The sequence below is a fragment of the Parasedimentitalea psychrophila genome (genome assembly GCF_030285785.1).
GTDB classification, from domain to species: domain Bacteria; phylum Pseudomonadota; class Alphaproteobacteria; order Rhodobacterales; family Rhodobacteraceae; genus Parasedimentitalea; species Parasedimentitalea psychrophila.
Genome location: NZ_CP127247.1, coordinates 3,868,381 through 3,926,051, shown reverse-complemented (window position 1 = coordinate 3,926,051; position 57,671 = coordinate 3,868,381). Strand labels below are relative to the sequence as shown.

Genomic DNA, 57,671 nt, shown 5'->3' with positions numbered 1-57,671 from the left:
AGAAAGGCGCCGCCGCCGGTGGAGAGCACCCCGCATTGTTCGCTCAGCAGGCGTGAAATCACCTGACGCTCTTTTTGACGGAAATAGGCAACCCCATCGCGGGCGAAAATCTCCGGAATCGTCAGGTTGGCAGCGGCTTCGATCTCGTGGTCGCTGTCCAGAAACGGAACATTGAGGCGCGCCGCCAAAGCGCGACCTACAGCAGTCTTGCCTGCCCCCATCATCCCCACCATCACAATGGTCTTTTTCAACCGTGCGGGCAGTGAGACTGCGACTTCAACATCAGGTTTTTGCTCATTTTCGCTCATTCTTGTGTGAATGACGTGATCTTGTCGAAAAGGCTATATATAACTTGTGCAAAACACCAAGAAGAAGAGCAGAGGACACTCCATGGGGCGCATTTTCAAGTACTTGATTTTCGTTGTAATTCTGGGCGTTATAGGACTGACTGCATATGCCTATGTCGGTCCGTGGTTTGGAGCAGATTTCAGCGCCCCAACCACCGAAGTGAGAAAGCCGGTGGTATTGGATGCCAATTAAGCAGGTCTTCCTGTCCCTGGCCGCATGGGGATGTCTGTCTGGCATCGCCGATGCCGCCGATCCCTTGTCGGCCATCAGCTGGCTGCGGCAGGGGGCACCCAGCTCCTCTTTGCCGGGCACTGTTTTGCTGGAACCACCGGTGGCAGGATCGACGCTGCGGCCACAAATAGTGGTGACGCCGCTGGAAAAACTATTGCCCCCTGTTGGCTTAGTCCCGGCCTCGGCCACCGGATTGCCGGTTGACCTGTGGAAGGGGAGCAGCTCAGCAACACTGTCGCGGCTGATCAGCCAGGTTGTGGTGTTGGACAGCCCGGCAATGCAATCTTTGCTGTTTACCTTGCTATTGTCCGAAACCCGCCCCCCGAGCGGCTCCAATGATGCGTTTCTTCTGGCCCGGCTGGACCGGCTGATGCAGCTTGGCGCTACCGATCCGGCGCAGGCGCTGGTCGAGCAGGCAGGCCCCACCAAAAATCAACAGCGATTTCAGCGTTGGTTTGACGCCACTCTGCTGACCGGAGACGAGGGTCGCTCTTGTGCGGCGCTGACCGCAAAACCCTATCTGTCGCCAGAATATGCCGCCCGGATATTCTGCGCCGCCCGCCGCGGCGACTGGCAAACAGCAGCGCTGACACTTGAGGCCACCCATGCGCTGGAGCTGATGCCCAAGCCGCAGCTGGACCTGATGGATCGCTTTCTCAGCCCGGATGTCTTTGAATTCGCGCCGCCGCTGCCCCGGCCTCAGGATCCAGACCCGCTGACCTTTCGACTGTTTGAAACAATCGGCGAGCGCCTGTCCACGGCGCCGCTGCCACGGGCCTTTGCCTCGGCCGACCTGAGAGACATCGCAGGCTGGAAGGCGCAGCTGGAGGCGGCCGAACGTCTGACCCGCATTGGTGCCCTCAACCCCAATCAGCTTTTAGGCCTGTATACCGACCGGCTTCCCGCCGCCTCGGGCGGCATCTGGGACCGTGTCGCAGCCCTTCAGCGGTTTGAAACCGCGTTGAACAGCGCCAGCGCGGATGCTGTTGGCAAAACGCTGCCAACCGTCTGGCAGGCGATGAGCGAAGCCCGCATTGAGGTGGCCTTTGCCGACCTGTTTTCAGAGCAGATCGGCCATATTCCGTTGACCGGAGACATGGCCGAGCTGGCTTGGCACATTCGATTATTGTCGCCCACATATGCCTCGACGGCGCTTTCAATCCCCAAAGACAGCCGGAAAAACCGGTTTCTGGCGGCGCTGGCGCAGGGAACCCCACATCACGTTGCAGCCACCAGTGAACTGGAACAGGCAATCGGCGATGGGTTTGACAGTGAGGCGCAGCCGCCCAAAGACATGCAGATCCTGCTGGACAGTGGTCAGTTGGGCGAAGCCATCTTGCGCAGCATGCAAATGTTCGAACAGGGGGCCACCGGCAATCTCTCCGACCTGAGTGCCGCCCTGACAACATTTCGCGCTGTCGGACTAGAGGATACAGCGCGGCGCGCGGCGCTGCAGTTGATGTTGCTGGAGCGAACCTAAGATGGCCCCGCATGACGCCCTACAATGGATCTCGACCTTTCTCGACGCACAGGCTGCGGAACTGGGGGCCTCGCGCAATACGCTGCTGGCCTATGGCCGTGATCTCAAAGACTTTACCAGCTGGCTGCAACGCAACGGCATCGACATATTAACGGCCACACGCGAAGACATCGAAAACTACCTGATCTTCTGTGACGCGCAGGGATTGGCCAAATCCACCCGCGCACGCAGGCTGTCGGCGGTCAAGCAGATCTACCGGTTTGCATTCGAAGAAAGCTGGCGTGCCGACAATCCGGCCATTCAGATCCGCGGACCGGGGCGGGCCAAAACACTGCCCAAAACGCTAGAGGTGATCGAGGTTGACCGGTTGTTGGATGCCGCCCGTCAAACCGGCCGCAACCCATCCGACAAGCTGCGCAATACCTGCCTGATGGAATTGCTCTATGCTACCGGCATGCGGGTGAGCGAACTGGTCTCGCTCCCGGTTTCGGCAGGGCGCGGTGATCCCCGCATGTTGCTGATCCGTGGCAAGGGCGGCAAAGAGCGCATGGTGCCGCTGTCGCCGCCTGCCCGGCTGGCGCTGGCAACATGGCTCACCACACGCGATGAGATTGAGGAAGACCGAAGCTCCAAAGGCCAGCCTGGCTCGTTGTTTCTGTTCCCGTCACGGGGAAAAGCCGGGCATCTGACCCGTCACTGGTTCTATCAGTTGATCAAGGATCTTGCGGCCAGCGGCGGGCTGGACCCCGCCAAGGTAACGCCCCATACCCTGCGACATGCCTTTGCCACTCATCTGCTGGCCAATGGCGCCGACCTGCGCGCCATTCAGACCTTGCTGGGTCATTCAGATATTTCTACCACGGAAATCTATACCCATGTTCTGGATGCCCGGCTCAGCGAATTGGTTCTGCAGCATCATCCTTTGGCACAAGACGCAGACGACCCCGAACCGTAAGGCTTGAACCGGACCCCAACGCATCCCATAAGCTTACCTTGTATCGCAATTTTTGGACTTTTCATGGAAACCTATCCGACCGTTCTCGACAGTGCTTTTTGGATCACCGCTGGTGTCATTGTCCTGTTGTTGGTGCTCTCTGCCTTTTTCTCAGGATCAGAAACCGCGCTGACAGCCGCCTCCCGCGGCAAGTTGCGCACCCAGGCGGACAAAGGATCACGCGGGGCCATGCGGGCGCTGGCGGTCACCGAGGACAGCGAGCGGTTGATCGGCTCGGTCCTGCTGGGTAACAATCTGGTCAATATCATGGCCGCCTCCCTGGCAACCGCCATGTTCACCCGCGTGTTTGGCGAAAGCGGCGTGGCCTTGTCAACGCTGGTAATGACCCTGCTGGTGCTGGTCTTTGCCGAAGTTCTGCCCAAGACCTACGCCATTTCCAACCCCGAAAAAGCCGCGGCAACAGTGGCGCCAATCATCGGCGTTCTGGTCAGGATACTGGCTCCGTTTGTGGCCGCAGTAAGCCTGCTGGTGCGCGCGGTCCTGCGTGTTTTTGGAGTGCAGATCGACCCCAACAGCAATATTCTGGCCTTTCGGGAGGGCATTGCAGGCGCGATGCAACTTGGCCATTCCGAAGGGATCGTGGAAAAAGAAGACCGGGACCGCATTCTTGGAGCCCTGGACCTGTCAGAGCGGACCGTGGACGAAATCATGCTGCACCGCTCGAAAATCGAAATGATAAACCTCGCCGACGATCCTCAGGTGATTCTGGAACAATGCCTGAACTCCCCTTACACCCGCCTGCCGCTCTATCGAGATGAGCCAGAGAACATTATTGGCTTGATCCATGCCAAAGATTTGTTGCGTGAGATGTATTCCCAGATTGGTGGCCCCGAAGGCAATGCAACGGCGCTCCGTGATTTCCGCATCACCGAGGTTGCAAAACCACCCTACTTCATTCCTGAAACCACCCCTCTGGACGATCAGATGCGGCAGTTTCTGCGACAGAGGGCGCATTTTGCCCTGGTGGTCGATGAATATGGCTCATTGCAGGGCTTGATCACCCTCGAAGATATCCTGGAAGAAATTGTCGGCGAGATCACCGATGAGTTTGACCCGGCAGCCGAAACCCCGATCGAGATGGCCTCCGACGGGAATTATCTGGTTGATGGCGCCATGACCATCCGGGATTTAAACCGCGCAACCGAGTGGACGCTGCCGGACGACGAGGCCAATACGGTTGCCGGTCTGGTCATTCACGAGGCGCAGATAATCCCCACCAAGGGGCAGGTATTCTCGTTCCATGGCTTTCGCTTTGAAGTGACAGAACGGTCGGGTAATCGCCTCACTGCTTTGAAAATTCGCCCTTTGGAATGATGGCTTTAGCCGCCTGGATTGATCGCGTCATAGTCGATCTGCTGCGGCAAATGCGGCGATCGTTCCTGCCACCGCTGATGAAATATTTAGCGGTCGGCGCGCCGGATCTGTCCTGATCTGGCGGTGGAAATGCTGGCTCATTTGCTGGGTATCGGGCTGCTGGCACCGGGCTGCTGGCGGCACTGTCCTGGCCGCCGCCGATCAGTCACAACCGGGCTAGCTGCTGATCACTGACGCGGCAATTTTGCTGGTGCCGCTGCGGCCGACCATTGTCCTGCTGCAAGACAGCCGCCACCCCGTTCCAGTCCAGAGCCGACATCCATGGTCGCTTTTTGACTGGACTACTGTTCACATATGTCCAGAATGTCAGTCAAGGATGCTTTGGGAGATATGAAATGAAAACCACTACGCGCGTGGCCGTCATTGGCGGCGGAGTTGTCGGCTGCTCGGTTCTGTACCACCTGACCAAACTGGGGTGGTCGGATGTCATGCTGCTTGAACGCTCCGAGCTGACGTCCGGCTCGACCTGGCACGCGGCTGGCGGCTTTCACACCCTGAACGGTGACACCAATATGGCGGCGCTGCAGGGCTATACCATCAAACTGTACCGCGAATTGGAAGAGATCACCGGCATGTCCTGCGGGCTGCATCATGTGGGTGGCATTACTCTGGCAGACAACCAGGAGCGGTTTGACATGCTCAAGGCTGAGCGCGCCAAACATCGGTTCATGGGGCTGGAAACCGAGATCCTCTCCCCCGAAGAAATCAAGAAATTTGCACCGGTGACCAATATCGACGGTATTCTGGGCGGTCTCTATGATCCGCTCGACGGCCACCTGGATCCTTCGGGCACCACCCATGCCTATGCCAAGGCCGCCCGCATCGGCGGCGCCACAATTGAGACCCACTGCAAAGTGCTGGAAACCAACCAGCGCCCCGACGGCAGCTGGGACGTGGTCACCAACAAGGGCACCATTCACGCCGAGCACGTGGTCAACGCAGGCGGGCTCTGGGCCCGCGAAGTGGGGGCCATGGCCGGCGTCTACTTCCCGCTGCACCCGATGGAGCACCAGTATATCGTCACCGACGAGGTGCCGCTGATCGCCGAGATCATCGACAGCGGCGGCGAACATCCGCATGTGATGGACCCGGCCGGCGAAAGCTACCTGCGCCAGGAGGGGCGCGGCTTGTGCATTGGTTTCTACGAGCAGCCCTGCAAACCTTGGGCGGTGGACGGCACCCCTTGGGATTTTGGCCATGAACTTTTGCAAGACAACTTTGACAAGATCGAAGACTCGATAGCCTTCGCCTACAAACGGTTCCCGGCGCTGGAAATTGCCGGGGTGAAATCTGTCATCCACGGGCCCTTTACCTTTGCCCCAGACGGCAACCCGCTGGTTGGGCCGGTGCCGGGAATGCGCAACTACTGGTCAGCCTGTGCGGTGATGGCCGGGTTCAGTCAGGGTGGCGGCGTTGGTCTGATGCTGGCGCAATGGATGATCAACGGCGAAACCGAACGCGATACATTCGCCATGGATTGCGCCCGCTTTGGCACTTGGATCACTCCGGGCTATACCCGCCCCAAGGTGATCGAAAACTACCAGAAACGGTTTTCCGTCTCCTACCCAAACGAGGAGCTGCCAGCCGCGCGCCCCTTCCGCACCACGCCGATGTACGACATATTTGACGGCATGGGCGCCGTCTGGGGCGCGCAATACGGGCTGGAAGTGGCCAATTACTTTGCCGCCGAGGGCGAGCCGCGCTTTGAAACGCCCAGTTTCCGCCGCTCCAACGCCTTCGGTGCCGCCGCGCGTGAGGTCGCTGCCGTGCGCAGCGCAGTGGGCATCAACGAGCTGCATAATTTTGGCAAATACCGGGTGACCGGTGCTGGTGCGCGCGCCTGGCTGGACCGCATCATGGCAGGTCGGGTGCCAAATATGGGCCGCCTGTCCCTTACTCCGATGCTGTCGCCCAAGGGCCGCCTGATCGGTGACTTCACCATTTCCTGCCTCAGCGAGGAAGAATATCAGCTGACAGCCTCTTATGGGTCGCAAGCCTACCACTGGCGCTGGTTCCTGCAGAATCTGGATGAAGGTGTTGATATCGAGAATATCTCGGACAGCCGCAGCGGCTTCCAGATAGCGGGACCACTGGCCCGCAAGGTGCTGCAGGCCTGCACCCGCCGCGACATCTCGGACATGAGGTTCATGGATGTCCGCCGGATGAGCGTTGGCATGGCCGACTGCATCGTGCAGCGGGTCAGCTACACCGGAGACCTCGGCTACGAGATCTACTGTGACCTGCCCAGCCTGCGCGCCCTGTGGTCGGTATTGTGGCAGGCCGGCCAACCACTGGGTATGAAACCCTTTGGCATGCGGGCGATGATGAGCCTGCGCCTGGACAAATTCTTTGGCTCCTGGCTGAGCGAGTATTCCCCCGACTACACCGCCGCGGAGACCGGGCTTGATCGCTTCATTTCCTTCAAGAAGGACACTCAGTTTATTGGCCGCGCAGCCGCCGAGGCTGAGCGGGATGCTGGCCCTGCCCGCAAGCTCTGCGCCTTTGAGGTCGAGGCCGAAGATGCCGATGTGGTGGCCTACGAGCCAATCTGGCTGGATGGAAGTGTTGTTGGATTCTGCACATCAGGGGGCTATTCACACCATGCATCAAAATCCATAGCCTTGGGATTTCTACCAACGGAGCGGGCACAGGAGGGACTGTCCGTCGAGATTGAGATTCTGGGAAAAATGCACCAGGCCCGGCTGATCACCACCGTGTTGTTTGACGGCGACGGCGCCCGCATGCGCGGCTGACCTCACCAACAAAATAGGTCAAACGCCGCGGCTCTGGCAGCGGCGCTTGACCTATTCCAGCACCTAACCCCAATACTCTCTGGCCCCCGGGCATCTTTTTGCCCAAAATACTCCCGCCGGAGGCTCCCTGTCCCAGCGCCTGGCCCAAACCGGAGACAGTCCATGCCGCCCCTCGCCATTCTGCTCCTCGCCGCCGGATCCTCCCGTCGCATGGCCCCCAAGGACAAGCTGTTAGAGATGGTGGCAGGTCAGCCGCTGCTCTCCCTGATCAGTCGTCGCGCCGCGGTGACCGGGTTGCCCTGCTATGTCACCCTGCCCGACCTGAACCACCCGCGCGCGGATTGGATCGGCACGGCCACCCCGGTTCTGGTGCCCGGAGCCGCCGAAGGCATGGCGGCCTCCATTCGCGCTGGGATTTCGGCGCTCCCAGACCATATCGAGGCGGTGATGATATTGCCGACGGATATGCCCGAGATCGAAAGCCAGGATCTGACCCATATGGCCGCGCAGTATAAGGGCCGCGACGGGCCCATCCTGCGCGCCTGCGCGTCGGACGGAACGCCCGGTCATCCGGTGCTGTTCCCACGGCGCTATTTTGACAGCTTGCTTGCGTTAAAGGGGGACCATGGCGCCCGGGCCATATTGGCCGGCACGCCCGTTCAATATGTTGCCCTGCCCGGTCAGCGCGCCACAACAGATCTCGATACGGCCGAGGCCTGGGCAAAATGGCGCGCGCGCGCAAATTGAACCGCTGTTCACTCTGACACAAAAACGGCAGGGCCAAATAGCCCTGCCGTTTTTGTGTCTTAAATCTGATTTAAATCAATGCACTAACAGGCGTGCCTCATGCTTCTTCAGCGAACGCCGCGCCGAGGGATAGGCTGCCTGGCCTTTCTGCGTCTTCAGCTCGGGGAACAGTTCAAGCAGCTCACTGCGTTGCGCATGATCCAAACCGCGCAGGGTCTGATCACCCGGCTGGAAGCTTTCGGTCCAGGCGCCATCCGACAGCACCACTTCGTGCTGATCGAACATGAAGTGGATGTAGCTCACCGAAGAGATCTCGACCATATCGATACCCGTCAATCCGGTCAGGTGTTTGGCGGCCACTAGAACCTCACGGTCCTCAAAGTACAACGCCGTCTTGTCATTGGCGACCAGGATCCGGTGATTGGGGCTGACCATGATATCGCGCTCGGGCAGACCATTGCCCAATGCGCCCTGACGGATCAGAACCGGCTGCAGGTGCGGCGAGCCGCTCAGATCTTGGCTTGTCATATCGCGGCGGCCCAACCAGCGGATGACCTGAATGCCATTGTCACGGGTAATCACCCGGTCCCCAGCCTTCAAGTTCTCAACCTTACGCTCGCCCAAAGGGGTTGCGATCAGGGTGCCCGGCGTAAAGCAGGGCACAACGTGCTCGATCTCAGAGAACTCAGTGGTGCCGGTAACATTGCCGACGGCATCGTAGAAGGTCACAACACCGGCTTCCGGGTCGCCAGCATCATAGGTGACTTTCAGAGACCCACCGGCATTTGCAGCCTCGGCCGCCCCCAACAGATCGAGAACATCCTCGTCCTGCCCATCGTCGTCTTCACCGCCAACGATGACATCGCCTTGGCCGATATTGACAAAGCTGTCGTCGCCGTCCTGACCAAATAACAGATCGCCGCCATCCGCCGCGTCGTCGTTGCCGCCTGAAATGGTGTCGTCGCCGTCGCCACCAGCCAGAATATCGCGGCCCGCGCCACCATCCAGAACATCGTCGCCGGTGCCGCCGTCTATGGCGTCGTTGCCATCATTCCCATACAGCTCATCGTTGCCTGAGCCACCAAAGATCACATCCGTTCCATACTGACCCTCAACGGTGTCATTGCCGGCCCCAGCAACAATAACATCCTGCGAGCCCACCAATGGTAGAACGGCATCGTCATAGTCGACACGGTCCCCGTCTGGGTCGCCGGTATAATCCAAATTGATCAGATCGTCGCCGCTGGTCCCTTCGACGATGCCATCAACGCTCTGCGCACCCGGAACCGTTGAGGGATCTTCGAGAACCGCACTGGTGCTTGCGGTGCCGACAACATAGGTGTTTTCGATCTCCGAAAACTCAGCGGTGCCGGTCTCGTTCAGGTCATCATCATAATAGGTAATGGTCCCGGCTTCCGAGGAGGGATCATTCCCGTCATAGGTCACGGTTGCCAGGCCAGAAACAACAATTGTGTCATTGTCGTCACCACCTTCGCCGCCAACAATCGTGTCGCCGATGCCCGCACCAATGATATCGGCATCGTCGCCGCCCGATACATAGTCGGCCCCCTGACCGCCCAGCAAGATATCATTGCCGGTGCCGCCGGACAGGCTGTCCTCGTCGATGCCGCCAAACAGAGTATCGTCACCCGATCCGCCGCTTAGAGTATCATCGTCGTCCTGACCGTAGATCAGATCATTGCCGGCCCCGCCATCAATCACATCCTGACCATTGGTGGGATCCGGATCAACCGGATCGCCGCCAGAGCCATCGTCAATGATGTTCAGAACATCCGGGTACACGGGATCAAGACCACCATAAATGGTGTCATCACCGCCATCACCCTGAATACTGTCGGCACCTTCACCGCCAACAATGTAATCGTTGTTCGCCCCGCCCGAGATTGTGTCGTCGTCAACGCCGCCGTCAATGCTGTCGTCACCGCTGCCCCCAAGGATGACGTCGGCATCATCGCCAGTGGTAATGGTATCATTGCCGGCACCGCCATCGACAACATCCATATCATCGGTGGTGTCGCTATCTGCTGGGACCGGTGGGATCGTCACCGAGGAATTGGAGTAGCCCGGGAACCCACGATCAGGCAGCGCAATGCCGTCGCCCGAGGTGTCAATGAGATCATTACCAGCACCGCCTTCCACCGTATCTGAACCGGCTCCGCCAGTGACATCGTCGTTGCCACCACCAGCGAGAATAAGATCATCGCCGTCACCGCCATCAATGGTGTCATCTCCCGGAACGATATCCGCCGCCCCATCTGGAACGTCAAAATATACGTCAGAGACATAAATGCCGGTGTTGCCACTGCCATCCTGCTCATGTTCGATCACCAGCCGGGAAATCGGACCTTCGATGGTCACCAACAAAGAGACATTGGGATCATCTGCGTTTGCATAACTGCCATCCGCTGTTGCCGTGTCATCACCCGCAACCGCGTCTTCGTCGGACAGGGTAAGAGAGGAGCCGCCCACCAGATTGACAACAACCGGATTGCCGTCGGCATCATAGGCTGTCACCTGAACGATACCGTCTCCGTCAAGATCATTGATCCGGAAAGACACGTTTTCAACCGGGTCGGAGAACTCAAGCTGGTAACTGGCATCGTTGCCATCGCCATTGGTCAGTGACGCCATACCGCTGTTGTCTTCAACCGGGTTTCCGTCACTGTCGATACCACCAATATATTGAGTGGCCTCCGAGAACGTCGTGTCGACGCCTGAATCTTCGTGCAGCACAGTGTAATTGACGGTGACTGCGCCGGTGTCCTGGCTAAAGCCGCCGCTCAGATCATCGCCACTGTCAATGGAGCCGCTGCTGTCTGGATCCGGCGCCTTGTCCCATTCAAAGACCTGACGGTCAACGGTGCTGCCGCTGGCTGAATTTGTATCGCCCTCGATCACATCATTGCCGGCCCCGCCATTCAGAACATCGTCGCCGGCCCCGCCATGAATGGTGTCATCGCCCGCTCCGGCCTCGACGGTATCATTGCCGGCGCCCGCATGTACCAGATCATCATCTGGACCATCGGCCGGGTTGATCGCATCGCCATTGTCGATCATGTCGCCTTCGGGATCGCCGGTGTAAGCCAGGTCAATCAGGTCATCGCCACTGCTGCCCTCAACAATGCCGTCGCCAGCCGCCATCGGCGGGACGATAGACGACCCATCAACGCTTTGGCTGGTCTCCCAACCGGTCAGGCTATCTTCGGTAATTTCGACGATCTCGATGGCTGAAATCTGAAGATTGTCGAGGGTCCCGTTGTTATTAAGATCGGTGATAAATAGATCGCCGTTTTCGGTCTGAATAATCTCCGCTGTTACGGTGATCTGCGAGCCGTCCTGCAAGGTCACCAGAACTTTGCCTTCCAGCGTTGCATCCGTCTCTTGCGTTACCGCGCCGTTGCCCACGTCATAGGTGATGGTATCAGCACCGTCACCGGCATCATCATCATCGTCGTCATCATCGTTGTCATCGTCGTCGTCAAAATCATCATCCACCACGAAGCTGTCATAGGTTGTGGCCTGAACAATTTGCAGTGTTTCATAGTCTACCGTCAGCCCCTCAAGGAGAGCCGCGTCTTCGGCAATCGAATTGTTCTCAACTGGATCAACGATCAAGGGATTGGACGCCGAGGGACCGTAATTCCCAAGATAAATCAAATTCAGTGTATTAACGTCAGACGTCATATCATTCTCCTTTGCGGCACGGGCACGCAACTAACCCGCAAAAAACAGCGGATAAATAATTCTGGATCTTGCAGACCAAACCCTGACACGGTCGATGACCGGCACCTGCGTCATGAACAATAGAAAGAACGACCAGCCAAATATACGTAAAGGCACACAGGCAGAGCCTGCATACGTCTCGTTTTGGCATTTCGCGCAGCGGCAGCTACCCTGTAACCAAACAGGTCTTTGACATCGTCCTGATGCAAAAAGTGCAGTCGCCCCCACGACCAGCAGACTTCCCCCCCAAGATGGGCTGATTGATCAATACCCTATACAGGCCACCCAACAATAAAAAAATTTAGCCAATTCACCTTCGGGTCATTGAAAATATGTGGTTCTGAGGGGGCCAGGCCAGAAGGTAGCCGCCAGATTGTTTCCTGAAATACCAGAGAAAATCCACCAACATACTGATTTAGCGAATTTAAAATCCAAATTCAGTCCAACTTCTTCTGCCGGGCATTGATATTGTTTCTTGGCTTGCAACAGTCCCGCGCCCCCCGGATCAAGATATGGGTATAATGGCCAGATCCCAATTCCCCGGCAATTGTGGCCAAAACCGGAACCAATTGACGTCAATGCTGCCGATTGTAGCAGCCAAAGCTCCATCAGCTTGTCGTTTCCCGCTCGAATCAACTGTTCCGGAATTACAATATGACAAAACTATGCCGTATCGGTGGCGTCTTTCATGTTATTTGAACCGCCATTGCAGACTGACTGCGCCCCGTCATATGTCTGGTGCATCACCGTGGATGTCATCAGAGGAGAGGCCACAAACAGCCCGATCTCTCGCGGAAAAGAATATAGAACAGTTATTTGGCGGCTATTCCGGCTGATAACTTAAAAGTTTCAGTAACAATAATTGTGGTTTTCTACTTTCTTAACTCATCTCCGCCATTCTCCCGAACACATCCGAAAACTTGGAGACTTTGATGTATAGTGGCAAATCGGTACTCGCAGCAGCCCTACTGGGCCTGTTGCCCTCTCTTAGTGGCGCTGGGCAGGGCGTCACTGACGTGCAGGTCACGTTTGCCCAAGTTGCAGCACTTGACGGCCCGGCAGGCGCACTTGGCCAGGGCATGCGTCTGGGCATGCGGGCTGCCTTTGAAGAGGCCAACGCAAATGGTGGCGTGCATGGACGCTTGATTGTTCTCGACAGTTTGGATGACGGTTATGAGCCGAACCGATCCGTTGGCCACGTCCGGGCCGTGATCGAAGCGGACAATCACCTTGGCCTGATCGGAGCAGTCGGCACTGCGACCACTGCCGCGACCCAGCCTGCGACCACTGCGGCGAATATGCCGTTTGTTGGCCCCTTTACCGGGGCTGAATTTCTGCGGGACGCAAGCCACGGCAATGTCTTCAATGTACGCGCCAGCTATTTCGCCGAAACCGAAGCCTGGATCGAATATCTGGTAGATCAGCAGGGCATGCAGTCGATTGCGCTGCTCTATCAGGACGGTCGATTTGGCCGTGTTGGGCTGGCTGGTGTGACAGCAGCGCTGGAAAAGCGGGGCATGACATTGTCCGCTCAGGGCAGCTACACCCGCAACACTACCGCTGTTAAAAAGGCCTTGCTGAACATCCGCAAAGCCAAACCAGATGCCGTGGTCATGGTTGGCGCTTATAAACCGGTGGCACAATTCATCCGGCTGGCGCGCAGGATCAAGTTCAACCCGACCTTCGTGAATATCTCCTTTGTCGGCTCTGATGCATTGGCGCAAGAACTGGGTGAGGCTGGTGAAGACGTGATCATCAGCCAGGTGGTTCCCTTCCCGTGGGATGACTCGGTGCCTGTGGTTGCACGATACCAGGCCGCACTGACAGCCGTCGACGCCGCCGCCAACCCTGGCTTTGTAACTCTTGAGGGGTACCTGACCGGTCGCCTGGCTCTCAAAGCATTGGACGACGCCGGCGCCGACCTCACCCGGGAGAGCTTTCTGGCAGCACTTGCCGGGCTGCGTACGGTGGATTTCGGCGGCGTCACCATGCGCTTTGGCCCCGGTGACAACCAGGGCTTGGATGAGGTATTTCTGACCCGCATCACTTCAGACGGTGGCTTTCAAGCCGTCGCCGCCGCGGGCGGCTCATAACCAACCCCCATTTTCAATAGCAAACGGTCTGCCTGTCCCTTGTGGGCAGACCAGAAGAATACTCAGCAAGATCAGGTGGCATCATGACAGCACAAGATTCTCCTCCGCAGAAACGGGGCTACAGACCATTTTCCAGTATTGGGGCCAAAATCACCCTAATCCTTCTCGCCATGGGCGCCGCATCAGCCGTGGTTGCTGTCTTGGTCTCGATGGTGTTTGCACGCGTCTCTCAGGACATGTCGACGCTGACCCGCGATATGCTGCCTCAGTTGGAAAACAGTGCGGTGCTGACCGAGGCCGCCGGTCTCACACGAGGATCGATGACGGAAATACTTTTGGCTGGCGACAGTGCCGGTTTGAAACAGGGCCGGATGATGGCCGAGGACGCCGCCAACCGTTTGCAACAGGGCATCGGAAATCTACCGGACACTCTGCAGCCCGAGTTCGAAACCCTGGCAACCAACGCAGCGCAGTCCCTGACAGAATTGCTGAAAGCGCGTGAATCGGTCTTTGTAAGCGATGCGCAAATCAATGCGCAGATCATCGCGCTGCAAACCCATAGCCGCAAGCTGCAATTTCATCTGTTAGACGCCGCCGACATTGCCTACTTCAATCTAACAGTCGGTGGAGAGGACACCATTGCATCCATTGAAAACACCCTCACCAGCTTGGTCGATGTACAATTCAGCGCGTTGCAGAGCCTGCTAGAAGCGCAGGCTGATATCAATCTATTGGCGGGCATGTCTCTCGGTCTTGGCCAGGTACGCGACGTGCCAACGAAAAAAAGCATGACAGCGGCCGCGACCGGTTCAGCCGAACGGCTGGTGCCATTTCTTGAAAACCTCGAGCCTCTGGGCGTCAGTGCCGAGGGGGCCAAGACGATCCGGGCTGCATTCAAAGTGTTTGAGCAAATGCTGGTTGCGAGCCGGTCTGAGCAAAAGGCACTGCGCAAGGAAGTGTTGATCGCCCGCGACGCCAGTGCCAACGCGCTCATCGTCGCGATTGATGATACCATATTCGAGCTGACGATGGCCGCCGAGGAAAGCAGCAGCACCAACAGTGATACCGTGCAAAGCCTGCTGGACAATGAGGTTGGCGTTCTCAACCAATTGCTGGAAATGAACACGCTGATCAACAGCCTGCAGGTCGCGGCACTTCGCGTGGTCTCGGCAGACGGGGTGGAACAGGTTCAGATTGCTGCTGATCCCCTGACAACCGCTGCCAAATCCCTAGGGGAATATGTCAGTTTTCAGCACGGGCTGCTAACCGAGTCCATTCACGGAATTACGGCTCAGGCGGATTTCGACACTGGCCTGGCCGCCTCGCGGATTGCGACGATCCGGGCGCAGGCCAAAACGGTTGAGACCTCACAGGCTGCGGCACAAGCCGTGTCACAAATCGCGCAGCGGTCCGCCAGTCTCAACGGCGACAGCCAGTCAGCCATCTCTGATATGGCTGGAGCCGTGACCGCCGACGTGCTTGGGGCCAAACAGCAAATGGAAATTCTCCTCGGGGTGTCCGCTGCGGTGCTGGTCCTGTCATTATTGCTAACCAAGCTGCTGATCACTCGGCCACTTGCCAAAATCAGCGAAACCACCGAACATCTGGCCGCAGGAGATCTAAGCCCGGTCACCGGCTTCGACCGCGCCAGCGATGAAATCTATCGCATTGCGCAGGCGCTGTCCGTTTTCCGCAACGGGCTTGTCGAAAAAGATGAGATGTCCAAAGCTGTCGAAATTGAACGCCAAGCCCGCCAGGAGGAGCAGACCGCCGCCGTCACAGCCATCGGCGATGGTCTGGAACGGTTGTCAAAAGGCGACCTGACGGTGCGGATTCATGACGATATGAGCGATGGCTATGTCAAATTGCGCGATGACTTCAATCAGACTCTGGAAAGTCTGAAAACAACCGTTCATGAAGTTGTCGGATCCTCTGAAAGCATCCGCAATGGGGCCACCGAGATCAGCCAGTCTTCAGATGATCTGTCCCGTCGCACCGAAAGCCAGGCGGCAACTCTGGAGCAGACCGCCGCCGCATTGGAAGAAATGACCACCAGCGTCAAATCGGCGGCCGAGGGGGCCCGAAGCGTTGAATCCATCGTCAACGAAGCCAAACAGGAGGCAGAAGAAAGCGGCAAAGTCGTGCAAGATGCGGTGTCCGCCATGACCGAGATCGAAGGGTCGGCCCGCTATATTTCACAGATTATTGGCGTGATTGATGATATTTCCTTTCAGACGAACCTGTTGGCCTTGAACGCCGGTGTCGAAGCTGCGCGCGCCGGTGACGCCGGTCGGGGCTTTGCTGTGGTGGCCTCGGAAGTCCGCATTCTGGCGCAGCGATCGTCTGATGCGGCCACAGAGATCAAGGCGCTGATAGACGACAGCTCCAAGCAGGTTGAGCGCGGCGTTGTTCTGGTCAGCAAGGCAGGCGTGGCGCTGAATACGATCGTCGATCGCGTGGGCACGATTTCTCATCTGGTTTCTGAAATGGCGGTCGGCTCTGTGAACCAATCCACCGGCTTGGCTGAGATCAACATCGGGGTGACCCAACTGGATCAAGTGACCCAGCAGAATGCTGCAATGGTAGAACAAGCGACCGCAGCCAGCCATATCCTCAATTCCGACGCCAGCAAACTGTCCAGGCTGGTGGCTCATTTCAAAATTGATGACGGCGACACCAGGGTGGCCAATGCCTTTGCTGCCAACACTGGCTATGCCAGCCCCGACCATGCCAGCCCAGTGTCGCCAGCCATCGATCCAGAAGACGACTGGGCCCTGGAGGAGAGCCCCTCCCAGCCCCGCAAGGTCGCCAATGCGGCAGGCAACATGTGGGAGAATTTCTAGCCCCAGGGCAGCCGGTCGGGCAAATCGGGCGCTGCGCCCAACCGGCTGAGGGTTCGCGACTATACATATGTGTCGACCGCATCGAAGGCCGGCGCGGTCGACCGTGGCGCTTTGGTTTATTTTCTAATCGGGTTGGCCCGCAGAGTGGTCCGGATTGGGTCAATTTCACCAAAAGGGCGGGGTTTGATCCCTGCCCTTTTTCCATTCACTCACCGAGACCGCGCGGTGATCCCCTCATTTTCAACGCGGTGCGGTTGCAGACCGCATAGGGTGGTTTTAGTATCTGGGCGACTGTGATGCGGTCCTTGCCGATATTTGGGCGGCCGCGCAATGGCCAGCCCCCCCATCAACCAGCCCTCCCCCATCAACCAGCCCAGCGCCCGCTGTCCGGTGCCCGGCTCGATGAGCTGCGGCAGCTCATCGGCATACATCCTGGCACTCTGGGCGGCACTTGGTGCTGCCCCATTGGTGTAACGGAGCGTTGCGAATGTGGTTCCGCTGGCGATGGTCAATATGCCGGCGCCTTCAGATACGCCAACCCAGCCGCTGCCCGGCCGGAAATGCAAGATGCCTGCGATCTCCTCCCAGCCATATATGACACTGCCAGTCGTAATCGGGGCGGTAATGGGTCCGCCAGATGCAGTGATTTTCTTTTGTTCACCGCCCGCAGCAATCACCGTGATAATAGCCACTTCATCGTCTGTGACTGCTGTGTCCGTCCCGCTGCGATCTGTCAGGCCGTCGCAGAGCGCCAACTCACAATTCCCCACCATCCAGCCAGTGTTTTGGGTGTTGGAAATATGGGCAACCATACCCGCCGTGGGGGTCGCGGAGTACCGGTCAATCAGTGACAACCCGCCGGGAGCTGCGTGAGCCAGAATGCGGGATCGTTTACACCACCGCTTTCGTACACCGCGATACTACGGCCCGCGATGGGTTCTGCAAATGTGTATTTGCCATATTTATTGACGTGTTCTACGCGGTCGCCCGGAAAGTCGAACAGGGCCAGCCGCCTGTAGCCGCCTGTACCAACTGCCCACCGCGATCATCAAATGCCGGTGGCAGCAGGAGCGCGCGGCAAAGGCGCCGATTCCTCGTCAAAAAATGATTTTCTACCATCAAAAATTTTAGACATTCAGTGGTCAAAGCCTGCGAGGTTTCTAAACGATTTCATAAGGGTCTTCCTGCAAGGGTCCTCTGTGGAGGGAATGAGATGTCAAATGTAACTCTAATCATAGCGGCTGGCGTTATCGTAATGATCTCACCGATCCTGATGCTAACTTCGCAAGGCAGACCCAAGGCCGGGCAAGTCGCATTGGTGATTTCGGCACCCTGGGGGCCGAATGCGGCTCAGATCGCCGAAAAATCCGGTGTGCAGGAAATTGCCCCCGAGCGGGCCCCACTTGGTGTGCTTGTTGCATTGGACAGTGATCAAAGTGTTGACCGCCTTTACTCAAATGGCGCTTGGCTGGTTATCAACGGAAAAGAGGTTCTAGAATTATGCTCAATCTGACGGCTCCCATGGGGCAAGAGAGCGACCCGACGACGAATTTTGCCAGCGAACGCAGAATTCAGCAATTTACAAGCTGGCTGTTAATGCCGGCCCCGGCGCTGGCGGCGTTTTACATAAATGACGCGGCAAATTTTTGGTTGCTTGCGTTTCTGAGCGCAACCCTTGGCGTGCTGGCCTATCTGTCAAAGATGATGCCGCATTCAACCAGAGACTACGTGTTAAGTTTCTGTTTTGTCGGCCACTGCATTCTGTTTACAGCCGCACTGCAAGGTCATGCTTGGCAGCTTGATTCACATATGATGTTCTTTGCAATCCTCGCCATCGTGTCAACGCTGTCCAATCCACGGGCGCTGATCTTTGCCACGGTCCTGGTTGCCTTGCACCACATTTCCTTCAGCCTCCTGCTGCCCAAACTGGTCTACCCAAGTGGCGATCTGATGCAAAATTTGCTGCGGACTGCCTTGCATGCCACCATTGTTCTGCTGGAATCAGGGGTGCTTTTGATGAGCCTGTTGAAAAGCGAGGCTGGCTCTGCTGAGTTGATACGCCAACAGGAAACGACGCGGGCCCAGGCGGCCGCCGCCGAACACGCCGAGGCACGGGCAATTCAAAGCCAAAAGGACGCGGAACATGTGGTGGCCATTGTCGGAGAGCATCTGCGTGAAATGGCTCAAGGCAGTTTGGATTGCACCATCGAAAAGAGCTTTCCTGAGGACTATGATCAGTTGCGCGTCAACTTCAACGTCACTGTGGACGCCCTTCGCGAGACCATTGAGCAGGTAATGGAAGCCACCAGCAGCATCAACAATGGTGCCACTGAAGTCAGCCGGGCCTCGGATGATCTGTCCAGCCGCACAGAAAGTCAGGCGGCAACGCTTGAGGAAACGGCCGCTGCTTTGGAAGAATTGACAGTCTCCGTCACCTCGGCAGCTGAAGGGGCACGCAGCGTAGAAAACGCGATGGGTGAAGCGCGTCATGAAGCCGAAAACTCCGGTGAAATCGTGAAGAGTGCGGTGTCAGCGATGACGGCCATCGAGTCCTCCTCGGCACAGATATCTCAAATCATCGGCCTGATCGACGATATTGCCTTTCAAACCAATTTGCTGGCCTTGAATGCCGGCGTAGAGGCGGCGCGCGCCGGTGAAGCGGGGAGAGGGTTTGCCGTGGTTGCCTCGGAGGTCAGAGGGCTTGCACAGCGCTCGTCCGATGCCGCTACTGAGATCAAATCTCTGATCACAGAGAGTTCCCGACAGGTCGATCATGGGGTCAATTTGGTGGGAAAAGCGGGTGAATCCATTGACAGTATTGTGCAGCGGGTCAACCACATCTCAAACCTGATTTCCGATATCGCGGAAGGGGCTGCTGAGCAATCGACGGGTCTTGGCGAAATCAATACGGGTGTCGCGCAGTTGGATCAAGTGACCCAGCAGAATGCCGCCATGGTAGAACAGGCCACTGCTGCTGGTTATTTGCTGCACTCGGACTCCGTGAAACTGTCAGACCTGATGGCCCGTTTTCGCCGGGAAAAACCCAGCCACAACAGGATCTCTAAGGCGGCCTGACATCTACGCCTATTGAAAACGCTCTCGCGGACATCCGGCCTTTGTGGCCGGATGTCCGTTTGCTGCACCGAGGCAGAGTGTCAATTATCACCGATCACAACTGACTAAATCCGAACCCCATTTTCATCAAAATAATGCAACTGAGATTTATCCAATACCAGCCCCACAGGTTGGTCACTCTGTAAATCAAGCTTGCCATTGGCACGAACATTGAGAGAGCCGATGCCCGGAACTGAAACAAAGACATTGTTGTCCGCACCATGAAATTCGTTGTGCGTGACGGTTGCCGATAGTTCGGCCTCACCGAGCGGGCAAAGGCTTATGTCTTCGGGTCTGACGCCGACGATAGACGGGGTTCCATCCATGGGACCAATATCAATTTTGACACCGTCCCCGTAGTGCATTGCGGCCCCATCGTAGCTGGCGCGCGGCAGCAGGTTCATTTTGGGGCTGCCAATGAACTGCGCGACAAACGTGTTTTTGGGAGCGTTATACAGCTCTTTCGGCGATCCGATCTGCATCACCTCGCCATCGTTCAGCACCACGATCTTATCGGCAAGAGTCATCGCCTCGATTTGATCATGTGTCACATAGACCATCGTTGCGCCCAGCTCTTTGTGCAGATTGGCGATCTCGATCCGGGTTTGGGTGCGCAGCGCGGCATCCAGATTGGACAGCGGCTCATCAAACAGAAATCCCTTTGGTTGCCGAACAATGGCCCGCCCAATGGCCACCCGTTGCCGTTGGCCGCCCGACAGGTCCTTTGGCTTTCTGTCCAGGTAGGGTGTCAGTTTCAACGTCTCGGCGGCGGCCCGAACCTTGCGGTCAATTTCGAGCTTGGCGATCCCGGCCGTTTTCAGCGCAAACGCAATGTTTCCGTATACAGTCATATGCGGGTAAAGCGCGTAGGACTGAAACACCATCGACAGACCGCGGTGATAGGGATCCAGCTCGGTGACGTCTTTTCCATCAATGTGGATGCTGCCGCCAGAGGTCTCTTCCAGACCGGCGATGAGACGCAGCAATGTGGATTTTCCGCAACCGGACGGGCCGACGAAAACGACAAATTCGCCCTCTTCGGCGGTCAGACTGACGCCCTTGATGACCGCGACCGGTCCAAAGCTTTTGGTGACGTTCTTTAGTTCAATCGTACCCATTAGAGGCCTCCAGATTGTTCGATTTCAGCAGGCTCAACTGCGGGTTCGTCGTTTTGGTAATAATGCCCGTCCACCACCACGCCAGCGGCGTTCAATGCCTGGTCCAGCAGCGTAAAGCTTGCCCGGTAGCCGGGTTTGATCTTGCCAAGTTCGCCAGCCAGACCCAAAGCGCCTGCCGGCGCAGCCGAGGCCATCTTGATTGCATCGCCGGTGTCGATGCCCAGAAAATTCACCATGTTTTGGACCGCCTGATCCATTGCAAGATGCGCCCCCGCCAAGGTTCCATTTTTATCGACAAGCCGTCCTTCACGAAGGGAGATCTTGTTGCCAGCAATCTCAAACCGCTCGGCCTGCCCGGCAAGGGTTGGCATCGCGTCGGTCACCAGGATCAGACGCTCGGGCCCCATCATGTCAAAGGCCATCTTGATGTTCAGCCGGTGGACATGGTGCCCATCCGCAATGATCCCCGCAACCGCCGTTGGACTGTTGATAATGGCCCCGGCGACACCGGGTTCGCGAACCGTGATCTGAGACATCGCATTGAACAGATGCGTCGCCCCGGAGAGCCCCTGCTCTTGCGCCTGATGCATTTGATCTGCAGTGGCATTGCTATGGCCCGCAAAGACCACCCAGCCCGCACTTGCCAGCGCCTTTACGGCGCCTATTTTGTCTTCTTCCGGTGCCAGGGTAATAAGTCTGATGCCGGTGGTTGCCTGCCGCAGCAGCGCAACATCACCGGCTTCCAGCGGGCGGATAAATTCTGGCGGGTGAATTCCCGGTTTCTCAGGGCTTAGAAACGGGCCTTCGAGGTGGAGGCCCAAGACCCCGGGAACCGCATCGCTCAGGGCGTCCCGGACCGCGTCGATCGCCTTGGAAAAGCTCTGGTTGCTGGCCGTTGTAAAGGTTGGAAGCAGATAGGCCGTCCCGCCTTTTCTGGCCGCATGACACATGGTTCTTATTGTCCGGAGCGACGGGGCGTCGTTGAACATCACATCGCCAGCCCCATTGATCTGGATGTCGATGAACCCGGGCGCAAGTATCTTAGTCGCAAGCAGATCCGGGCTGCGCGCCATATCCGGCTCCGCCTTCTCAACCCTGCAGATGCGGTCACCGTCAAGGTGAACAACGCGGTTGTGCAAGGCGGAACTACTCTCACCATCGTATAGGGTTTCTGCGAATATCTGGCGGATGCGGCTCATGGGTGGCCAATCTTGCCGCCGGGGTGAACGGCTTCGTAATAGTCCCGCAACGACAGCTCTGCTGCGGCCTCCGCATCTATATAAACTTCGGTTTTTTGGTGCAGCTGAAGCGCACTGGCCGGGCACATGGCGCTCAACGGGCCTTCGATCAGATCCCTTACCGCTTTGGCCTTGTTTGAGCCGGTTGCCAGCAGCGCAATTTCATCAGCCTGCAGGATCGTGGCAATGCCCATGGTGATGGACACCTGCGGAACATCCGATTGGTGCTCAAAGTAACGGCTGTTGGCCCGCACGGTCTCTGGAGCAAGTGTTTTCAACCGGGTGACCGACGACAGGCTAGAGGTCGGTTCATTGAACCCGATATGGCCGTTTTCGCCAACCCCCAGAAGCTGCAGATCTATGCCACCCCGACCCTTGATCAGCCGCTCATAGTGATCCGCCTCGGCTGCAGGGTCGGCTGCGTTTCCATGAGGAATGTGGGTGTTGCAGGCGCGAAAATCGGTGCGGTCAAACAAATGCCGGGCCATATAGCTGTGGTAGGACATCGGGTGCGTCGGCTCCAGCCCGACATATTCGTCGAGGTTAAAGGTATGGGTTTGGTCGAAACGAACTCGGCCTGCCTCATATCTGGCGACCAGCGCCTCATAAACCGGTTCCACGGTGCCGCCGGTCGCAAGACCCAAAACGCAGTCTGGCTTACCGGCGACCTTGCCAGCCAGCCTATCCGCCACCGCCTCGACGGCGGATGTAACCGTATCAAAAATCAGGACTTTCATGTCTTATCCTTTTACCGCGCCTGCAGTCATCGAGCGACTGATGTGCTTGTACATCAAAATACCGAGCACCACCGGTGGCAGGGACGCGACAATGATCACCGCCGCCGCGACCCCCCACTGAACACCGCCGCCGCCGGACGAAAAGAAGAACGAGGCGCCAACTGTCATCGGAACAGCCTCGGAGGTGGTCAGCATCAGGCCAAACAGAAACTCGTTCCAGGCGGTAATGAAGCTGAAGATGAAAACCGTCGCCAGCGCCGGCAGGCAGATCGGGAAGACGATTTTGACCAGGATGGTAAATATGCGGGCGCCGTCCATCCGCGCGGCCTCATCAAGTTCATAGGGAACATCGTTGATCGCATTGATCAGCAGCAACAGCGCCAGCGGCAGATTGACCACCGCCAGGATAAGCCCCAACCCCAGCCTTGTATCCAGCAATCCAACCGTCTGATACATCATATAGAGCGGGATCGCGAAGATGATCAACGGCATCGCCCGCAGGTTCACCACAGTTGGAAAGATCACATTGGTGCCATAGCCGCGACGGGCCACCGCATAGGCCATCGGAAAACAGACCATGATCGGCAAAATCGAACCAATAAGCGAGGCAACCAGACTATTGTGCAGATAGCTGAAAATATTCAGCCGTTCGGTGACTTCCAGCACCACGGCAAAGTTTTCGAGCGTCGGGGCGTTCACCCAGAGACCGGGGTTTCTGCTGATCTCTGCATTAGTCTTGAGGGCGGCAGAGAGCGTTGAAATAACCGGGAAGTTCATCACAAAAGCGGCTATTGCAAAGACGGCCCAGCGCGGCAGATCCTTGTATTTGTTTTTCATGCCCGGTCCCTCCGCAGAACCCGTCCGGCGAAGAACAGGATGACAAAGGCGACGCAGAACAGAATGACCGAGGCCGCCAGCGCTTTGCCGATGTCTCCTGATCTGAAGAAGGACAAGTAGATATAGATCGAGAGCGAGGTCGTCGATCCGCCCGCACCGGCACCCGTGAGCACGAAGATATTGTCAAACACCCGGAACCCGTCGATGAAGCGAATAAAGAACGCCACCGCCAGGGTGGGCGCCATCTGTGGCACTTCGATGAACCAGAACATGCGCCACGGGCGGGTGCCGTCAACTGCGGCTGCCTCGCGCATCTCGCTTGGGATGGCCTCATAGGCCATGTAAAACAGCAGGAAGGCAAAGGGGGTCCATTGCAGCGTTTCGATTGTAAACACCGTCAGAAATACGTTTTCACGGCTGAGAAAGGCAGGGCTGTCACCAAGCCACAGGTACAGATAATGCGGCAGCGAGCCGACGAATTCATGTAAAACAAGGCGATACATCAGCCCCATCATCGCAGGCGCAATAATCATCGGCATGATCAACACCGCAATCATCCAATTGTTCTTGCGGATGATCGGTGCCAGATAGACCGCCAGAACCAGGCCCAGGATGCATTCGCTCAGCGCCGTTGCGACGCCAAATTTGAGCGAGAACCAAGAGGCTGCCCAAAACTCGGGGTCATTGACAACCTTGACGAAATTCTTGCCGCCATTCAGTGTCGGGGCTCTGAGATTCTCAAATGAAACTTCGGAAAAGCTGTACAGGATGTCGAGCACAGCCGGAAATCCAAGCATCACCAGCAGGAACAGAACGATGGGGGTCGCCAGAATGCGATTTTCGATTTTTGGAGACATGATCCATTCCTAATCAGGAGAGTTTGCAGCCAGTCTGCCCTCAGACCAGCTGCAATAATGGCTTACTTCAGGAGTTCGGCCATGCCAGTGGCTGTTTTCGCCAGAGCCTCATCCAAAGATTGACCGCCGGACAGAAACCCGGTGAATTCTTTGGCTTGGAGTTCATATACCGACAGGGCTTTTGCCGAGGTTCCGCCATTCATAACAAAGCCATAATTGGACGCGAACTGTCCCAATGGCACCAGATCAGGCCGTTCGCTGGCGATACCGGCGACAACATTAGCCGACAGGCCCGGTGCGCCTCCGTTCAGCGCATATGTCGTTGCCGCTTCGGCCGTTGACAGCCATTGAACGAACGCCTCTGCACCGGCTACATTTTTGCCGCTGGCATTCACGCCAAGACCCAGCCCATGCACATGCGTAAAGCGACCTTCGGGTCCTGTCGGCGGTGCAATTGTTGCGGTTACTGTGGCGGTTACCGGCGTTTTGTCCGCATCCGTCAGATCTGCGGCAGCCGCATTCCATTGCATCATGGCTGCAACTTGACCGGCACCAAACGCCGCATTTGCTTCGGCATATTCGTAGGAGAACGAGTCTTTTGGAGTAGCACCGGCATCGACCAGGATCTTGAACAGGCCAAGCGCCTCTCGGAAGGCTTCGGAGTCAACGGTGATATTGCCATCCCCGTCCATCCAATCCGCCCCATAAGCACGTGGCAGCGAATGGAATACCATCATGTTGAACAGCAGGTTTTTCAACTGAAGCACGGTGCCGTAACGGGTTGGGCTGTCCGAATTGACCGATTTGGTGAAATACAATGCGTTGGCGGCAAAATCCTGCCAGGTCCAGTTGTCGGGATCTTTGGGCGACAGCCGAACCCCCAGATATTCCTCAGAGATATCGCCATATTTTTCGTGTTGAGACGCATCCTCCAACAGTTCCTGGATCAGGTCGGTGCGATAGTACAGGAAATGCAGCGAAAGATCCGTCGGCACCCCGAACTGCTGGCCCTCAAACTGCATAGTTTTCAGCACCGCATCGCCAAACACTTCAGCCGCATTGTCCGACAATGTGACCGGCTTGAGGTAAGGGGCGTAGCGGCCGATCGAATAGGTGGCCAGAAGATTGGCATCAAAGGCGTCGGTGCCCGCCGCAAGATCCGCTTGCAGCTTGTCGTAAAAACCGTCGCGGCTAAAGAAGATCAACTCGACCTTGTTGTCTTCGCTGACATCCGCCTTGCTGTTATACAGCTTGCTCGCCGCACGAAGCGCCACTTCTTCCGGGCCGCCTGGCCATCCGAGCACCGTCACCTCGGCGCTTGCCAAAGAGGGCAGTACCGTCAGAAGCGCCGCCGCAGCAGTCGCCAGGTATTTGTTAGATTTTCTCATCGTTTCCTCCACGTTGCAAATGAGATTGTGCCGCTAGCGCGGCGATGCCGACTATTCCCGCCCGGTCTTTGAATGCGGACGTGCGAATGGTCATTGCCTGAGACGGATCGGTCGATAACAAGGCGTTTTGAACGTCGTCGATGTAGCCTGTCGCCAAACCAATTCCCCCGCCAATTACGATCACCTCGGGGTCTAGGGTATATTGGATATCGCGGCATAGGTTTGCCACACGCCGGGCCGAGGTCACGATGATCTGTCTCGACCATGCGTCACCGGCTACCATGTTCTCGAATATATCTTTGGCCGATATATCCAGACCCTGTTTGGCGGCCTCATGGGCCATCCAGCGCCCGGTTGCGGATTTTTCAAACGGCTCGTCTGAGCCATTGATGTCAGCGAGTGCCGGCGAGATCTGGCCAAAATGCCCCGCCAGCCCCCGGTGGCCCCGCAACAATTTGCCGTTACAAACAATGCCGCCGCCCAATCCGGTGGAAATTGTAAGATAGACAAGATCAAGGCCTTTACCCGCGCCATAGATATGTTCCGCCCAAGCCGCCGCCTGGGCGTCATTCCTGGCAATCACGTGGTCGCAAATCTCCGACAAAGCAGAGACCAGTGGAAAGGCCCCCCCCACAGACAGAACCTGCGGATTGACGCTCTTCCACATGGTGCCGTCGATCTGGCCGGTGACCGCGACACCGAGACATTCAAAGCGCCCTGCCCAGTCCTGTGCCGCCTGACGAATATGCTGCAGCCAGCCCTCGGGGCCGATCTCCTGCTCCGTCGGCAACAGGCGTGTGTCCAGCTCTTCTTCTCCACGCACCAGTGAAACACGGATTTTGGTGCCCCCAATGTCGGCCGCAAGAGCGGTCACATTTCTGATAGCCTGGTGGTCGATCATCAGAGCTTTGCCCCCGCCTTCACGGCGCTGGCGAACCAGCCGGTGACAACTTCTGTCCGGGTAATGGCCGAGCCCACAACAACTGCATTTGCCCCCGCGGCCAGCGCCGCTGCGGCCAGCGCCGGGGTATTGTAGCGGCCCTCTGCAATGACAAACCTCCCTAAAGCAGCCAGCTTGACAACCAGTTCCAAATCAGGTTCGGGCGCCGTGTGGGGTGTTGTGTAACCGGCCATTGTGGTCGCCAGAATGTCCGCCCCAAATCGAAGGGCGCCCTCCCCGTCTGCCAGACAGGAACAATCCGCCATCGACAGCACCCCGCAAAATTTGATCGCCTGAAAGAGATCCTCAAGCCGCTCCGGGCGTGGCCTGTCGGTCACGTCCAATGCGATGATATCTGATCCTGCGGCGGTCAAATCACGGATATTCTGGGTGAAGGGTGTGATACGAACCGGGCTGTCTGCCAGGTCAACTTTGACGATGCCAATGATTGGAGCGTCACAGGCGGCACGGACCGCCTCAACGTTGCGGATGCCCTCAACGCGAACAGCTGTGGCGCCCCCCTCAACGGCGGCGCAGGCCAGTGCCGCGACAATGGAAGGCCGGTCCATCGGTCCGCCAGTACACGGCTGACATGACACTATCAGCTGATTTTCAAGAAATTTCAGCATATCCCCCCTTAGACACTTATGGAGGATAGTTACCAGTTCATGACCAGCTGTCAACTGGTTATAAACTGGTCTTACCGCTGAAGCTCATTCACAAAGTCAAAAATTTCGGCGTTATACTGAGTTATCGTATATTCGATGGGCTTACCGTCGACTGTCTTACAGCATCTTTCTACAACCAGAATGGGAGTGCCGGGTCTGGTTTCGAGCAATTCAGCGTCAACCGCATTCAATGTTTCTGCCGAGATCCTCTGGATACCATTGTCGGGAAGCACCCCCATTGCATCCAGTGACGCATAGAGCGAGGGGCCCAATGCGTCCGGCGATTTAACAACAGAAAGAGGCAGCACCGCGACCTCAATGGCTATTGGCCGATCGTTGGCAAGTCTGATGCGGTGCATCCTGACAACCTCTTCGCCATCGTTCAGTTGCAGCTTTTCCCGTTCCAGATCGGTCGGCTTTGCGGTCTCTGCCCGCAGCACTCTCATGCCCGGACGCATGCCTCGCGATCGAATGTCCTCAGAGAAGCCAATCAGGTTGGAGATGTTTTTTCTGACTTTGTTGGCAACCGATGTCTTGGCCCCCTGGCGGCGAACAAGTGTTCCTGCAGAGGCCAGCGCGTTGATGGAATTGCGAACCGTTATTCTGGAGACACCCAGAAAATCTGCCATTTTGCGCTCACTGGGCAGATTTGATTCCGGCGGTAGAATTTTTTCTTCGACCGCCAGTTTTATCGCATTGGACAGCGCAACATACTTTGAGGCCGACGAAACCTGGGCATTCAAAGTGACCTTTAGATAGTCTAGGATCTGGCTCTCTGTTGCGCTCACGACGTCACCTTTATGGTCTCAGGGGGGCTGTTTGCGTTGGTAGTGATGATTACATGGGTTGTAAATAAACGTCAGCGCTGCGCCGGTCCCCGCGGACCTGGCGGATCGCCGGTGATGGCCGCATTGAACTGCCAGTGCCCATATTCTGATTAGCCGGAGCAACCCGATATATTGTAACTCCGGGCATCGGCCGTTTGTGACAGTCCAAAATCAGTCGGCCATTCCAGTCAAAGTGTTTTCGATGTTATCTTTGAAATGCTGTATCAGCCGCTTAAGCGGTACGCTGTCAGCGAACGACCATCTGGCCTCAAATGATATCCGTGCGGGTTCACCTGACTTGCAGATCTGTTGTTTGGGAATATGTGCAGGGATTTTGCTTCTGGGCAATACAGCCGAGCCCAACCCACTAGATGCCCACTCCGCCAAAACCTGATAACTCAGTGCTTTGCCTTGGTATTCTTTGATCTCTTTTCGCGTGGTGCGCAGCAGCGACCGGGTGATTTCAGAAAGCCCGCAAGAGTCTGGCACCATTACGAAAATCTGATCGCGGACCGCTTCAACGGGAATTATCGCCTGGTTGGAACTTGGTTGGTCGTTGATCAGAAACAGGTCGTCCTCGTACAGCGAGGCACTGTTCTTGTCGGCCACTTTTTTGATTGCGGGCACCAGGATCAGGTCGAGCTCCCGGCTTTTCAATTTCTCATTCAGGACAGTCAGGTTCTCCTCGATCAACAAAATGTCGTGCTTGGCGTTTTTTGCCTTGAACGAATTGATCAGCGGCGTGATCAATCTGGTGCTGACCAAAGGTGACATTCCGATTTTCAGAACCACGGTTTGCGGGTTGGTGAATTCACTGGCGCTTTGCTGAATTTCCGCCTCAAGCCGCAGCAGCGACGCCATCATCGGCATCAGCATTTCACCAAATGCGGTCACGCTTACGGCTCTGGTTGTTCTGGTAAATAGTTTTCCACCAAGTGCTTCCTCCAGTTTGGACACGCCGTTGGAAAGGGTTGGTTGCGTCACATGGCAAACCTCGGCCGCTCTGCTGAAGGATTTCAGCTCCGCCGTCATCACCACAAATTTAATGTGCGAAAGATTCACGTCGCCCCCTTCCCCGGTTTCTATTTTGGTCGGCTGCATGCCGTCAGTATCTTACTGTCAGCCTGTGATCTAACGCCCAATGAACATTTGCCAAAAGCTGGCTGGCACCAACATCGCGGCCAAATGGCAGACAGACTAATTCACAAACTCTATCAATAACATTTTTTAAATCAATTTGAGAATGAACCGTGCAGCCCATATCTCTGTGACATCAAGCAATCTGGTGGACAGAGGAAACTGACATGACGCGCATTTTACAAGTCAAATCCACAGCCGCTGCGGCGATTGGGGTCGCCAACCGGGCTGGCAATATTGGTGGTCAAATTTGCTGTGGCCCGACGTCAACAACAACAGAACGGGACAAATCCGATGTATAATATGGATTTTGCAGACCGAGTGGTCATCGACACAAAAAACCATCCTTGGCAGGAAAGCCCAAGCAAGGGTGTGTGGCGCAAACCCTTGGCCCGGGAAGGTGCTGAGCACGGCCACGCCACCAGCATAGTCCGCTATGAACCGGGCACCAGCTTTACCTCCCACAGCCATCCTCATGGTGAGGAAATCATGGTGCTGGAGGGGGTGTTTTCAGATGAAAATGGTGATTACCCGGCTGGCACCTATATCCGAAACCCAAAAGGCAGCAGCCATGCGCCTTACAGCGCACAGGGCTGCACCTTGCTGGTCAAGCTAAACCAGTTCCAGCCGGGCGATTCTCAACAGATCGCTTTCAATACCGGCGATGCAGAATGGATGCAGGGGCATGGCGATTTGCGTGTCATGCCGCTGCATGAGTATAGGGGCGCGTCTACCGCATTGGTGCATTGGCCGGCTGGCACCCATTTTCTGCCCCACAGCCATGTCGGCGGCGAAGAGATATTTGTCATCAGCGGTGAGTTTATCGACGAACATGGCCGTTATCCGGCGGGCAGCTGGATCAGAAGCCCGCATATGAGCAAACACGACCCCCATGTCGAATTAGAGACCACTATTCTGGTCAAGGTCGGGCATCTGCGCCCTTAGCTGCCAACTTAGTCAGGACAGGTCGTATTAGTGCAGGCCACGATATTTGATCCGGAAATTCGCGGATGATCGCTGTTCATTATCTCGGGCGTGCCATGCCATGCAGTGGCCTCTTTCAGGGCCTCAACGGCTCTGTTGCACAAATCTGGTGGGGGATTCATGTTGTGAATCCAGAGTGGTAGCTGACGGGCCTGAGCAAACCGACATCGCCCACCTACAAGACCACGAACCGGACTGCCTATAATGAGGCGCTGAGGCGTCGCGGGTCGCTTACGATCTGGTTCGATCCGAACATGACCTGGGATGCCAAACCTTGCGGCAAGAGGGGCCGATCGCGGATATTCAGCGACGCCGCCATCCAGACCTGTTTGACCGCTGCCCGGCAGGGTATTGTGGAGCAATATCCCGAGAGGGGATGAAAGTGCTGTTCGGGATGGCGCTTCGCCAGACCACAGGCTTTGTCGAAAGCCTCTTGCTGCTGACGGGACTTGATTGGGTAGTGCCTGACTTCAGTACCTTGTCCCGACGTCGAAAGACACTTGCGGTGAACATCCCGTATCGCGGCTCAAAGGGGCCGCTGCATCTCCTGATCCCCTCTCGGGACATCGCGTTGCGATGCCCTGCCGGGCAGTGGACAGTACGGGCATCAAGGTCGAGGGTGAAGGCGAGTGGAATGCGCGCCAGCCCCTCTCACGCATGCAGGCATGTGCTGCCGGGCAGCGAGTGGCCCCAAACGGCGCGTTTCGCGCATACGACACGCGCAGATGTCACAACGCCATTGCTGACCGCGGTGCGGCCGCAGTCATTCCGCCACGCAAGACTGCCCAGCCGTGGAAGCCATGCACCGCTGGCGCCATCGCCAGGAACGACGCGCTCCGCGCATCGAAGTATCTGGGCCGGGCGATCTGGCGGGACTGCAGCGGCTATCATCGCCGGAGCCGCGTCGAGACAAGCCCTCTCGGGATCATGCTGCGCATAACCCTGCCGGGCAATGGATGCATTGCATGGAACTACTGGGCCAGCGCCTCCCTCTCATGGTTTGCTTGCAAACCATTGCCGGACAATGCATGGCCCGCGACTTCGACCGACAGGTCGCGGAGGTTCAGGTGCGCATCGCGGTCCTGAATGGCTACACCGCGATTGGCAGAGGTGGTCGCGGGATTATCTGGAGCTTGATCGACGGGTCAAACAGGCTGCCAGTCAGGATGAGGTTTGCCTGTGACTGATGACCGTTCCCGGAGTTGGCCCCATCGCAGCACTGACGTTTAAGGCAGCCGTCGATGATCCCACACGGTTCAAAAGATCCCCCACGGTTGGCACGCATTTTGGACTTACTCCCCGGCGATACCAGTCAGGAGGGCACGACAACCCTGTCCGCATATCAAAGGCTGGAGACAGTGATGTCCGCGCTGCACTTTATGCGGCGGGCAATGCGCTGCTCATGCGAAGTATAGCGCAATCGCAAATTAAGTCTTGGGGAATGCGTTTGATGCGTACCAAGGGTCGACGCCGTGCTGTCGTTGCGGTGGCTCGAAAGTTGGCCGTTTTACTGCATCGCATGTGGGTCGACGGCGCGGAATTCCGTCAGGAACAGCTGGGGAGCGCGGCATGACATAAATCGCCAAATACCCAGCCCTGACAGGATCAGTCCTCACCGGACGAGGAGTCCACCAGACCAAGATCTGTGTCAAACCGGCTACCAGGGCCGAAAATTCCATCTGGCTGGTGCAACGAATACCGAAGCCGCAGCAAGATGGGGCAAGAAGGCTTGAACGCAGGGTAAGGCAAGGGCAATAAACGACAAATTTAGTTCCACTTGGGCAAGATTAGTTAAGAGTTTCGGAAGAAGAAGCTCCTAAATAGATCTAGCACCCAACACTACAAATAATGGAATATGTACTTGTCATATCATGATCGTCGCCAAGAATTCCGCCCCGCAACTGGCGAAGCTCCTTTCGGCTTGGATGAGGTGTTTTTCTCTCGCACCGACAGCCGAGGAATTATTCAGGCTTATAACCATGTGTTCCAACGTGTCGCGAATTACGAAGCCGAGGATCTTTTAGGCAAGCCGCATAAAATCATCCGCCACCCCGACATGCCACGCGGTGTGTTTTATCTGTTTTGGGACGCGCTGAAGTCCGGGCAGACCATAGGGGCCTATGTCAAAAACAAAGCCGCGGATGGGCTATATTATTGGGTATTTGCAGTGGTTGTCCCCTGCGAGGACGGTTTTCTGTCCGCCCGTATCAAACCGAGCAGCCCGCTGTTCGATACAATCATTGCTGAATACACAACGCTTCTCGAAGCTGAGCAACACGAAGGGCTATGCCCCGAAGACAGCGCCGTGCAGCTGCTGGGGCGCCTCCAGGATCTCGGGTTCGAGGACTACGTTAGTTTTGCCACCCATGCGCTTGCAGAAGAATTGAATGCACGGGACTCCGGACTGGGCGCGGCTGCAGATCCAAAGATCAAAGAATTCCGCAATATGCTAAAGAATGCCCGAGATTTGGTCCAGGAAACTGAGGCGTTGGTGCAGGAATTTGACGCCATGCGCACGATCCCTCACAATATGCGCGTCATCGCCTCACGGATCGAACCGGCTGGTGGGCCAGTGACAGTGCTCTCACAAAACTACGGCGCCATGTCGCGCGATATGTCGGAGTGGTTTGCAGACCATGTCCTCGGCGAAGAATCCAATTTTTCCGCTATCAAGGACACCGTAAACAACGGTTTGTTTATTGAATGCATGGCGCGGATCTTGACCGAATGTGACGTCCAACTGCAAAAAGAACCGAGCGACATTCAAGGAATCAATATGCAAGAAGAGCTTAAGGCACTGGGGAAACTGGTTACAGGCCAACGTGACCTCGCACGCCGCGGTCTAACGGAAGTCAAGTTGGAAACAGATCGCATCCTAACAGCCTGCAAAGTGATGCATCGCCACTTCCTTGGGCTCAGCCTGACGCGGGTATTGTGTAAAATTGAAAGCGCCCGCATGTCAACTGAAGGCCAGGCACTGACTGCCATCATCACCCAGCTCGGCGTGTTCCAAGGACGGATTTCGTCGCAACTGAATCGTATTATCGCTCTGGCCACGGCAATCCAGAAGGTAAAACTCTAATTACACGTTGATGTCCTTAAAAGGGCCGATCTAACCCGGATTCCACAAATACCGCACAGATTTTCGCGCTCTGACCTCTGCTAACGTGTTATTTTTCAGCATGTCAATTTGGTTTGAGGCGACGGATCATGGATCACCTGGGCTGAAGACACGCTCTTATTCTAAGCTCACCATCCAGCGCTAGTACCCAAAGAGGCATGAGTTCAGGCTTTATCTGACACCGCTCCCCTTTCCGCGAACTGAACTGGGAGCGGCCGTTAGTGGATCTGCAGCGAAAGCTCTGTTTGCCCTGCGGTTTCAACTGGTGGACGCAACACAGGCCTCAAATTTCTCTGCTGGTGTCTGATATTGCAAAGTCCTTCTAGGCCGCTCGTTGAGTTGGCGTGCGACAGCGCTGAGTTTGGCTTGGCTGAAGCCAGATATATTAGTACCTTTGGGGAATGTCTTGTTTTTCGGCCCATGTCATTAGTTTGGCACTGACATATTCCGGCCCGTCGCCAATGGTTGCTCGAACCAGTGGCGCAACACATTGGCAACTCCACACGAATAATCTTCGGTTTGCCGCGCCATTCAATGATCTGGTTCAAGTTGCGCACAACCCGTTCCGCAGGCAGCGAAAAGTCGACCTCGATACCTAAACCCTCACGATTGAAGTCATCCAGAACGTTCAACGTCCTGATCGACCGCCCATCTATAACCAGACAGGCGAATGGACCATTCTCCGAGAGGCCACCAGTTGATCGGCGATGTGTGATTTGGCACGTCAGGCACGGCCAAAGCCTCCGGTTTATCCCGCTTCAGGCGCTTCCTGGCCTTGATTGTCAACCGACAGAGCATTGCAACGCAATGTCCCGATAGGGGCGCAGGTTCAGTTCCAGCTCGCAGTAAATCCGCTTCTCGGCGATTGCTTCGCATTCACCTGTCAGCCAGTGGGATAAACACGTTTGTGGTTCCAGCCGAAGCCTTTGACGTTGCGCAGATACAAAAAGCACAGGCCCCCCCCAAGGTGCGCCGGTTGCCCCCTCTCGTGCATGTCGGCATGCATTGCCGGGCAATGCATGATCTGTGCGTCGCTATATCGTGCTGTCTTCATCAAAAATCTCCTCAAATATCTTGCCGAGAAATTCCCACTTATGAACACCACTAATCTTAGCGGGATTACCATGGCAGACGCATCCCGCGAGCACGAGTTGCAGCAGTGGGAAAGTACAGCAAGAAAACGGGCGCGCCTGTGCTGATTCCCGACAGGTTTGAGGGCTACGGCAGGGGCAATTTCTTCCTGCCCTTTGATGTGACCAAGGAGGAGTGGAAAGCGTCTCAGTCGCGCCGGATCTATCATCTGGACCGGATTGCCCAGCCCCCCCGTGATCGACCCATTATTTGGGTTGAGAGCGAGAAGTGCGCCGATGCGGTCACCGCATTGGGATATCTGGCCGGATCACGATGAGCCAGGGCGCGACCATGCCGGCAAACTTGCCGAAGACCTCGTTTCCATACTAAACGCAACGCCGCTGATCCTGCCGATCTCAGACACCCTCGTTAAGGGGAAAACACCGGCCCTACATCGCCGCGAATGCTCAAGCGCTCGACCTGCCAGGGTCGGGCGCATATCGTCTGCGCCGTCCACATTGGCTGCCAGTGCTGACGGTAAAATTTGGGACACTGCTATGTTTCAAACATAGCTGACCTTCCTTTGGATCGCAGCGATTGGCCGGAACGGAGCCCGATGTCCACTGTGCGCAGAAATTCGGCATTGTGGGCGGATTCCAGCCATTCGCTGCACGTCGCACGAATGTCTACCGTGCGATCAAAGCGCTTCAGACCGTTTTTCTGAACTGCTCAACTCGACACTTCAGATGATTAAGCGCGAATGGCCCAATGCGGGCCTTCATGCTATTTGCAGCAAATGGCGGGTTTAAGGATTTTGATATCTTGGGCTGTCCATACGCAAAAAGCCTGCTGATCCTCCCCCCCCACTGCCACAAGACAACGGAGGTTTCTTTTTCAGCATCGAGGAATGCACGGCCTCATCCTTCGCGCTCCAATTTCTTGCGTGCCAGCTTACCGGCACGGCGGATCTCTTCAGCTTTCTGGCGTGCTAATTTTCTCGGACGGCTTCTCGAAATGTTGCTTGAGCTTCATTTCACGGAAAACGCCTTCACGCTGGAGCTATTTCTTCCGAACCCTGAGGGCCTGGTCGACATTGTTGTCGCGAACATTAACTTGCATGTGGATTCTGTACTACCTTAAGCGCCCTTTCAGGCGTGACGCGAATTGGCGCAAGCTCTGTTTTCCGACTGCGAGCATCAATTGGGACAATGCTTTGAACAGCGCCAAAGAATTGGCCTCGGCGTGGCGCGGCTCTTGAAAGTCGATTTGATATCCACTTTCGATGCCTACCAAATCGTTGACCTTTTTCATCGCATGCCGATTGTTCGCGACCATGACCTCTTGAGCTCCGTGAGAACCGATTAGTAGGGTGCTCTTCAGTTTGGGCCGTTGGACTAGAGATAGTTTAGCCAGATTGGATCCCCACGAAGGAGATCTGCGATTTGCCCGTAGTGCGACAATCACCTCTTCGTCGGTCATGCCACGATTGACCAATTCGTCCTGTCGCTTGAGGTCAAATTCTATTTCTCTGTCGGGAGAAAGCCAGTTGAGGGTAAGTTCGAGAAGTTTGGATTTTTCGCGGGAATAGCTGTGCACTGTGACATCTATATTGGATGCTTTTTTAAGGGTATTCAGTACATTCCAAACGATTAGCGGTCTGTTGTACCTCGCAACATAGGCATCCAGATCACCATAGTGCCCTTCAGCGCGTACCATCTGCAAGTAGGTTGAACTGGCGTGAGAAACAGGATCCCTAACAAAGAGCAACACTTTGATCTTGTCAAAACAGAGGGTATCGCACCATCTTTGCCAGCGTTCGATTTCCTCATTGGGGTGTTCCGCGAGACGATTAAAAAAGCCTTCATAGCTGAGCAACACATCATTTGTCTCTATAGTGTCAGCCAAGCGTTGCTCCAGCGTATTGTCGTTTTGTGTTCCTGAGGTTGCCATTCCTCTGACCGCGGCCCGCCGTGACGCTTCCCCAACCGGGTAAGTAAAGCCGTGTTTGGCAAGAGTTTTCTGATTTCTGGCAAAATGGCTTTGCAGGTAGGAAGACCCCGTCTTGTCATGTCCAATATGAATAAAGAGAACTCGCATGGGAAAATTCCATAACCGACATTCCCCAAGTGGAATGCCTTCTCGTGCATGTTGATGTGAATTCCAGCCATAATAAAACTCCCGTCCAAGCTGTCAAGTGACTGGATGCTTCTCGCGAAAATTGAGTGCCTTAGACTTGGTGGTGAGTTCGACCCGGCTTTTGGTCTGATGTCCACTGGTTTGGACAGACCAATCGAGCCGGTTGTATTCAGTTTTTTCCATTGACGCCGTCATGTTGGAGCCGGAAGTGCAAGTAGCCGCTGGATGGCCGCAAGGGTGCGGTTGAACAGATTGCCACTGACAGAAACCTCAGCGAGTTGGAAGGTAATGGCGCGGGCATGTCGAACGGATCTCGCACCAATCTTTATAAGTCGGGTTTGCAGGCTGGTCGGTGTTCTTCGCAGCGAACGGCTCCTTACCGCCCATATTGACGAAATATGCATGGTGCAGCATTTGAGGGCATAATCAAGGTTCGGTAGGGCCGTTGGCTCCTTACCCGCCTGTCTTCACCTGTTGCGCCTTTGCCACGTCGTGAATTGTCCCTATCGCTTTGAGCGACCTCCCGAAATTCGGACACCGGCGTAGGCTGCAATTTGTAGTCTGCTGATCCTCAATACGAAGGAGATCAGATATGTCGAAGCGGAAGCAACTTCACCCAGAGTTTAAGGCCAAGGTCGCGCTGTAAGCGCCGAAAGCGCTGAAGGGCGAGGGGACGGTCAGCGAGCTGGCCAGCCGGTTCGGTGTTCAGCCAACGATGATCCATCAGTGAAAACGGGATTTGCTGGAAGGCGCTTCAGGCCTGTTTGAGCGCGGTGGCCGAAAAACCCCGGAAGTTGATGAAGAGCAGGTAAAAGCTGAGACTGAGATGAACCTCGATCTGATGCGGGTGATCGACAAGCCGTTGTTGGAGACCCCGTTTTATGGCGTTCGCCAGCCTGTCGGGACATTGCTGCGCGGGTGCCCTGTCGGCCGGCGGATGACAGGGCACCTGCGGAATGAAGAAAACCTGGTCAATGAGAAACGGATCAGACGTTTGATGCGGCTGATGGGCCTCATGCCGATCTACCAAAAGCCGAACGCCCGTTGCCCGGCAACACATGCTTGCATGTGCGAGAGGCGGCAAACCCGCAAAGAGCCATAAGATTTATCCCTACTTGCTGCGTGGCCTGCGGGTGGGCCCAATCAAGTTTGGTGTGCCAACATCACCTATCTACCCCCTCTCATGCATATAAACATGCACTGCCGGGCAGTGGATGGACGGCAAAGGCGGGTTCCTCGGCAACATCTTCATGGAACGGCTCTGGCGGTCTCCTGAATACGAATGCGTCTATCTGCATGCCTGGGAGAGCGGATCCGAAGCGAAGGCGGGCGTCAGAAAATGGATCGAGTTCTACACTCACAAGCGCCCACACTCAGCCCTTGGCGGCCAACCACCGTGGTTTACTGGCAGAGAATTAAAACAACCAACCCCGACCAGCAGGTGCAGAGAGTAGCCTAATTTTGCGCCAAAATCTGTCCAACTATTGGCGAGTAGCTTACTTCCACACCGAACTTACAAACGCAAAACCACCCGAAAGTGCCGTTTTAGGTATTGTAATACAGTTAGATTAATTTGGTTGCGGGAGTATGAATAGCCCCTAGATTTGTAGACGCCTTGCTTGGTAATTTTGGAAGCAAGGAGACTGTGATGTCAGGGATTAGATTTACCGATGAGTTTAAGCGTGACGCGGTCGCACAGGTTGTGGATCGGGGATACTCAGTTGCGGACGTTTCGGAGCGATTAGGGATCAGCACCAAGTCACTTTACACGTGGAAGGCCCAGTTTTCGCAGCCGCGCAAACAGATCATCGAGACCACGGAGCAAGCCGCAGAGATCAGGCGTTTGAAGAAAGAACTTGCCCGCGTTTCTGAGGAGCGCGATATTCTAAAAAAGGCCACCGCGTACTTCGCCAGGGATGCAAAGTGAGGTACGCGTTTATGCGCTGCCCGGCAGGGTATTGCGCAGCAATGCACGAAAGGGGCAGAGCATCGGCCGATTTTTTCGGTTCGCGCCATGTGCCGTTGCTTGCGTCTGCATCCGAGCGGTTTCTATGCATGGGTTAAAAACCCGTTAAGTCATCGTGCGCAAGAAGATGAACGCCAGACAAAGCTGCTCAAAGAAGCTTGGGAAGAAAGCGGCAACATTTACGGTTATCGCAAGCTGCATGATGATCTCTGCGATCTGGGTGAGACATGTTGTCCAAACCGTGTGGCCCGACTGGCCCGATTGGCTGGGATATACGCGCAAATCGGATATAAACGCCGCCCCGGTAAGTATGGTGGCAAGCCATCAGTCGTCGTTGACAATACGCTAGACCGTCAATTCGATGTCGAGGCCCCCAACAACGTCTGGGTGACAGACATTACCTACATCAAAACACATGAAGGGTTCTCGTATCTGGCTGTAGTGATCGACCTCTTCTCCCGCCGCATCGTCGGTTGGTCTATGCAAAATAGGCAGCCAACAGACTTGGTGTTGCAGGCGTTACTCATGGCCGTTTGGCGGCGCAAACCAACGAGCAAAGTCCTGGTACATTCTGACCAAGGTTCACAGTTCACAAGCATTGATTGGGCGTCGTTTCTCAAACACCACAATCTAGAACACAGTATGAGCCGCCGCGGGAATTGCCATGATAATGCCGTGGCCGAGAGCTTCTTCAACCTGCTTAAACGCGAACGCATCCGTCGCAGGACATACAAGACCAGAGAAGACGCTAGATCTGACGTGTTCGATTACATCGAGATGTTTTACAATCCGAAGCGCAAACACGCTAGGAATGGGATGTTGTCGCCAGCGGCCTTTGAAAGACAACAACAACGGAAGCTGCAAGGCGTCTAAGAAACTTGGGGCTATTCAGTAGGATTTGAACCTACGACCTTCAGGTTATGAGATAGCTTACATGGAGTCGCACAGAGTTCTCCGACTTACGCCACCCTACCCTATCTAATTGAATCTGTTAATTTATAATTGACGCGAGACGCGTTCACCTTCTACGCCTTACCCCGTGGTTTGCTTCCAGTTGCTTCCACAGTGCTTCCACGAAGATCCAGACGGGTAAGGAGAACGACATGGCAAAGCTGACAAAACGGGTGGTCGATGCGCTGCAATCTGAAGCCAAAGACTACTTTGTATGGGATAGCCAGATAGCCGGGTTTGGGCTGCGAGTCATGCCGTCGGGTGCCAAGACCTATCAGGCGCAATATCGCAAAGGTGGAAGAACCCGGCGCGTGTCCATCGGGCGGCATGGCAAGATTACCGTGGACGAAGCGCGCAAGCTCGCCAAAGAAGTCATGGGACAAGTCGCCAAGGGCGAGAACCCAGCCGAGGAGATATCACTGCACCGCAAAGCACCCACTGTTGCCGCGCTCTGCGAACGCTTCTTTGAGGAACACGCAAAACAGCGCTGCAAACCAAGCACTCAAGGTGAATATCGCCGGGCCATAGATCTGTTTATCATTCCCGCAATTGGTAGCTTCAAAACCGTGGACGTGGAGCGTCGTGACATTGCCGAGCTGCACCAAAAATTCCGCGACAAACCCTATCAGGCAAACCGCACCCTTGGCGTGTTGTCCAAGATGTTCAATCTGGCTGAGATATGGGGGCTTAGACCCGATGGCTCAAACCCGTGCCGCCATGTGCCCAAATACCGGGAAATAAAGCGAGAACGGTATTTGAGTCAGCAAGAATTGCGGCGCTTGGGTCAAGTTCTGGGTGAGGCGGATCAAGACGGATCAGAAACACCTTACGTGATCGCCGCTTTCCGTTTGTTGATCCTGACGGGGTGCCGCTTGGGTGAGATACAAACCCTGCAATGGCAGTTCATCACCGACAGCGGCATGGAACTGCCAGACACCAAAACCGGGGCTAGGCTCATTCCCCTACCCCAAGCCGCCAGAGCGGTCCTGAGCACCCTCCCACAGCTTGCTGACAACCCATACGTAATTGCGGGCAAACTCCCCGGCCAATATGCCACCGACTTGCAGCACCCGTGGCGGCGCATTCGGGAACCGGCCGGTATACCCGACGTACGCATTCATGATTTGCGCCACACCTATTCGTCAAATGCAGTCTCATCGGGCATGCCAATTCAAATGGTGGGACGGCTTCTGGGCCATACGCAAATTCAGACCACCATGCGCTACGCGCATTTGGCAAACGATCCGGTAAACCGGGCAGCCGAAGAAAATGCGGAACGGTTGAATGCTCTAGTTGGTACACCGACCACCGAACGCGTCTTGCGTGTCGTTCGGTGAGATCAATAGGTGCTGGATATCTCCTACCCCGTGTATACCTGGGGTATAGGCAGCCTGCGGATAGCTCTACCCGGGGCATACCCCGCCCCACGTTTACTCTAACCAGAGCAAAAAGCGTCTTTGAGATGAGATGGCCAAAGAGAGGTTTTGTGTCTTGGACACTATGAATATTTGGAAGCGTTCTATTTGGCTCGAAAATTCCGCACGTACATTTGCCAAGCACTTTTACAAAGATGAATGGCAAGCCGCGTTGACGCAAAGGCGAGATAAGTCTTGGCCTGAAGTTGTTAAGGAAGCAGCAGCCCAAGGCAAGGAAGATGGCCATGAAGGCATGGAACTGTTCGCTTACAGTGTTCTCGAAGTAGGTAAACTTGATCGTCAAAAGAATGAGATCCTGGAAAGAGCCACCAAGGAAATCCTTCAAAGATTGCAGGACGGTAGATTTCGGGCTTTTGGCTTCGATCATCCGAGGACTATGGACACGATACCAGTTCAAATTCCACGAGATGCTTGGTGCGACAACACGAAGCTCGACAGTGACAAGCTCAGCTACCAATCCATGACACTTGTCGGTGTACGCATTCGCATGGCACCGGAAAGCGTTGATACGGAGCCGAAAAAACAGCTTCGTGCGCAGCCAAAGAAAACCGGTCGTCCAACGATTAAGGACGATGTAGAGGCAGCTTTCCGTGCCCTGAATGCTCTTGGAGAAATTAACGTCAACCTGTCGGCGAAGGCGCATTTTGATTTAGTTAGGCAGCAACTGCACAACACCCATCCCCAAAAATATCCCGAGGACGGGAAGCCCGGAAACGAAGGCATTCGTCCACATTTTACTCTCCTTTTCAATGAGTTGAAGGAAAACAGTAAACAGTAAACTCCAGCGGGATTTACTGATATTTTTACTGTTTTTGATTTGAGCCAGAACCAAAGCATCGAAGCGTAACTGGAGCAAACCGATGCACGAAATGGTTCAAAACCAAAAAACAAACCAAGCCGCCCTAGACTATCTGGACGGCTTTATTGACGAAACACGGGCCGCAGACTTTCTCTGCCAAAGTGTCCGGACACTGCAAAAATGGCGTGTCACCGGCTTTGGCCCCTCCTTCTACAAACCGGGGCGTTCCGTGCGGTATCGCCGCCGTGATCTGCGGGACTGGGCCGAGAGCCGTCGCCGGAAAAGTACTTCTCAACACTGAGTTTTGCCCGTGCGGGCTTGGCAGCACCGTACGGGATTTTGGGGCCGGATGGCTTCACTAAGGCGCGGGATCAAATGGTATTCCGCGCCTTTCCCACATTCAAATTCAACTTACCGATCAATCTAGGAGACAGACCATGCCCAATCTTCCTGCCCATAAAATCAAACTGGGCCTGACCACCGCAGCCATCTGGAAAAATGACGGATCATACTCGGTCGACATCACCCGGTCTTACAAAACCTGTGAAGGCGATTGGAAAAACACATCCGGTTTTTTCCATTCTGACCTTCTGAACATCGCCAAATGTGCGAAGCGGGCTGAAATCTGGATCAGTCGACAGCTTAGCACCCAGCAATAACACCCAAGCCGGGCACCAGCCCGGCCCCAAAACCTAAAGCTGCCCCGCCGGAGGCACCACTTACGGCGGGCAGCATCCACTCAAACACCCAAAAAACCGCATCGCCACAACGGCGCAATTAAGGGGGGTCTTGTAACACCCCCCTCCACGAATACGAAAGTGTAGGAGAGCGTAGATGGACGGAGAGATCCTGCATTCAGGTTTTGACGCGCTGAAATTCACCCTGCAAACCGACATCCCACCAAAGCTGCGCGCTGAACTGGCTTCAGCCAAGGAACACGCAAAACAAACCTACAGCGATTGCCTGGTTGATTTTGGTTCTGTCACTTTGAGCGTCACCAACAAAGGCGCACGGGGCTTCACAGCCCATACCGGCGATCATGGCGCGGTCTGGCTATTCCAAGATCCAGAGGACCGCATTCCAAACAATCCCGGCATCACTGTTGATTTCCGGGCCTTCGGGCTTGCCACGGGTGGGCTAGAAAGCGCTGAGAGACACTTCAGGGACTGCATGGACGCCTTCGGGATAAACTACGCTGAAACCCAACTACGGATCGCGCGGGCAGATTTCGCGGTAGATTTTCTAGCCCCTTGGTTTGAGCCTGATCGCGACGCATTGGTGGTGCCACCAGGCACCAATGTCACCGAATATGCTGGCGTTGATGAAACCACGACCAATGCCATCGGCGCGCGCGTGAATGGTCTACGCGCAGGGGCGCTCGGCAACCGGCAGTTGGGGATTTATGACAAGCGGGCCGAAGTGATCCAAACAAACAAAATGGGCTGGCTGACGATCTGGAACGCCGCCCTCGCCGCAAATGGAAAACCACAGCTTGATCTAAGCGACCGCGACCGAAGCCAAGTCTGGCGCTTTGAATTGCGCCTTGGCTCCAAACAGCTTCGCAATCGGTTTGAGATGCGTAACTGGCAGGATGTACATGACATCATGGGAGACGTCTTTACAGACGCGCTAGGCCGCATGCGCTACTGCATTCCCCACAACAGACCGCAATCGCGCCCGTTGGCCCGTTCATGGGTTATGGCAGCAATTTGAAGCCGTTATCGGCAATGATCTTCTGCAAAACTGCGCCGGGGTTTTACCCAGCGACGTGATTGAGGCGAACCGGGCCGCCAAAATGCGGGATTTGGACGCACTGCTTGTCGGGATATTCATCACCCGCGCGGCAATATCTGACGTATCAGGCGACGACTTCGACGACTTCATGGACAACCATGTGGAAGCGCTAATGCGGCAGGCGAAAGAGCATCCAGTTCCGGTCGAGGATCGGATTGGTAAAGCACGGGCGAGGTATCGGCTGACGTGAGATCGGAGAAAAGGCGGTTGCGGGCTTTCGCTGCGGTCAGCACCAACGGCAGCTATGCGCAGGTACCGACCTTTGCAAAGTTCGCGGACGGGCCAGAGCGGGCGTTCGTGTGACTTTGCCATGATTGAACACTCCGTTGAGATCATACCCCAGTAAATTTACACTTCGGTTCAGAAGCCCAGCTTATTGTTACAGGATGTATGATGACGTGAGGGCGAGTTTCGGTTTTCGAAGTGAGGTGCATGATCCTCTGCATTTGGAGAGCGTAGCATTAGACGGCATGTTGCATACACATATAACATGTGGCTATTAGGAGTCTTGGTAGCGGTTTCGCCACTTACAATGTCTGTAGGGATACGAAATGTACTCCACAGTTTTTACCTAGGCACTACAAGGCCGTATTACATGAATTACCGACCCGAGATTGATGGCCTGCGTGCACTGGCGGTGGTGCCCGTCGTACTTTCCCATGCCGGGTTGGCGTTTTTCAGCGGCGGTTATGTAGGCGTTGATATCTTCTTTGTAATTTCAGGCTACCTCATTACGGGAATTCTTCTGCGCGAGCTCCAGAATGGAAATTTTTCGTTCCTGAATTTCTATGAACGACGAGCACGCAGGATTCTTCCTGCATTGTTTTTTGTCATCTTTTGTAGCGTGCCCTTCGCTCTGCTCTGGATGCCACCTTCACAGTTAATGGATTACTCAAGAAGCTTAGCCGCGGTTATGCTATTCGTATCCAACGTCCACTTCTGGGAAACCGCAGGGTATTTCGGTCTAGACGCGGCATTGAAGCCTCTATTGCACACTTGGAGTCTTGCTGTAGAGGAACAATTCTACATGCTTTTCCCCATGTTACTGGTGTTGACGAAACGTTGGTCTATCCGCCAGAAACTAACGGGCCTACTTGTCCTAGCGGCGTTGAGCCTCAGCCTCAGCGAATGGGGCTGGCGGAACGAACCAGAAGCCAATTTCTATTTCACTTTTTCCAGATTCTGGGAATTGCTATCTGGGGCGATTACCGCGGTAGCTATGCATGACAAACGGCCAAGTAGCAATAATTCTCTGGCAGTAATCGGCCTTATTTTAATTTTATTTTCAATTACCGTATTCGATGAAAAAACACCTTTTCCATCGATCTACACGTTAGTGCCGGTGCTTGGTGCCATGCTGCTGCTGCGGTTCGCGCACAGAGGCACATTTGTTGCGCAGATCCTATCTCTCCGGCCAATAATTGGAATCGGATTGATCAGCTATAGCGCCTACCTTTGGCACCAGCCGCTACTCGCTTTCGCTCGAATTCGTAGTATAATTGAGCCGAATCCTTTCTTCATGATATTTCTGGCCGGTTTTTCTTTTGCACTGGCTTATCTGAGTTGGCGTTTCGTTGAAAAACCATTTCGCCGCGGCCCAGTACCAGCATTGCCAGGTAAGCCGCTGTTCCTAGGCACAAGCAGTATAATTATTATTTTTTTAGTTTCTATCGGCCTTTATGGTGAGTCACAGAAAGGGTTCATTAACCATTATAACGATGCGCAACAGGCAGTTCTTTCTTCAGTCGGCCATACGGAAATAGATGCAGCTAGCATTAAAGGATGCCTCCTTCACATTGATGAAACTATCGCTGACTTCAATCCAGAATGCTTAAATCCAAAAGCTGATATTCTAATCGTAGGGGACTCGCATGCAGCGGCTTTGACATCGGGCCTACGCTTACACTACTCTATAAGTCAATTTAACGTGGCAGGTTGCCCTCCTCTCTTGGATTATGTCAACTCTACTCGCCCGAATTGCGCTAGATTGAACCTGAAGCTACCGGGTATTATTGCTGACCTACAGCCAACTCTAATAATACTGCACGCCAACTGGAAGCACTATGACCTTGGAGACCTCGTTGGGCTGGGCATGATGCTCGACCAATTCCAGTCAGCTTCACCCGAAACTCGCATCATGATTTTGGGCGGCGTTCCACAATGGCCGCCAAGCCTACCCGAGAGGTTGGTCATGTATGATGACCCACTTGCGGAGACCCGCTGGCTATTGACAAAACTGGCTGGAATTCGGGAGATCGATTTGAAATTGGCTGTAATCGCACGGTCCCGGGGCGCACTTTATCAGAGTTTGGTCGAGGACCTATGTAACGAGGATTATTGCCTCGCCACAGTGCCTCAACAAATTGGGTCCGGGCGCTCGCCCATGGCATGGGACTATGGGCACTTAACATTCGACGGTTCAATCTATATTGTAAAAAGCATTCTGGCCTCGGTTATTGCACGCTTGGTCTCATAATAGAGCATACGCATTGGCGGTGGGAATGCCTTTCAATACCCGCCCTTCATGTCTAACCGTCAGGTCCGCTCTGGGCTGGGAGTTGCCATTAGACGTGATTGGCACGAATGGCAGCTAATGGGCCGTTAGCTGGGTAATCCCCCCCGAAACTAAGGGGATGTGGAAGTAGAATTTTCTCGGCAGAATGCATGAGGAGATTTTGATGAAGATGACGAGATATAGCGAACCCCAAATTCTTGCGATCCTACGCCAAGCCGAAGGCGGTGTGCCTGTAACGGAGCTGTGCCGCGAGCACGGGATGAGCAACGCGTCGTTCTACAAATGGCGATCAAAATACGGTGGTATGGACGCGTCGATGATCAGCCAAATGAAGGCGCTTGAAGACGAGAACCGGCGGCTGAAAAAGATGTATGCCGAGATGAGCATGCAAGCAGAATTACTGAAGGAAGCCCTGGGAAAAAAGTGATCCGGCCAGCCTTACGACGGGGTCTGGCCGAGAAAGCGGTGGCGCGCCACGGTATCAGCATTGCGCTGGCCTGCCGCACGTTTGATGTCAGTGAGACGTGCTATCGTTACAGCCCGCTCTTGAGCGATGAGAACGAAGAGATTGCCGATCTGCTGGTTGGGCTGACGGCCGCACGGAAGACTTGGGGGTTTGGGCTATGTTTCCTGCATCTACGTAACGTGCAAGGTCATTCGTGGAACCACAAAAGGGTTTACCGGATTTACTGCGAACTGGAACTGAACTTGCGGATCAAACCTCGGAAACGGTTAAAGCGGGACAAACCCGATGCGCTGGCAGTGCCGGACGCCCCGAACATGACCTGGTCGATGGACTTCATGGCGGATCGCCTCGGGGATGGTCGGGCGTTTCGGCTCTTGAACGTGCTGGATGATTTTAACCGCGAGGGTTTGGGCATCGAGGTCGATTTTTCTTTGCCAGCCGAACGGGTTATTCGCAGCCTTAATCGGATCATTGAATGGCGTGGGAAACCAGGAACCATTCGGGTCGATAATGGGCCGGAGTACATCAGTGGTAAGCTGCTGGAATGGGCTGAGAAACAAGGTATTATCATCCAGTACATTCAACCCGGAAAGCCGCAGCAGAACGCTTACATCGAGCGCTATAATCGCACCGTCAGGCATGAATGGTTGGACCAACATATCATCGAAAACATAGAGGAGGCACAGGACTTTGCCACACAATGGCTATGGACTTACAATAATGACCGCCCGAATATGGGCCTCGGCGGCATCACACCCGCAATGAAACTGAAAATGGCCGCGTAAATTCTACGACCGCCCCCTGTTAAAAATGGGGGGATTACCGGAAGACTTGGGGGTTTGGGCTATGTTTCCTGCATCTACGTAACGTGCAAGGTCATTCGTGGAACCACAAAAGGGTTTACCGGATTTACTGCGAACTGGAACTGAACTTGCGGATCAAACCTCGGAAACGGTTAAAGCGGGACAAACCCGATGCGCTGGCAGTGCCGGACGCCCCGAACATGACCTGGTCGATGGACTTCATGGCGGATCGCCTCGGGGATGGTCGGGCGTTTCGGCTCTTGAACGTGCTGGATGATTTTAACCGCGAGGGTTTGGGCATCGAGGTCGATTTTTCTTTGCCAGCCGAACGGGTTATTCGCAGCCTTAATCGGATCATTGAATGGCGTGGGAAACCAGGAACCATTCGGGTCGATAATGGGCCGGAGTACATCAGTGGTAAGCTGCTGGAATGGGCTGAGAAACAAGGTATTATCATCCAGTACATTCAACCCGGAAAGCCGCAGCAGAACGCTTACATCGAGCGCTATAATCGCACCGTCAGGCATGAATGGTTGGACCAACATATCATCGAAAACATAGAGGAGGCACAGGACTTTGCCACACAATGGCTATGGACTTACAATAATGACCGCCCGAATATGGGCCTCGGCGGCATCACACCCGCAATGAAACTGAAAATGGCCGCGTAAATTCTACGACCGCCCCCTGTTAAAAATGGGGGGATTACCGTGTGCCTGTAACGGAGCTGTGCCGCGAGCACGGGATGAGCAACGCGTCGTTCTACAAATGGCGATCAAAATACGGTGGTATGGACGCGTCGATGATCAGCCAAATGAAGGCGCTTGAAGACGAGAACCGGCGGCTGAAAAAGATGTATGCCGAGATGAGCATGCAAGCAGAATTACTGAAGGAAGCCCTGGGAAAAAAGTGATCCGGCCAGCCTTACGACGGGGTCTGGCCGAGAAAGCGGTGGCGCGCCACGGTATCAGCATTGCGCTGGCCTGCCGCACGTTTGATGTCAGTGAGACGTGCTATCGTTACAGCCCGCTCTTGAGCGATGAGAACGAAGAGATTGCCGATCTGCTGGTTGGGCTGACGGCCGCACGGAAGACTTGGGGGTTTGGGCTATGTTTCCTGCATCTACGTAACGTGCAAGGTCATTCGTGGAACCACAAAAGGGTTTACCGGATTTACTGCGAACTGGAACTGAACTTGCGGATCAAACCTCGGAAACGGTTAAAGCGGGACAAACCCGATGCGCTGGCAGTGCCGGACGCCCCGAACATGACCTGGTCGATGGACTTCATGGCGGATCGCCTCGGGGATGGTCGGGCGTTTCGGCTCTTGAACGTGCTGGATGATTTTAACCGCGAGGGTTTGGGCATCGAGGTCGATTTTTCTTTGCCAGCCGAACGGGTTATTCGCAGCCTTAATCGGATCATTGAATGGCGTGGGAAACCAGGAACCATTCGGGTCGATAATGGGCCGGAGTACATCAGTGGTAAGCTGCTGGAATGGGCTGAGAAACAAGGTATTATCATCCAGTACATTCAACCCGGAAAGCCGCAGCAGAACGCTTACATCGAGCGCTATAATCGCACCGTCAGGCATGAATGGTTGGACCAACATATCATCGAAAACATAGAGGAGGCACAGGACTTTGCCACACAATGGCTATGGACTTACAATAATGACCGCCCGAATATGGGCCTCGGCGGCATCACACCCGCAATGAAACTGAAAATGGCCGCGTAAATTCTACGACCGCCCCCTGTTAAAAATGGGGGGATTACCCTGGGAGCTGCCGTTAGACGTGATTGGCACGAATGGCCGCTGATGGGCCGTTAACCCCTTACCCGCCTGTTTGCACCTGTTGCACGGTAGCCACGCTTCGAACTGGCTCCGCATGCTTCCACACGCGAAACCTAAACGCAAACAACCCCGCCGAAGCGGGGTGTAACGTGTTGTAATTTGTCTGTGTTATATTGGTTGCGGGAGTAGGATTTGAACCTACGACCTTCAGGTTATGAGCCTGACGAGCTACCGGGCTGCTCCATCCCGCGACAGTTTTGTTTGGGCTACCGCTTACGCTGCTTGAGCCCAGGTCAGTCTCTCTTGCGATGTGCGGCGAGACTGTGGTGCTTCAGGACGATGGTTTGTTCTGAAGGTATTGTTTGTTATCGTTGGGGATTTTTCTAGGTTTGGCGGTGCCCTACTCTCCCACACCTTAAGATGCAGTACCATCGGCGCAACAGTGCTTAACTTCCGGGTTCGGGATGGGACCGGGTGTTTCACTTGCGCTATGACCACCAAACCGAGGAAAATCCCCGCTTTGGAGAGATATACGGCGAGCTTGCAGAGCAAGCGCGCCGAGCAGGAGACAGTGTCTTTGCGAAGCAAAGGCGCGTTCCTGCATCAACTCCGGAGTGTTTGCCGACGGCAAGTCACTCCGTTTTGTCCAAGTCTTGTATAGTCTGATACGTGTCTTGCCGCCAGTTATGGCGACCTTAAGACACGGTTGGAATGTATGCTTTGATTGTCGTTCACAGAGTTTTTGTTATTGCTAACAGTCTGTCTATTACTGGATCAAATCAAGCCTATCGGGCAATTAGTACCAGTCAACTGAACGTGTTACCACGCTTACATCTCTGGCCTATCGACGAGGTGGTCTACCTCGGCCCTCAGGGATACCTTGTTTTGAGGGGGGCTTCCCGCTTAGATGCCTTCAGCGGTTATCCTGTCCGAACATAGCTACCCAGCACTGCCGTTGGCACGACAACTGGTCCACCAGTGGTTCGTTCACCCCGGTCCTCTCGTACTAGGGGCAACTCCTCTCAAGTATCCTACACCCACGGCAGATAGGGACCGAACTGTCTCACGACGTTCTAAACCCAGCTCACGTACCTCTTTAAACGGCGAACAGCCGTACCCTTGGGACCTGCTCCAGCCCCAGGATGAGATGAGCCGACATCGAGGTGCCAAACACTGCCGTCGATATGGACTCTTGGGCAGTATCAGCCTGTTATCCCCGGCGTACCTTTTATCCGTTGAGCGATGGCCCTTCCACTCGGGACCACCGGATCACTATGACCGACTTTCGTCTCTGCTCGACTTGTCAGTCTCGCAGTCAGGCTGGCTTCTGCCATTGCACTCAACGACCGATTTCCGACCGGTCTGAGCCAACCTTCGCGCGCCTCCGTTACGCTTTAGGAGGCGACCGCCCCAGTCAAACTACCCGCCACACAGGGTCCCGGATCCGGATAACGGACCGCGGTTAGACATCAAGCAGAGCAAGGGTGGTATCTCAAGGGAGGCTCCACCAAAACTAGCGTTTTGGTTTCGAAGCCCACCACCTATCCTGCACATGCTCGGCCTAATGCCAATGTGAAGCTGTAGTAAAGGTGCACGGGGTCTTTCCGTCTAACCGCGGGAAGCCTGCATCTTGACAGGCAATTCAATTTCGCTGAGTCTATGTTGGAGACAGCGGGGAAGTCGTTACGCCATTCGTGCAGGTCGGAACTTACCCGACAAGGAATTTCGCTACCTTAGGACCGTTATAGTTACGGCCGCCGTTTACCTGGGCTTCAATTCAGAGCTCTCACCCCTCCTTTTAACCTTCAGGCACCGGGCAGGCGTCAGACCCTATACGTCGTCTTACGACTTCGCAGAGCCCTGTGTTTTTAATAAACAGTCGCCACCCCCTGGTTTGTGCCCCCAGCTTCCACTTGCGTAGAAACCGGGCCTCCTTCTCGCGAACTTACGGAGGTATTTTGCCGAGTTCCTTCAACATAGTTCTCTCAAGCGCCTTGGTATTCTCTACCTATCCACCTGTGTCGGTTTAGGGTACGATCTCATGGAAGGGCTATTTCCAGGGACCTCTCAGCAGCCCATTCAATCCGATAAGGATGAACTACCTCTGAGATCCGTCACCACTTCCTGGCCCAGGAATATTAACCTGGTTCCCATCGACTACGCCTTTCGGCCTCGCCTTAGGGGTCGGCTTACCCTGCTCAGATTAGCTTTAAGCAGGAACCCTTGGATTTTCGGCGAGAGTGTCTCTCACACTCTTTGTCGCTACTCATGTCATCATTCTCACTAGTGATCTCTCCACCGGATGGCTTACGCCCCGGCTTCATCGAAAGATCCGGTCCTCCAAAATGCCCCGAAGGACACTAAAGAGGATAGGATCTATGTCACACTACGCTCTGCTACCATGCACTTACGTGCATCCTCGGCTTCGGCTCATGGCTTGAGCCCCGTTACATCTTCGCCGCAGGACAACTTATTTAGACCAGTGAGCTGTTACGCTATCTTTAAAGGATGGCTGCTTCTAAGCCAACCTCCTGGTTGTTTTGGTCGTCCCACCTGCTTTCCCACTTAGCCATGAATTAGGGGCCTTAGCCGGAGGTCAGGGTTGTTTCCCTCTTCACTACGGACGTTAGCATCCGCAGTGTGTCTGCCATCTAGTACTCCTCGGTATTCGGAGTTTGGTTAGGGTCAGTAAGGCTGTATGCCCCCATTGCCCATCCAGTGCTCTACCCCCGAGGGTATTCGGATGACGCTCTACCTAAATAGATTTCGCAGAGAACCAGCTATCTCCGAGTTTGATTGGCCTTTCACCCCTTGGCACAGCTCATCCCGATCTTTTTCAACAGATGTGGGTTCGGTCCTCCAGTGCATGTTACTGCACCTTCAACCTGGCCATGCCAAGATCACTCGGTTTCGGGTCTGATCCCACAAACTCATGCGCCCTATTAAGACTCGCTTTCGCTGCGCCTACACCTAACGGCTTAAGCTTGCTTGTGAGACCAAGTCGATGACCCATTATACAAAAGGTACGCTGTCAGGCCTCCGGATCCGAAGATCATTGGGGCCCTCCAACTGATTGTAGGCGTTCGGTTTCAGGTACTGTTTCACTCCCCTCGTCGGGGTGCTTTTCACCTTTCCCTCACGGTACTGGTTCACTATCGGTCAGTAAGGAGTACTTAGCCTTCGAAGGTGGTCCTCCGATCTTCAGACAGAATTTCACGTGTTCCGCCCTACTTAATACGTCCATCAGAGCTTAGAATACGGGACTATCACCCGCTATGGTCATGCTTCCCAACATGTTCTTCTCACTCATCTGGCTCGGCTGGTCCCCGTTCGCTCGCCGCTACTAGGGGAGTATCATATTGATTTCCTTTCCTCCGGGTACTTAGATGTTTCAGTTCCCCGGGTTTGCCTTTTTAACCCTATGTATTCAGGTTAAAAATACCTGGTTTACCAACTTATTTTGCCCTACCGCGCGGAGCGCTACTTGAGGGCGAACCCTTTCGTAGTCTCAACAAAGTAGTATAAATAAGAAAGTATCAGGTGGGTTGCCCCATTCAGAAATTCATGGATCAAAGCTTATTCTCAGCTCCCCATGACTTATCGCAGAGTATCACGTCTTTCATCGCCTCTTACTGCCAAGGCATTCACCAAACGCCCTTTTCGCGCTTGATTTGATCCAGAAATAGAAAGACTTGATATTTGCCCTACCGCCTAGCGGCTACTTGAGGGCGTTTGACCGCTCCCAACCAGCGTTGGAATGTAGAACAATCCGATCGATCAGAGAACAGAAGCTGGTAAGAAACTGTTCCCATATATCTCTGATATCAAAAGCATACTTTCCCGCTCGCACCATAGTAATGATGCGAACAATTTGAGCACGTCCCGTATGCAATCACCATCCGTGCGGGAGGTGACTGAAGAACGTACTCGGGTTAGTTTACTTGACTTGGACAACACCGTCGTTTCAGTCCGGCATACCCATAAACATCCGAGGAAACAGATGTCGTACAGGCTTGCATCACGCCCCCGAAGGGAAGATCAGCACCAATCTGAGGTCTCTCCCTTACTCGGGCGACCAACAGTATTGTTGATTATATCTCTCTAAACGATGTCAAGGCTTCTTGCGAAGCCACGTCCGATTGGACGTTCAAACATTCAAAGGAATGCTTGAAGATCTAATCAAAGTAAATTGGTGGAGCCTAGGAGGATCGAACTCCTGACCTCCTGAATGCAAATCAGGCGCTCTCCCAGCTGAGCTAAGGCCCCAGTTAATTTGCGCCGCAAATTGACTGGGCGTGCTGGCAGCCGACTTTCAGGGAAAGTCTGCGAGAAGCACTCAGTCATGTTCTGCGAGGCAGGGTGTAATCCTGAGACCCGCTGTCGGGACAGTCCACTGCGTAGACTACCCTGTCGCTTGTCACCAAGAGGACCTGTTATTCCCACTTGTCCGCGAAGCGGAAAGTGGGGTGGTGGGTCGAGGAGGACTTGAACCTCCGACCTCACGCTTATCAGGCGTGCGCTCTAACCACCTGAGCTACCGACCCGATTTTCATTCTGCATAAGCAAAACAAAACCAGTGTGCGAGCAGCACTCAGTGGTTATGTCACCGAACAGCTGCCGATAACGGCTGCTGCCGCGTGTTTCTGAAGAGATATGAGGACGGCCTGGCTCTGTCTGAGATCTTGCGATCCCAAACTGAGACTTGCGTCTCTATGATCATACACCCATTTCGGGCGCCGCTTCGTGAGAAGCGGAGATCTGCTAAGTGTTTCACGAGATCAGCAAGCTGATCTGGCTAGAAACATCCTTAGAAAGGAGGTGATCCAGCCGCAGGTTCCCCTACGGCTACCTTGTTACGACTTCACCCCAGTCGCTGAACCCACCGTGGTCCGCTGCCTCCTGTTGCCAGGTTGGCGCACGGCCTTCGGGTAGACCCAACTCCCATGGTGTGACGGGCGGTGTGTACAAGGCCCGGGAACGTATTCACCGCGTCATGCTGTTACGCGATTACTAGCGATTCCGACTTCATGGGGTCGAGTTGCAGACCCCAATCCGAACTGAGACAGTTTTTTGGGATTAACCCATTGTCACTGCCATTGTAGCACGTGTGTAGCCCAACCCGTAAGGGCCATGAGGACTTGACGTCATCCACACCTTCCTCCCGCTTATCACGGGCAGTTTCTCTAGAGTGCCCAGCTTAACCTGCTGGCAACTAAAGATGTGGGTTGCGCTCGTTGCCGGACTTAACCGAACATCTCACGACACGAGCTGACGACAGCCATGCAGCACCTGTCACTATGTCCCGAAGGAAGGCTCCATCTCTGGAGTTGTCATAGGATGTCAAGGGTTGGTAAGGTTCTGCGCGTTGCTTCGAATTAAACCACATGCTCCACCGCTTGTGCGGGCCCCCGTCAATTCCTTTGAGTTTTAATCTTGCGACCGTACTCCCCAGGCGGAATGCTTAATCCGTTAGGTGTGTCACCGAATAGCATGCTACCCGACGACTGGCATTCATCGTTTACGGTGTGGACTACCAGGGTATCTAATCCTGTTTGCTCCCCACACTTTCGTACCTCAGCGTCAGTATCGAGCCAGTGAGCCGCCTTCGCCACTGGTGTTCCTCCGAATATCTACGAATTTCACCTCTACACTCGGAATTCCACTCACCTCTCTCGAACTCTAGACCAGGAGTTTATGAGGCAGTTCCAGGGTTGAGCCCTGGGATTTCACCCCATACTTTCTGATCCGCCTACGTACGCTTTACGCCCAGTAATTCCGAACAACGCTAGTCCCCTCCGTATTACCGCGGCTGCTGGCACGGAGTTAGCCGGGACTTCTTTACTAGATACTGTCATTATCATCTCTAGCGAAAGTGCTTTACGACCCTAAGGCCTTCATCACACACGCGGCATGGCTGGATCAGGCTTGCGCCCATTGTCCAAGATTCCCCACTGCTGCCTCCCGTAGGAGTCTGGGCCGTGTCTCAGTCCCAGTGTTGCTGATCATCCTCTAAAACCAGCTAAAGATCGTAGACTTGGTAGGCCATTACCCCACCAACTATCTAATCTTACGCGGGCTGATCCTTCTCCGATAAATCTTTCCCCAAAAGGGCGTATACGGTATTACTCTCAGTTTCCCGAGGCTATTCCGTAGAGAAGGGTACATTCCCACGCGTTACTAACCCGTCCGCCGCTCGATCCCGAAGGATTGCGCTCGACTTGCATGTGTTAGGCCTGCCGCCAGCGTTCGTTCTGAGCCAGGATCAAACTCTCAAGTTGAAACGATCTTGCGATCGTGTCCTTGACGTCGAACCTCTGCACATATCGTCCCATTGTTCAAATGGGACAGTTTAACCGTTTGGTTGTGCTTCAGTTTCAAAAGAAACCGAAACCCTCCAAACAGTGAAGCTGACACTGGTCATCGGTTCGTATGCATATACGACCCTACCAGCGTTGATATATGCACAGGTTGATCCATCGAATGAACCAAACCGCCCACATATCTCTTCAGATATATAAATTTTCAAAGAGCAACAGACCAAAGGTCCTAGGCTCGTAAGCCCCAGAGACCAAAATCAAACCGATGCGCCAATCTCTCAGCACGCCCGCTTCAACCCCAATCTCCATCCCCCGTCTCTCCGAAGCGTCCCCGGTAGCACATCTGCGCCGCCGGTAGGGGGGTTCTAGGGTTATCGCACCCAGCCCGCAACAGCTAAATTACACAAATCGAAAGTTTCCTTAAAGAAAGCGGACAAACCTCGCAAAAACAACATCTTACGCCAAGATAAAGCCACCCCCCTGCCCCATTATCCCAGCACAAAACCAGCAGAACCGCCAAACCACAGCCCCCGGATCAACCATATAGCGCAACCCGCAGAGTTACCCACAGGCCTGCAGAACGCTTATGTCGAGCGAGACAACCGACTGTGCGTAACAAATGGCTGGCAAATCACATCTTTCACACAATTGAAGCGGTCTAAAACCACCCAACACAATGGCCATCGACATACAGCAATCACCGCCTGAAATTGGGCATCGGCAGGCTTACTATAGCGGGGTATGGCCTTCCGGACGTATCGACGCCGTATTCCGGGCAAATATGCTGCCCAATGCTGCCGACACAGAAACCCGTCAAGAAGGGCGGGTTCCGGACCACCGCTGCGGTCAGCTACCACGACAGCTTGGCGCAGTGAGTTCAAATGGGTGGCTGCAACACTTCAGTCTGTTTGGAAAGATGGAGTGTTAAAAATGAAATATCGTCAGCGAAGCTTTAACACTGATAAGCAGAAGTCAGAGACCTGGGATCGATGGCAGCGTGGAGAGTCGATTTCCCGTGGTCTCGCGGCCAAGCGCTCATTTCGCTCCATTGCGCGGATCGTAAGAAGGTTGCTCTCGACAATCAGCCGAGAGATTGGCCGCAACGGCGGACGGCGTCAACGCCAATGCAATTTCCCCCAGACGTGTCGAGGCAAAATTCCCCAGCTTCCTGGCTTGGGGATCAGCCGTATGGTTTGAGCCCGGCCTCCCTTATTTTGCAGGGCGCCCGCGCCGTTTCGGCAGCGGCGGCGGTGCGATTGCTGCGTTGGCGCGGATCTGTTCCGGGATCAGATCGGTGTGCTGTCGTAGCCGATAGCTGGCTGCTTCAATTTGAACGACAACGACATGATGCAATTGCCGGTCCAGCAGCGGGCGTTGACCCGTTGGACAACAGGTTTGTGCCACCGGTGCTGATGGGCAGGTCGGCAATCATATCCGTGGCCCGGCAGTGTTTTACTGCTCGCGCAGGGCCACAGCGTGAGGCGCAGCCGCAGGATGGAATCCTGTCGCGGCCGGAGCAGGTCGGCGGTTTTTTTCGATTTGGGGAGGCAGGGAATTTTGCACCATGACCTGGGCTTCCTCATGCGATGCGATCCGCATGAGGAAGCCCAGGTCATGGGAGTGAACCCAAGGCCGTCCTGATGCCTTCCAGTTGCACTGCAACCTATACAGGAAATTTGCGTGGCAGTCAGGGTTCGGGTGACGCTGAGCATACGGTGGGTGGGCAACAGCCCATCACGGCGTCACGCCCCAGAGTTGGCTTCAAGACTGACAGATACGTTCAGTTTGTTGCCATCCAGATCCCGCACATAGGCGCCGTAGCAATCCGGATGATAGCTGCGCGGACCGGGTTGGCCTTCGTCGGTGCCGCCACAGCGCAGCGCCGTTGCGTGAAACATCCGCACCGCCTGTGCATCCGGTGCGTAGAACATAAACTGGGTTCCATTGCCAAAGGTGGCCGGTTGGTCGTTGTAGGGAACAATCAGAAACAGGGTTATCCTACCATCTGCGCCTGCATAGCCACATTCGC

38 protein-coding genes, 3 tRNA genes, 3 rRNA genes and 11 pseudogenes (2 of these 55 only partly in view) are annotated in these 57,671 nt (G+C 55.1%); 29 read left to right on the top strand and 26 right to left on the bottom strand.

What is annotated here, in order from left to right; translation table 11 throughout:
- A protein-coding gene (locus tag QPJ95_RS19045; RefSeq protein WP_270919001.1) for a shikimate kinase crosses the window boundary here: on the bottom strand, nucleotides 1–308 show its 5' portion. The gene continues 283 nt to the left of window position 1, outside the view; only the first 308 of its 591 coding nucleotides appear in the window; it begins with the start codon at nucleotides 306–308; its stop codon lies off the left edge, out of view.
- Nucleotides 309–529: 221 nt separating this feature from the next.
- On the opposite strand from QPJ95_RS19045, the gene QPJ95_RS19040 reads away from it, so the two are divergent.
- The 5 genes from QPJ95_RS19040 (at nucleotide 530) to QPJ95_RS19020 (ending at nucleotide 7,948) form a co-directional block, all read left to right on the top strand.
- Complete coding sequence (locus tag QPJ95_RS19040) at nucleotides 530–2,059, top strand: hypothetical protein (RefSeq protein ID WP_270919002.1); 1,530 nt, start codon at nucleotides 530–532, stop codon at nucleotides 2,057–2,059.
- Between the two features lies 1 nt (nucleotide 2,060).
- On the top strand, nucleotides 2,061–3,014 hold the full coding sequence (locus QPJ95_RS19035) for a site-specific tyrosine recombinase XerD (protein ID WP_270919003.1): 954 nt from the start codon (nucleotides 2,061–2,063) through the stop codon (nucleotides 3,012–3,014).
- A gap of 63 nt (nucleotides 3,015–3,077) precedes the next feature.
- The gene (locus QPJ95_RS19030; RefSeq protein ID WP_270919004.1) at nucleotides 3,078–4,388 is read left to right on the top strand and encodes an HlyC/CorC family transporter; all 1,311 of its coding nucleotides are present in this window, start codon (nucleotides 3,078–3,080) and stop codon (nucleotides 4,386–4,388) included.
- A gap of 395 nt (nucleotides 4,389–4,783) precedes the next feature.
- Complete coding sequence (locus QPJ95_RS19025; protein ID WP_270919005.1) at nucleotides 4,784–7,201, top strand: GcvT family protein; 2,418 nt, start codon at nucleotides 4,784–4,786, stop codon at nucleotides 7,199–7,201.
- A gap of 162 nt (nucleotides 7,202–7,363) precedes the next feature.
- Nucleotides 7,364–7,948 (top strand): nucleotidyltransferase family protein, encoded by a 585-nt coding sequence (locus QPJ95_RS19020; protein ID WP_270919006.1) that lies wholly within the window; start codon nucleotides 7,364–7,366, stop codon nucleotides 7,946–7,948.
- Nucleotides 7,949–8,023: 75 nt separating this feature from the next.
- Here QPJ95_RS19020 and QPJ95_RS19015 read toward each other — a convergent pair whose 3' ends face one another.
- Nucleotides 8,024–11,653: a Hint domain-containing protein gene (locus QPJ95_RS19015; protein WP_270919007.1), complete on the bottom strand. Its 3,630-nt coding sequence runs from the start codon at nucleotides 11,651–11,653 to the stop codon at nucleotides 8,024–8,026.
- Nucleotides 11,654–12,013: 360 nt separating this feature from the next.
- Entirely contained in the window at nucleotides 12,014–12,301 is a 288-nt protein-coding gene (locus QPJ95_RS19010) for a hypothetical protein (RefSeq protein WP_270919008.1), read from the bottom strand.
- Between the two features lie 323 nt (nucleotides 12,302–12,624).
- Here QPJ95_RS19010 and QPJ95_RS19005 point away from each other — a divergent pair, with 323 nt between their 5' ends.
- Nucleotides 12,625–13,785, top strand: coding sequence for an ABC transporter substrate-binding protein (locus QPJ95_RS19005; protein WP_270919009.1), 1,161 nt, complete (start codon nucleotides 12,625–12,627; stop codon nucleotides 13,783–13,785).
- 83 nt (nucleotides 13,786–13,868) lie between these two features.
- The gene (locus QPJ95_RS19000) at nucleotides 13,869–16,628 is read left to right on the top strand and encodes a methyl-accepting chemotaxis protein (protein ID WP_270919010.1); all 2,760 of its coding nucleotides are present in this window, start codon (nucleotides 13,869–13,871) and stop codon (nucleotides 16,626–16,628) included.
- A 209-nt stretch (nucleotides 16,629–16,837) separates the two neighbouring features.
- Here the strand turns inward: QPJ95_RS19000 and QPJ95_RS18995 are convergent, their stop codons facing one another.
- On the bottom strand, nucleotides 16,838–17,482 hold the full coding sequence (locus QPJ95_RS18995) for a hypothetical protein (protein WP_286018190.1): 645 nt from the start codon (nucleotides 17,480–17,482) through the stop codon (nucleotides 16,838–16,840).
- A gap of 359 nt (nucleotides 17,483–17,841) precedes the next feature.
- On the opposite strand from QPJ95_RS18995, the gene QPJ95_RS18990 reads away from it, so the two are divergent.
- A complete protein-coding gene (locus QPJ95_RS18990; RefSeq protein ID WP_270919012.1) occupies nucleotides 17,842–18,141 on the top strand; it encodes a hypothetical protein in 300 nt (99 codons plus the stop codon).
- Entirely contained in the window at nucleotides 18,129–19,703 is a 1,575-nt protein-coding gene (locus tag QPJ95_RS18985) for a methyl-accepting chemotaxis protein (protein WP_270919013.1), read from the top strand. The genes QPJ95_RS18990 and QPJ95_RS18985 overlap by 13 nt, the downstream gene beginning before the upstream one ends.
- Nucleotides 19,704–19,807: 104 nt before the next feature.
- On the opposite strand, the gene QPJ95_RS18980 is transcribed toward QPJ95_RS18985, so the two are convergent.
- The 10 genes from QPJ95_RS18980 to QPJ95_RS18935 all read right to left on the bottom strand — a co-directional run bounded on the left by QPJ95_RS18980 (nucleotide 19,808) and on the right by QPJ95_RS18935 (nucleotide 29,453).
- Nucleotides 19,808–20,860, bottom strand: a complete 1,053-nt coding sequence (locus QPJ95_RS18980; protein ID WP_270919014.1) for an ABC transporter ATP-binding protein — start codon at nucleotides 20,858–20,860, stop codon at nucleotides 19,808–19,810.
- Nucleotides 20,860–22,059 (bottom strand): N-acetylglucosamine-6-phosphate deacetylase, encoded by a 1,200-nt coding sequence (nagA, locus tag QPJ95_RS18975; RefSeq protein ID WP_270919015.1) that lies wholly within the window; start codon nucleotides 22,057–22,059, stop codon nucleotides 20,860–20,862. The genes QPJ95_RS18980 and nagA overlap by 1 nt, the downstream gene beginning before the upstream one ends.
- On the bottom strand, nucleotides 22,056–22,835 hold the full coding sequence (gene nagB / locus QPJ95_RS18970; RefSeq protein WP_270919016.1) for a glucosamine-6-phosphate deaminase: 780 nt from the start codon (nucleotides 22,833–22,835) through the stop codon (nucleotides 22,056–22,058). Before nagB ends, nagA begins: the two co-directional genes overlap by 4 nt.
- Before the next feature lie 3 nt (nucleotides 22,836–22,838).
- The gene (locus QPJ95_RS18965; protein ID WP_270919017.1) at nucleotides 22,839–23,672 is read right to left on the bottom strand and encodes a carbohydrate ABC transporter permease; all 834 of its coding nucleotides are present in this window, start codon (nucleotides 23,670–23,672) and stop codon (nucleotides 22,839–22,841) included.
- Nucleotides 23,669–24,529: a carbohydrate ABC transporter permease gene (locus QPJ95_RS18960; protein ID WP_270919018.1), complete on the bottom strand. Its 861-nt coding sequence runs from the start codon at nucleotides 24,527–24,529 to the stop codon at nucleotides 23,669–23,671. Before QPJ95_RS18960 ends, QPJ95_RS18965 begins: the two co-directional genes overlap by 4 nt.
- A 62-nt stretch (nucleotides 24,530–24,591) precedes the next feature.
- A complete protein-coding gene (locus QPJ95_RS18955) occupies nucleotides 24,592–25,917 on the bottom strand; it encodes an extracellular solute-binding protein (protein WP_270919019.1) in 1,326 nt (441 codons plus the stop codon).
- Entirely contained in the window at nucleotides 25,904–26,818 is a 915-nt protein-coding gene (locus QPJ95_RS18950) for an ROK family protein (protein ID WP_270919020.1), read from the bottom strand. Before QPJ95_RS18950 ends, QPJ95_RS18955 begins: the two co-directional genes overlap by 14 nt.
- Nucleotides 26,818–27,486, bottom strand: coding sequence for an N-acetylmannosamine-6-phosphate 2-epimerase (locus QPJ95_RS18945; RefSeq protein WP_270919021.1), 669 nt, complete (start codon nucleotides 27,484–27,486; stop codon nucleotides 26,818–26,820). The genes QPJ95_RS18950 and QPJ95_RS18945 overlap by 1 nt, the downstream gene beginning before the upstream one ends.
- Nucleotides 27,487–27,557: 71 nt before the next feature.
- Nucleotides 27,558–28,313, bottom strand: a complete 756-nt coding sequence (locus tag QPJ95_RS18940) for a GntR family transcriptional regulator (protein ID WP_270919022.1) — start codon at nucleotides 28,311–28,313, stop codon at nucleotides 27,558–27,560.
- 210 nt (nucleotides 28,314–28,523) lie between these two features.
- Complete coding sequence (locus QPJ95_RS18935) at nucleotides 28,524–29,453, bottom strand: LysR family transcriptional regulator (RefSeq protein WP_270919023.1); 930 nt, start codon at nucleotides 29,451–29,453, stop codon at nucleotides 28,524–28,526.
- Nucleotides 29,454–29,656: 203 nt separating this feature from the next.
- Between QPJ95_RS18935 and QPJ95_RS18930 the strand changes: the two genes are divergently transcribed.
- The 5 genes and pseudogenes from QPJ95_RS18930 to QPJ95_RS18910 all read left to right on the top strand — a co-directional run bounded on the left by QPJ95_RS18930 (nucleotide 29,657) and on the right by QPJ95_RS18910 (nucleotide 33,555).
- Complete coding sequence (locus tag QPJ95_RS18930) at nucleotides 29,657–29,791, top strand: hypothetical protein (protein WP_270919024.1); 135 nt, start codon at nucleotides 29,657–29,659, stop codon at nucleotides 29,789–29,791.
- A complete protein-coding gene (locus QPJ95_RS18925; protein WP_270919025.1) occupies nucleotides 29,784–30,434 on the top strand; it encodes a cupin domain-containing protein in 651 nt (216 codons plus the stop codon). Before QPJ95_RS18930 ends, QPJ95_RS18925 begins: the two co-directional genes overlap by 8 nt.
- Before the next feature lie 191 nt (nucleotides 30,435–30,625).
- Nucleotides 30,626–31,660 (top strand): annotated as a pseudogene (locus tag QPJ95_RS18920) (transposase).
- Nucleotides 31,657–32,046: pseudogene (locus QPJ95_RS18915) on the top strand (transposase); the annotation flags it as partial. The pseudogenes QPJ95_RS18920 and QPJ95_RS18915, both read left to right, overlap by 4 nt.
- Nucleotides 32,047–32,334: 288 nt before the next feature.
- The gene (locus QPJ95_RS18910; protein ID WP_270921164.1) at nucleotides 32,335–33,555 is read left to right on the top strand and encodes a PAS domain-containing protein; all 1,221 of its coding nucleotides are present in this window, start codon (nucleotides 32,335–32,337) and stop codon (nucleotides 33,553–33,555) included.
- Nucleotides 33,556–33,852: 297 nt separating this feature from the next.
- Here the strand turns inward: QPJ95_RS18910 and QPJ95_RS18905 are convergent.
- Nucleotides 33,853–34,017: pseudogene (locus QPJ95_RS18905) on the bottom strand (IS30 family transposase); the annotation flags it as partial.
- Nucleotides 33,983–34,558: pseudogene (locus tag QPJ95_RS18900) on the bottom strand (hypothetical protein); the annotation flags it as partial. The pseudogenes QPJ95_RS18900 and QPJ95_RS18905, both read right to left, overlap by 35 nt.
- A gap of 195 nt (nucleotides 34,559–34,753) precedes the next feature.
- On the opposite strand from QPJ95_RS18900, the gene QPJ95_RS18895 reads away from it, so the two are divergent.
- Entirely contained in the window at nucleotides 34,754–35,002 is a 249-nt protein-coding gene (locus QPJ95_RS18895) for a hypothetical protein (RefSeq protein ID WP_270921163.1), read from the top strand.
- A 580-nt stretch (nucleotides 35,003–35,582) separates the two neighbouring features.
- Here QPJ95_RS18895 and rpsU read toward each other — a convergent pair.
- The 3 genes and pseudogenes from rpsU to QPJ95_RS18880 form a co-directional block, all read right to left on the bottom strand.
- A pseudogene (gene rpsU, locus QPJ95_RS18890) lies at nucleotides 35,583–35,784 on the bottom strand (30S ribosomal protein S21).
- Nucleotides 35,785–35,796: 12 nt separating this feature from the next.
- The gene (locus QPJ95_RS18885; RefSeq protein ID WP_270921162.1) at nucleotides 35,797–36,762 is read right to left on the bottom strand and encodes a hypothetical protein; all 966 of its coding nucleotides are present in this window, start codon (nucleotides 36,760–36,762) and stop codon (nucleotides 35,797–35,799) included.
- Between the two features lie 230 nt (nucleotides 36,763–36,992).
- Nucleotides 36,993–37,151: pseudogene (locus QPJ95_RS18880) on the bottom strand (IS1380 family transposase); the annotation flags it as partial.
- 389 nt (nucleotides 37,152–37,540) lie between these two features.
- Here QPJ95_RS18880 and QPJ95_RS24500 point away from each other — a divergent pair.
- The 13 genes and pseudogenes from QPJ95_RS24500 to QPJ95_RS18820 form a co-directional block, all read left to right on the top strand.
- Nucleotides 37,541–37,903, top strand: coding sequence for an IS3 family transposase (locus QPJ95_RS24500; protein WP_449301421.1), 363 nt, complete (start codon nucleotides 37,541–37,543; stop codon nucleotides 37,901–37,903).
- A gap of 112 nt (nucleotides 37,904–38,015) precedes the next feature.
- Nucleotides 38,016–38,255 (top strand): annotated as a pseudogene (locus QPJ95_RS24495) (integrase core domain-containing protein); the annotation flags it as partial.
- Between the two features lie 194 nt (nucleotides 38,256–38,449).
- Nucleotides 38,450–39,640: pseudogene (locus tag QPJ95_RS18870) on the top strand (IS3 family transposase).
- Between the two features lie 230 nt (nucleotides 39,641–39,870).
- On the top strand, nucleotides 39,871–41,055 hold the full coding sequence (locus tag QPJ95_RS18865; RefSeq protein ID WP_286018189.1) for a tyrosine-type recombinase/integrase: 1,185 nt from the start codon (nucleotides 39,871–39,873) through the stop codon (nucleotides 41,053–41,055).
- A 163-nt stretch (nucleotides 41,056–41,218) separates the two neighbouring features.
- A complete protein-coding gene (locus QPJ95_RS18860; RefSeq protein ID WP_286018188.1) occupies nucleotides 41,219–41,932 on the top strand; it encodes a hypothetical protein in 714 nt (237 codons plus the stop codon).
- Nucleotides 41,933–42,014: 82 nt separating this feature from the next.
- Entirely contained in the window at nucleotides 42,015–42,254 is a 240-nt protein-coding gene (locus QPJ95_RS18855) for a helix-turn-helix transcriptional regulator (RefSeq protein WP_313851748.1), read from the top strand.
- 136 nt (nucleotides 42,255–42,390) lie between these two features.
- Nucleotides 42,391–42,612, top strand: coding sequence for a hypothetical protein (locus QPJ95_RS18850; protein ID WP_270921285.1), 222 nt, complete (start codon nucleotides 42,391–42,393; stop codon nucleotides 42,610–42,612).
- A gap of 175 nt (nucleotides 42,613–42,787) precedes the next feature.
- Nucleotides 42,788–43,666, top strand: coding sequence for a hypothetical protein (locus QPJ95_RS18845; protein WP_286018187.1), 879 nt, complete (start codon nucleotides 42,788–42,790; stop codon nucleotides 43,664–43,666).
- An 82-nt stretch (nucleotides 43,667–43,748) separates the two neighbouring features.
- Complete coding sequence (locus tag QPJ95_RS18840; protein ID WP_270921259.1) at nucleotides 43,749–43,937, top strand: hypothetical protein; 189 nt, start codon at nucleotides 43,749–43,751, stop codon at nucleotides 43,935–43,937.
- 405 nt (nucleotides 43,938–44,342) lie between these two features.
- A complete protein-coding gene (locus tag QPJ95_RS18835) occupies nucleotides 44,343–46,223 on the top strand; it encodes an acyltransferase family protein (protein ID WP_270921260.1) in 1,881 nt (626 codons plus the stop codon).
- 202 nt (nucleotides 46,224–46,425) lie between these two features.
- Nucleotides 46,426–47,513, top strand: a protein-coding gene (locus QPJ95_RS18830; RefSeq protein WP_286018159.1) for an IS3 family transposase whose coding sequence is annotated in 2 segments (ribosomal slippage) — nucleotides 46,426–46,687 and nucleotides 46,687–47,513 — 1,089 coding nt in all. Because the reading frame shifts where the segments join, the coding sequence is not laid out codon by codon here.
- A gap of 41 nt (nucleotides 47,514–47,554) precedes the next feature.
- A pseudogene (locus QPJ95_RS18825) lies at nucleotides 47,555–48,202 on the top strand (IS3 family transposase); the annotation flags it as partial.
- Nucleotides 48,203–48,243: 41 nt separating this feature from the next.
- Nucleotides 48,244–49,268: pseudogene (locus QPJ95_RS18820) on the top strand (IS3 family transposase); the annotation flags it as partial.
- Between the two features lie 231 nt (nucleotides 49,269–49,499).
- Here the strand turns inward: QPJ95_RS18820 and QPJ95_RS18815 are convergent.
- The 6 genes from QPJ95_RS18815 to QPJ95_RS18790 all read right to left on the bottom strand — a co-directional run bounded on the left by QPJ95_RS18815 (nucleotide 49,500) and on the right by QPJ95_RS18790 (nucleotide 55,603).
- Nucleotides 49,500–49,576: transfer RNA gene (locus QPJ95_RS18815), tRNA-Met, on the bottom strand.
- A 136-nt stretch (nucleotides 49,577–49,712) separates the two neighbouring features.
- Nucleotides 49,713–49,827 (bottom strand): 5S ribosomal RNA (rrf, locus tag QPJ95_RS18810).
- A gap of 273 nt (nucleotides 49,828–50,100) precedes the next feature.
- Nucleotides 50,101–52,997, bottom strand: a 23S ribosomal RNA gene (locus tag QPJ95_RS18805).
- Nucleotides 52,998–53,515: 518 nt separating this feature from the next.
- Nucleotides 53,516–53,591, bottom strand: a tRNA-Ala gene (locus tag QPJ95_RS18800).
- A 201-nt stretch (nucleotides 53,592–53,792) separates the two neighbouring features.
- Nucleotides 53,793–53,869 (bottom strand) — tRNA-Ile (locus QPJ95_RS18795).
- Between the two features lie 267 nt (nucleotides 53,870–54,136).
- Nucleotides 54,137–55,603, bottom strand: a 16S ribosomal RNA gene (locus QPJ95_RS18790).
- Together the 16S, 23S and 5S rRNA genes with 3 tRNA genes alongside form the textbook arrangement of a ribosomal RNA operon.
- Before the next feature lie 969 nt (nucleotides 55,604–56,572).
- Here QPJ95_RS18790 and QPJ95_RS24490 point away from each other — a divergent pair.
- Nucleotides 56,573–56,758, top strand: a pseudogene (locus QPJ95_RS24490) (helix-turn-helix domain-containing protein); the annotation flags it as partial.
- Nucleotides 56,759–57,384: 626 nt separating this feature from the next.
- Here QPJ95_RS24490 and QPJ95_RS18780 read toward each other — a convergent pair.
- A protein-coding gene (locus QPJ95_RS18780) for a VOC family protein (RefSeq protein ID WP_270920913.1) crosses the window boundary here: on the bottom strand, nucleotides 57,385–57,671 show its 3' portion. Its footprint extends 106 nt past the window's final position; the window shows 287 of its 393 coding nt (coding positions 107–393); its start codon lies off the right edge, out of view; it ends in the stop codon at nucleotides 57,385–57,387.

What these genes read in the sequence shown, in the direction of transcription:
- QPJ95_RS19040 (WP_270919002.1), top strand. Translation starts at nt 530, where the DNA reads ATGCCAATTAAGCAGGTCTTCCTGTCCCTGGCCGCATGGGGATGTCTG.
- QPJ95_RS19035 (WP_270919003.1), top strand. Translation starts at nt 2,061, where the DNA reads ATGGCCCCGCATGACGCCCTACAATGGATCTCGACCTTTCTCGACGCA.
- QPJ95_RS19030 (WP_270919004.1), top strand. Translation starts at nt 3,078, where the DNA reads ATGGAAACCTATCCGACCGTTCTCGACAGTGCTTTTTGGATCACCGCT.
- QPJ95_RS19025 (WP_270919005.1), top strand. Translation starts at nt 4,784, where the DNA reads ATGAAAACCACTACGCGCGTGGCCGTCATTGGCGGCGGAGTTGTCGGC.
- QPJ95_RS19020 (WP_270919006.1), top strand. Translation starts at nt 7,364, where the DNA reads ATGCCGCCCCTCGCCATTCTGCTCCTCGCCGCCGGATCCTCCCGTCGC.
- QPJ95_RS19015 (WP_270919007.1), bottom strand. Translation starts at nt 11,653, where the DNA reads ATGACGTCTGACGTTAATACACTGAATTTGATTTATCTTGGGAATTAC.
- QPJ95_RS19010 (WP_270919008.1), bottom strand. Translation starts at nt 12,301, where the DNA reads ATGGAGCTTTGGCTGCTACAATCGGCAGCATTGACGTCAATTGGTTCC.
- QPJ95_RS19005 (WP_270919009.1), top strand. Translation starts at nt 12,625, where the DNA reads ATGTATAGTGGCAAATCGGTACTCGCAGCAGCCCTACTGGGCCTGTTG.
- QPJ95_RS19000 (WP_270919010.1), top strand. Translation starts at nt 13,869, where the DNA reads ATGACAGCACAAGATTCTCCTCCGCAGAAACGGGGCTACAGACCATTT.
- QPJ95_RS18990 (WP_270919012.1), top strand. Translation starts at nt 17,842, where the DNA reads ATGTCAAATGTAACTCTAATCATAGCGGCTGGCGTTATCGTAATGATC.
- QPJ95_RS18985 (WP_270919013.1), top strand. Translation starts at nt 18,129, where the DNA reads ATGCTCAATCTGACGGCTCCCATGGGGCAAGAGAGCGACCCGACGACG.
- QPJ95_RS18980 (WP_270919014.1), bottom strand. Translation starts at nt 20,860, where the DNA reads ATGGGTACGATTGAACTAAAGAACGTCACCAAAAGCTTTGGACCGGTC.
- nagA (WP_270919015.1), bottom strand. Translation starts at nt 22,059, where the DNA reads ATGAGCCGCATCCGCCAGATATTCGCAGAAACCCTATACGATGGTGAG.
- nagB (WP_270919016.1), bottom strand. Translation starts at nt 22,835, where the DNA reads ATGAAAGTCCTGATTTTTGATACGGTTACATCCGCCGTCGAGGCGGTG.
- QPJ95_RS18965 (WP_270919017.1), bottom strand. Translation starts at nt 23,672, where the DNA reads ATGAAAAACAAATACAAGGATCTGCCGCGCTGGGCCGTCTTTGCAATA.
- QPJ95_RS18960 (WP_270919018.1), bottom strand. Translation starts at nt 24,529, where the DNA reads ATGTCTCCAAAAATCGAAAATCGCATTCTGGCGACCCCCATCGTTCTG.
- QPJ95_RS18955 (WP_270919019.1), bottom strand. Translation starts at nt 25,917, where the DNA reads ATGAGAAAATCTAACAAATACCTGGCGACTGCTGCGGCGGCGCTTCTG.
- QPJ95_RS18950 (WP_270919020.1), bottom strand. Translation starts at nt 26,818, where the DNA reads ATGATCGACCACCAGGCTATCAGAAATGTGACCGCTCTTGCGGCCGAC.
- QPJ95_RS18945 (WP_270919021.1), bottom strand. Translation starts at nt 27,486, where the DNA reads ATGCTGAAATTTCTTGAAAATCAGCTGATAGTGTCATGTCAGCCGTGT.
- QPJ95_RS18935 (WP_270919023.1), bottom strand. Translation starts at nt 29,453, where the DNA reads ATGCAGCCGACCAAAATAGAAACCGGGGAAGGGGGCGACGTGAATCTT.
- QPJ95_RS18930 (WP_270919024.1), top strand. Translation starts at nt 29,657, where the DNA reads ATGACGCGCATTTTACAAGTCAAATCCACAGCCGCTGCGGCGATTGGG.
- QPJ95_RS18925 (WP_270919025.1), top strand. Translation starts at nt 29,784, where the DNA reads ATGTATAATATGGATTTTGCAGACCGAGTGGTCATCGACACAAAAAAC.
- QPJ95_RS18885 (WP_270921162.1), bottom strand. Translation starts at nt 36,762, where the DNA reads ATGCGAGTTCTCTTTATTCATATTGGACATGACAAGACGGGGTCTTCC.
- QPJ95_RS18865 (WP_286018189.1), top strand. Translation starts at nt 39,871, where the DNA reads ATGGCAAAGCTGACAAAACGGGTGGTCGATGCGCTGCAATCTGAAGCC.
- QPJ95_RS18860 (WP_286018188.1), top strand. Translation starts at nt 41,219, where the DNA reads ATGAATATTTGGAAGCGTTCTATTTGGCTCGAAAATTCCGCACGTACA.
- QPJ95_RS18855 (WP_313851748.1), top strand. Translation starts at nt 42,015, where the DNA reads ATGCACGAAATGGTTCAAAACCAAAAAACAAACCAAGCCGCCCTAGAC.
- QPJ95_RS18850 (WP_270921285.1), top strand. Translation starts at nt 42,391, where the DNA reads ATGCCCAATCTTCCTGCCCATAAAATCAAACTGGGCCTGACCACCGCA.
- QPJ95_RS18845 (WP_286018187.1), top strand. Translation starts at nt 42,788, where the DNA reads ATGGACGGAGAGATCCTGCATTCAGGTTTTGACGCGCTGAAATTCACC.
- QPJ95_RS18840 (WP_270921259.1), top strand. Translation starts at nt 43,749, where the DNA reads ATGCGGGATTTGGACGCACTGCTTGTCGGGATATTCATCACCCGCGCG.
- QPJ95_RS18835 (WP_270921260.1), top strand. Translation starts at nt 44,343, where the DNA reads ATGAATTACCGACCCGAGATTGATGGCCTGCGTGCACTGGCGGTGGTG.